Genomic DNA, 53,961 nt, shown 5'->3' on the forward strand with positions numbered 1-53,961 from the left:
AACGCCACCACCCGCCTCGGCGTGATCCCGACGATGTCGACCACCTTCTACCCGCCGTTTCTCTTGGCCCGGCTGTGCAGCACCATCGACCACATCGCCCGCGGCCGGTTCGGTTGGAATGTCGTAACCTCCGGCGAGGACCGCGCCGCGCAGAACTTCGGGCTCGACAAGCTCTACGAACACGACGAGCGCTACGCCCGGGCCAGCGAGTACCTCGAAGTGGTCAGCAAGCTGTGGGAGTCGTGGGAGCCGGATGCGATCGAACGCGACTACACCACAGGCACATACGCGAACCATAAAAAGGTCCACACGATCGACTTCGAGGGCAGGTACTACAAGGTGCGCGGCCCACTGAACACCGCACCGTCACCGCAGTACCGCCCGACCATCGCCCAGGCCGGCGCGTCGCCGCCGGGACGCGCGCTTGCCGCGCAACACGCCGACACGATCGTCGCACCGGCCAACGGCATCGGCGCAATGCGGTCCTATCGCGATGACATCCATGCCCGCATGGAGGCCAACGGTCGCGACCCCTCGCACTGCAAACTGCTCTACCTGGTGTCCCCGATCGTTGCGGATACGCACGAGGAGGCGCTGGCCAAGCGGGAGCGGTGGTTCAGCAGCGATCTCTACATCGAATACATGCTGGCCGAGATCTCCTCGATCACCGAGATCGACTTCTCCCAGTTCGACCTCGACGCACCGGTGCCGCCGGTATCGACCAACGGCGAGCGCGGCGCGCTGGAGAGTTTCCTGGCCCGCGGCAGGGGTAAGACGTTGCGCGAGATCGTCACCGGCAGCGGCCTCACCAGCAATGTCGAACTCTGCGGCACACCCGAGGAAGTGGCCGACGAGATGGGCGAGATCATGAAACAAGTTGGCGGCGACGGGTTCTTGATCACCAGCCCGGTGATGCGGCTGAACCGCCGCTACGTTACCGAGATCACCGACGGTCTGATCCCGGAGCTTCAGAAGCGCGGCCTCGTGCGCTCCGAGTACACCGGCACCATGCTCCGCGACCACCTTCGTGAGTTCTGATGACTACCAAGCGTTTTCACCTCCCAAGCGCCCGCCGAGCGATGCCGAGGCGCGTGCCGAACACCTCGGTGCCAGCAGCCCGTACTTGAGCGCGGTCTCCATGGAGCGGCCGTGCGTGCTGCCTGAGATGGGTGATCCGCGTCACATCGTGTCACGTCTCGGCGGGCCGCGGTGTCTTGAGGGCATGACTGAACACAACTCACCCGTCAAGGTCGTCGTCATCGGCGGTGGATACGCCGGAACGATCGCGGCCAATCACCTGCGGATGCGCGCAGACACCGACGTCACACTGGTCAACCCGCGGCCGAAGTTCGTCGAGCGCATCCGGCTGCATCAGTTCGTGGCCGGCAACTACGACGCGACGGTCGACTACGGCACGCTGCTCGGCGAGGGCGTCCGCCTTGTCGTCGACAACGCCACCCGAATCGACACCGCGGCGCGCAAGGTGGAGCTGGCATCGGGCGGTGGGCTGGACTACGACTACGTCATCTATGCCGTCGGCAGCACGGGCGCGCCGCCATCGACGGTGCCAGGGGCAGCCGAATACGCGCATCCCATCGCAGAATTGGAGTATGCCCGGTGGCTGCGCGACACCCTCGACGAGCTGCATCCCGATGCGCCGGTCACCGTCGTCGGCGCCGGGTTGACCGGTACCGAGACGGCCGCCGAACTCGCCGAACAGGGACGTAACGTAACCCTGGTGTGCGGCGGAACCCTCGTGCCGTCGCTGAGCGAGCCGGGCCGCCGCTCTGCCGCCAAGTGGCTGGCACGACACGGGGTGGCGGTGCTGGAGGACGACGTGGTGGTCGAGGTCCGGCCGAATGCGGTGGTGTTCGCCGACGGTGCGGTGCGCCCGAGCGCGCTGACCATCTGGACCGCCGGATTCGGTGTGCCGGAGTTGGCCGCGGCCAGCGGGCTGAGCACCGACGGGCTGGGCCGGCTGCTCACCGACGAGACGCTGACCAGCGTCGACGACCCACGGATCGTGGCGGCCGGGGATGCCGCGGCACCGTCGGGCCAGCCACTGCGGATGAGCTGCCAGGCCGCGGTACCGCTGGGCGCCCAGGCCGCCGACACCGTGCTGGCCCGCATCGCCGGAACGCAGCCGGCAGTGATCAATCAGGCATTCCTGGGCTCCAACGTCAGCCTGGGCCGTCGGGCCGCCGTCATCCAGTGGGCCCACCAGGACGACACTCCGATGAACCTCTACTTCGGCGGACGCCTTGGCGCGGCGCTCAAGGAGGCGGTCTGCAAGGGCACTGTGTGGGGCATCCGCCGCGAGGCACGCAAGCCCGGCTCGACGTTCTGGGCCAAGGGCGGCAAGCGTCCGTCGCAGCCGGCGCTCGAGGTGGTCGCGGAATCGTGACCACCTCCCAGGGCCCGATTGCCGGCTCGGCCGGCGGCGAGCACGCCGAGCGGTTCACCCATCTGCGGCCACTGCTGTTCACGATCGTCTACGAAATCCTCGGTTCAGCAACCGAATCCGACGACGTGCTACAGGACAGCTATCTGCGGTGGGCCGAAGTGGACCTCGCGACGGTCCGGGATACCAAGTCGTATCTGGCGCAACTGGTGACCCGGCAAGCGCTCAACGCGCTACGGGCAGGCGCCCGCCGCCGCGAGGACTACATCGGACCTTGGCTGCCCGAGCCGCTGCTGCTCGAAGAGCGCGATGCCTCGGCCGATGTCGTTCTCGCGGAGTCTGTTTCGATGGCAATGCTCGTACTCCTCGAGACGCTCACGCCCGATGAGCGCGCGGTGTTCGTCCTGCGCGAGGTGTTCGGTTTCGACTACGACGAAATCGCCGGCGCGGTAGGCAAATCCGTGACGACGGTGCGCCAGGTCGCCCACCGCGCGCGAGAGCACGTCCACGCGCGACGAAAGCGGTTCGAGCCCGTCGACGCCGCGACGACGGCGGAGGTCACCGAGCAGTTCATGACCGCGGCAGCCACCGGCGACATGGAGGGCCTGCTGTCGATGCTGGCGCCCAATGCCACGTGGACCGCCGACAGCGGCGGCAAGGCCACGGCAGCTCGCCGGCCGATCGTGGGTGCGGAGAAGGTCGCCAGGGCGGTCATGGGTCTCTTCCGCTACGGGCAGCGCATGCCCGATATGCGGTTCGAGATGGTGAACTGCAACAACGCCCCGGCGGTGATCATCTACACCGGAGACCACTTGGAAGGCGTGTTCCTTGTCGAGATCATCGACGGCAAGATCACCAACTTCTACGCCATGCGTAACCCGGACAAGCTGGCCGCGATCTCAGTCCCGCGCACGATCAGCCGCTAGCCTTCTGTCACGCTTGGTCGGTGCGGATCGAGCGCCTCGGCAACCTGGGCAGCGCCCCTGCGGTGCTGCGCGCGCTCGCCTATGCCGCCGAGCGTTGCGGCCTGCCACCGCCCGCGGCATTGATCGGCGACTGGTTCGGCTCGTCGGCCGTCATTGCACCGTCGCTGAATGCAGTCGCCGTTGACGAAGTCTTCGCCGTCCCCGTCGGTGCATCCGGTGAGGCAATCGGCGGCGGGTGGTTCGGATACCTGTCCTATCCCGACGGCGGAGGGCGTGTTCCCGAAGCAGCAGGCGGCTGGTCCGACTGCGTGCTGCGGCAGGACAGCGACGGGCAGTGGTGGTATGAAAACCTTTCCGGTGCAACACTTTCCGCGTGGGTAGTCAAAGCGCTGCAGACCCACGAGACTCCCCGGCCGGTCGACGTCGTCTGGGGCGATGCGGACCGCAAAGCGCACCGCCGCGGGGTGCTGGAGTGCCTGGAGGCGATCGCGGCGGGCGAGGTGTACCAGGCATGTGTGTGCACGCAGTTCGCCGGCCGGCTCAGCGGCAAACCCATCGACTTCTTCGTCGACGCTGTGACGCGCACATCGCCCGCCCGTGCAGCCTTTCTGGCAGGCGAATGGGGCGCTGTGGCATCGCTGTCGCCCGAGTTGTTCCTGCGGCGGTCCGGTGAGACCGTGACGTCAAGCCCGATCAAGGGCACGCTGCCGCTGCACGCGGATCCGGCGGCGTTACGGGCATCGGTCAAGGACGTCGCGGAGAACATCATGATCGTCGACCTGGTCCGCAACGACCTGGGCCGCGTCGCGCTGACCGGCACTGTCACCGTGCCGGAGCTGCTGGCGGTGCGGCCGGCACCAGGGGTATGGCATCTGGTGTCGACTGTGTCGGCGCGCGTCAAGGCAGACATCCCGATGGCGGCGGTGCTCGATGCGACATTCCCGCCGGCGTCGGTGACGGGTACACCGAAGGACAGGGCCCGTCAGCTGCTTGCCGACTGGGAGCCGCGTCGCCGCGGAGTCTATTGCGGCACAGTCGGTTTGGCGTCACCGATTGCGGGTTGCGAACTGAATGTAGCGATCCGGACGGTGGAGTTCGATGGCCACGGCAATGCGGTGCTCGGCGTCGGTGGCGGCATCACAGCCGACTCCGATCCTGACCGCGAATGGGACGAATGCCTGCACAAGGCGGCACCCATCATTGATAGGCCCGGCAGCGCTCTACGAGAATCTCGGCCAATCGTTTCGGCTCGCTGACCATCAGGTCGTGGCAGGTATCCATCGGACCTCCGTGTCAGGGCCGTGACCGCAGAACCGCATCGTAGAGCTCACGTCGCGACGGCGCGCCGGGATTTGCTGCGATCACCTCGGCGCATGCGTCCTTCACCCTCGCGCCGTCGTCGACGAGCCGGTTCACCTCGGCCACCAGCGCCGCGAGGTCGGCCTTCGGCGTCGCACCGGCCAGCACAACGGTGATCTCGCCGAGCACGCCGTCGTTCGCCCATTCGGCCAGTTCGCCGAGCGTGCCCCGAACGATCTCCTCGTGCGTCTTGGTCAGCTCGCGGCACACCACAGCTTTGCGCGACGACCCCAGCACCTCGACCGCGTCCTTGAGCGTGCCTGCCAGCCGTCGCGGCGACTCGAAGAACACGCATGTGCGCGCTTCGGCGGCCAGTGTGGTGAGCCAGGACTTTCGCGCCGACTGCTTGCGTGGTGCGAAGCCCTCGAAGCAGAACCTGTCCGACGGCAGGCCGGACACCGCCAGCGCCGTCGTCACCGCCGAGGGACCGGGCAGGCAATGCACCGGCGCCTGCGCCTCGATGCAGGCGGCCACCAGCCGGTAGCCCGGGTCGCTGATCAGCGGCATGCCGGCATCACTCACGAGCAGGACCGTCGCGCCCGCCTTGATGTCGGCGACCAGCGCCGGAACCCGCGACGCCTCGTTCGCGTCGTACAGGCTGACTACCTTGCCGGTCAGTTTGACCTCGAGCGCCTGGGCCAGGGCCCTTATTCGACGGGTGTCCTCCGCTGCGATGACGTCGGCCCTGCCCAGCGCGCTCACCAGCCGGGCCGAGGCGTCCGAAGGCTGGCCCAGCGGCGTGGCGGCGATAAGCAGCAGGCCGCGGCTTGCCGGAGGGCAGGAGCGGAGCGACCCGGGATTCGACACAGCGCACAGCCTACGATCGCAGTCGTGACAGCTACCGCCACCGAAGCGCCACGCGCGGTTCCTGTCATCAGCCCCGCGCCGCTGGTGCCGGTCGCCGACTTCGGCCCGGTCGACCGGCTGCAGGGCTGGGCGATGACGGCCGTCATCACGGCGCTGGCGGCGCTCACGCGGTTTTTGAACCTGGGGTCGCCGACCGATGCGGGCACGCCGATCTTCGACGAGAAGCACTACGCGCCCCAGGCCTGGCAGCTGCTGCACAACCACGGCGTGGAGGACAACCCCGGCTACGGCCTGGTGGTGCATCCGCCGGTCGGCAAGCAGCTGATCGCGATCGGCGAGGCGCTGTTCGGCTACAACGGGCTGGGCTGGCGGTTCTCCGGCGCGGTATGCGGCGTGATCCTCGTGCTGTTGGTCGTGCGGATCGGGCGGCGGATCAGCCGCTCGACGCTCGTCGGCGGTATCGCCGGGCTGCTGTTGATCGCCGACGGGGTCAGCTTTGTCGCGTCGCGCACGGCGCTGCTGGACGGGTTCCTGACGCTGTGGGTCGTCGCGGCGTTCGGCGCTTTGATGGTCGACCGCGACCAGGTCCGGGAGCGGATGCACGTCGCGCTGTTGGAGGGGCGCATCGGCGAGACACCGTGGGGGCCGCGGCTCGGCGTGCGGTGGTGGCGGTTCGGCGCGGGCGTGCTGCTCGGATTGGCTTGTGCGACAAAGTGGTCGGGGCTCTACTTCATCGTGTTCTTCGGCGCGATGACGCTGGCGTTCGACATCGTCGCGCGCAGGCAATATCGGGTGCCGCGGCCGTGGGTGGGGGCTTTACGGCGCGACCTCGGACCGTCGTTGTATGCGCTGGTGCTGATTCCGTTCGGCGTATACCTCGCGTCGTACGCGCCGTGGTTCGCATCGGAGACGGGTGTGAATCGGCATGAGGTGGGCCAGTCGATCGGCCCGGACAGCGTGCTGCCGATTCCCGATGCGCTGCGGTCGCTTTGGCATTACACGCACGCGGCGTACAGGTTCCACGCCGGCTTGACGAACGCGGACGGCAATCACCACCCGTGGGAGTCCAAGCCGTGGACGTGGCCGATGTCCCTGCGGCCGGTGCTGTACGCGATCGACAACCAGAACGTGCCGGGCTGCGGCGCGCAGTCGTGCGTCAAGGCCGTCATGTTGGTAGGCACGCCGGCGATGTGGTTCATCGCGGTGCCGGTGCTGGTGTGGGCGCTGTGGCGGGCGTTCGTGAAGCGGGACTGGCGCTATGGCGCGATCCTCGTCGGCTACGGCGCGGGATTCTTGCCGTGGTTCGCCGACATCGACCGGCAGATGTACTTCTTCTACGCGGCGACGATGGCGCCGTTCCTTGTGTTGATGATCGCGATGATATGCGGCGACATCCTGCATAAGCCAAACCAGAACTCGGAGCGACGAACTCTGGGGCTCATCGTTGTGAGTTGCTATGTGGCGCTGGTGATCACGAACTTTGCGTGGATGTATCCGATCCTGACGGGATTACCGATCTCGCAGTCGACGTGGAACATGCAGATCTGGCTCCCGAGTTGGCGCTAGTTGGCGTGCTAGCGCCGAGATTGCATACAGGGCTGTGATCGATATCCACAACCCTGAGTGCAATCTCGACGGTAGGAAGCGCAGATGTCAGTCGGGTTGGCCAGCATCTAGAGCATGGATGACGTCTTCATCGGCAGCGAAGCGCTGGCGGCCGGTACGCTCTCCCGCGGCCAGTTGCGTTGGAACTATCGGGCCCTCCTGCCGGACGTCTATGTCCACAAGAACGCGACGCCGTCCCTTTCGCTTCGCACCATCGGTGCGTGGCTTTGGTCCCGACGCCAAGGAGTGATCGCCGGCCTCACCGCGGCTGCCCTGCACGGCTCACGATGGATCGACGAATCCACGGATGTCGAATTGATCTGGCGCTGTGGCCGTCCGCCGCCAGGAATCGTCGTTCGAAATGAACGTATCGCAACCGACGAGATCGTCGAGATCGCCGGCCTGCCCGTCACGACAACGGAGCGGACCGCGCTAGACCTCGCGAGGCATTCCCCGCGCGACACTGCCATCCCTCACCTCGACGCACTTGCTCACGCCACAGGCCTCACCGCTCCACATGTGCTGCCGTTAGTCGATCGCTATCGCGGAGGGCGAGAATTGCGCACATCAATCGACACGCTCGGCCTGATCGACGGCGGATCGCACACACCGAGGGAAAGCTTGATTCGCCTAGCCCTCATCGATGCGGGCTTTCCCAACCCGAGAACCCGATTCACTGTCACCGACGGCACCAACCTGGCGCTCATTGCCATGGGTTACGTGGCGCCAAAGGTCGGAGTCGAATTCGGCATCAGTACACCCGGATTCCTGCTCGGCGCGGGATGGACCATGATTTCAGCAGACAGGGTGCTCAACCCGAAGATCATCGTGTACCTCGTCCGTGCAGCGGTCATAGAGCGCGGGTATCCACTGTCGAGACTGCGGAGGCTCTCGCGAGGCTAGAGCGGGTCGCGGGCGGCGGGACACGACATGCAGCGTGGGCCGCCGCGGCCCGTACCCAGCTCCGACGCTTCGATCGGCAGCACCTCGATGCCCGCATCGCCAAGGCGCGCATTGGTTTCCGCGTTTCGCTCATATGCGACGACGACACCGGGTGCGACGGCCAGTGTGTTGTTGCCGTCGTCCCACTGCTCACGCTCGGCCGTCACCGGGTCCAGACCCGTCGCGATCACCCGCAGCTTGGAGATCCCCATGGCAGCAGCGGCCGCCTCCAAGAACGGCGCCGCGTCGTCGATCTTCACACCACCCGACCCGTCGCGGTGAATCGTGAACGCCGACAACGAGTCCACGATGTTCGGATACATCACGACCGCGTCGACATCGACCATCGTGCACACCGTGTCGAGATGCATCTGGGCGCGCTCCTGCGCGATCGGCACCGCCAGCACCGTATGCGCCAGATCGTCGTCGAACAGGCTGCGCGCCAACGCTTCCGCGCCCGCCGGCGTCGTCCGCTCCCCCACGCCGACCGCCACCACACCAGGCGCGAGCAGCAACACGTCGCCACCCTCGACGGGTGCCGACCGCGACTCGTAGGCCCGCCGCACGCCGAGAAACCGCGGATGATGCGCATAGATCAAATCCGTCAGCGACGTCTCACGCACGCGGGCCGGCAACGCCAACGATGTGATCGCCACCCGCGGCCCGATCCAAAACGACGAGTCGCGGGTGAACAACAGATTCGGCAGCGGGTCGATCACGAAATCCCCGCCGTGGTGCATGCGGCGCACCAACGACAACTCGCCTCCGGCGAACGGCAGTTCGTTGAATGTCATCCCGGCCATCAGTACATGGGCCAGCGGAGCCGCGTCCAACGTTCGCAGATATGTCGAAAGCTCCTGCGCCAGAGGCAATCCCAGCCGTCGCGGATCGACCGCGGCGGCGATACCGTGCATACGGGCCGCACCGCTCTTGGCCAGCGCCTCCGTCAACAGCTCCGCCAACAGCAGCACTTCGACGCCACGCGATCGCAACACCGCCGCGAATGCATCGTGCTCCCGCTGCGCCTTGCTGACCCACGGCAGGCCGTCGAACAACAGCGCGTCGTTATTGCGTGGCGTGAGCCGCTGCAGTTCGGCGCCTGGTCGGTGCAGGATGACGGCCCGCAGCCGCCCCACCTCCGAGTCGCAGCCCAACGCAACGTCTGTCACATCTAGCACCGTAACGCCAACCGTCACCTCAACTATGGTTTAGGTCATGGAGCTGATACATGAACTCACGCCGGGCGAGATGTCCGTCCGCAGCGGTGTTGCGGTTTCAGCGCTGCACTTCTACGAACGCGAGGGGCTCATCGCCAGCCGGCGTACGTCAGGAAACCAACGCCGCTACGCCCGCGAGACGCTGCGGCGCGTCGCGTTCATCCGGATGTCGCAACGGCTCGGCATCCCGTTGGCCCGCATCCGGGAAGCACTCACGACGCTGCCCACCGATCGCGTCCCCACCAGCAAGGATTGGGCCAGATTATCGGCGGGCTGGCGTCAAGACCTCGACGACCGGATCCTGCACCTGGAGCGGTTGCGCGACAATCTCGCCGGCTGTATCGGCTGCGGCTGCCTGAGCCTGAAGACCTGCGCGCTGTCCAACCCCGGCGACGTACTCGCCGGGCAGGGGCCCGGCGCCGTCCGCCTCTAACTGTTCGAACGCCTGTGCGATAAACTCGCGGTCATGGAGCTGGCAGTCCAGAGCTCACTGTTCGAGGCCGCCGAACGCCGCCATCTCGGCGGCGGCGCATGGATCGAGCTGCGCTCCAGCTGGCTGACCGACGCGGACACGCTGTACGACGACCTGATGGACCAGATCCCGTGGCGCACCGAGCGCAGGCCGATGTACGAACGGGTGGTCGATGTACCCCGGCTGGTCAGTTTCCACCACCTCGTCGACGAGCCCGCCCCACATCCGCGGCTGAAGCAGATCCGCCGACGGCTCAACGACGCATACGCCGGCGAACTCGGCGAACCGTTCGTCACCGCCGGCCTATGCCTGTACCGCGACGGCGCCGACAGCGTTGCCTGGCACGGCGACACCATCGGCCGCAGCAGCACAGAGGACACCATGGTCGCGATCGTCAGTCTTGGCGCGACAAGGGTTTTCGCATTACGGCCGAAAGGTGGCGGTAAGTCGCTGCGGCTACAGCACCGCCACGGGGACCTGTTGGTGATGGGTGGCTCCTGCCAGCGCACCTGGGAGCATGCAATTCCGAAAACCACGCGGCCGGTTGGCCCGCGCATCAGCATCCAGTTCCGCCCGCACGACGTCCGCTAACCCTTGACGGCGGCCACGGCGGCTGTCAGCACATCACGGGCGCGCTGGGTGTTGACCGGCGCAACCGGCTTGTCGGGCAGCACCAACGGGTTCGCGGTCACGATCACCAAAAACGGGCCGAAGCTGGCGACGTAGTTGTAGAGCTCACCGGTGCGGGGCTTGCCGTCGACCGTCGTCTGCAGGATCCGATGAGTGGCCACCGTATGCGCGCCATCGATATGCGGCGCCTCGACCACCTCGACGAGGCCGCGCACGCCCTGCCCGGCAAACCCGACCTTCTGACAGCTCTGGGCCGGGTCGCTGGCCGGCACCGGTTCTGAGGTTTCGACCGCGATCGCGATGAACCGGTTGCCCTCGCCCTCGGCCGTGGTCGCCGCCATGTTGCCCTTCGCCCCCGACGGCACCATCGGCTGGCCGGCCGACTTCGCGCAATCGGCCGGATCGAACGTCATCCCCGGCGGCAACGCCTGAGGGCCGAGCAGCCGCGGATCGATGCCCGTCGGCCCGACGCTGGTGACCTGGAACTGCGAGCCGAAGCTGGACTTGAGGTTCGCCACGTTGGCGATGTTGGCGTGTGAGAGATCCGGCCCGGCCGACTGGCCGGTCGCGCACCCGGCAAGCACGGCGGCGCATAGGACGGGCATCGCCCTCTGGGTCAGCATCGCCGCCAATGTACCCGCAGGTCCTCGTTCATTCGCGTAATGCCGACACCGTTTTCACCAGTAATTCCGCGGCGAATTCCTGTCCGAGTGGAGGATTCGGTGATCCCGGGTCGGTGACGATGGTGATCATCACGACGTGATCGCCCAGATATGCGGTGAACGAGTCGGCATGTGAATGCGTTTCGGTGCCGCCCTCGACGACGGTCGTGGTCGCGACGGCCATGCCGACGGTCTCTGCACCGTCGATGGCAGGCGCGGAGACCGACGTGACGCTTCCGCTGGTACGCCCCGACGACACAGTCCACTCGCCGCACTCTGCGACCACCGAGGTATCGAGGTCGGCGCGAGTCCCCGCCACCACCGCGTACACGATGCCGCCTGTGCCGGAAGCCGACCATCCCCGAGTCGTCGAACCGTCGGCGGCCGGATCTGCCAGCGCGCCGCAGCGCGGCGGTTCGGCCGCCCAGCCGGAGCCGAAGCCCCAGAACAGCGCAGGCGCCGCTGGGCCCGACAGGGCGGTCACCTCGTAGCCGCCCGGCAGGTCGCCGCGCACACGCTCGATACGTGCCGGGTTCACCTGTGTCGACGAGGCCGACGGCGTCGTCGACGGAGCGGATAGCGGCGACCGGCCGCACGCCGCCGCGAACAGCACCAGCGCCGCGAACAAGCCGAACAGCCGCACTCGGCGTTGATACCACAGAGAACACTTAGAAATCGCTGGGAACAACCCGGGAGCCGCATGCGATGAATCAATTTGGGAGGAGTTGTCGTGCATGCGGTTCTTGGCGTGGCAGTGACCGTCGCCGCAGGAGCGACGCCGAGCAGACAATCCTGACGAGCCAGGTCTGACGGCTGCCGGCAGGCGCACTGACCGGCGCGCGTCGGAATCAAATTGCGCTACAGCGAGTTTCATTATTTGGGGACTGCCAGCGTCCGGGGGCGTTGCCGGTCCGTCGGAGGGATCAACGTGGAAGGCACCACGAATGAACAAGTTGCTGCCAACTGCCATTGCGGGAATATTCGTCGCGCTGAGCCTGGGGCTTGCGGTGGGCGCCCACGCGTCTCCGTCGGGCGTCGGATCGGCGCAGGACACCGTCAACGAATTGGAGAACAACGGCTACCAGGTCGTCCTCAACAAAGTGGGCACGGGTCCACTCGACCATTGCACGGTCGACTCCGTGCGGCCCGGCGAGATGGTCACCCATGCCGCTGCGGCAGGCGGGGACTTCGTCAGCCGAATCGTCTATCAGACGGTGTATTTGACGGCCAGGTGCTGACGCACGCCGGTTAGGCGGCGTTGTTCTCGCTACTGTCCGTGCCGGAGGCGCTACCCGTGCTCGGCTCGCTTCCCGAGGCTTGCTGCCCAGACGGAGACGACGGTGACTCCGTTTGGTGCTTCTGGGAGTCGAATTCGATGGGACCGCGCACCTTGGGTCGGTCCGGCTCGGTCGCGGAAGGCGTGGACTTCGTCTCCGGCGTCGTCGCGTTCACCTGCGGTTTCGCGGTCTGCGTCGGTGTCGCTGTGGGGGACGCCGATGGGGTGGCCGTCGCGGTCGGTTCGACCGATGCGGGTTTCACATCGGTGTTGTTCGATGTCGTCGGCGCCGTAGTCGCCGTGGGTTCAGACGTGCTCCGGCTGGTCAGCGAATTAACGTGCGGTGCAGCCGATTCGGTGCCACCCTGCTCGACGGCAGGCGCCGACAGCGTCGACATCGTGGTGGTGGTGGTGGTGGTCGTCGTCGTCGCGGTCGGCGCTGGCGGCAATGCGGGCCCGCCCACGCCGAACGGACCTGCCGGGGTGGTGCCCAGCGCGCGGCCGATTCCAAGCTCTTGCAGCGCGTCGTCGATCCCGACGGGGATGGACGCCAACAGGTGCAGGGCCAGGGCGATCGGATTTCCGATCGGCAGGATGCTTGCGGGCGTGGGAGTCCCAGGGTTCACGTCTCGCGCATAGGCGTCCTCGATCAATACCCGCAGCGGCGCGTCGAGGAGCCGGACGATCGGCTTGGGCACGCCGATTTGGTCCAGCGGCATCAGTATCGGAAGCGTGTCGCTGGTGAAGAGATAGTAGGTGGTGTCCCCCATCTTGCCTTGGAACTGGGCGTCGCTGAGCGGCCTGTTGATGACGTTTCCGTGCAGGTAGGCAAAGCCGGCGATCGCATTGAAGGTGGCCAGCAGATTCAGCGGCCTGACCGGAAAGTCCCCGCCGAGCCCGTCGTACTGCTGTGCGACGTCGATGGTCGGGTAGAGGTAGGTGTCGTCGGTCGGATCGTTCGGCGTGCCACCGTCGTTCACCACTGGACTGTCCGTCGGCGCGGCGCCATAGAAGGTGATGCCGAAGAACGGGATGGTCGGCAGCCCTGCGCCGCGCTCCAAGATGCCGCCGTTGGGCCGCATAGCGTTGGCGACCATTTCGAACGACGTGCTCGGGTCGCTCGCCTGGTGGTTGTCGATCAGATCTCGTTTGACCAGTGCCGCGATGACGGCGCTCTCCGAATACCCGAAGACGATGAAGGTATCGGTGGGCTGCGGCGGATCCGATCCGACCTGCGGGTCGACGGCTGGATCGTTGTTGAAATCGCAGGCGGCGTTCGCCTTGAGACAGTTGTGCACGTTCGCGCGTCCAATGGCCACCGACTGATCGAAGGTCAACGAGCCGGCGACCGGAAAGAACTCCGCCGGGTAGACGACCGCGACTGCGTTGTCGGCGGCTGATGTGCCTGTACCCGCGGCCGCCGCCGCGTTGATGTAGCTGTTGACGGCGTTGTCGAGGTATGCCGTGACGAAGGGCGGCTGATCTTTCGGCGGTCCGAGCGAATGGTCCCGTCCTCCCATGATCAGCGCCGTGGTGGCCTGCAGTTGGACCGAGGTCGTCATCGCCCACGAAACCGTCAATATGACGGTCCCCAGTAGCGCGAGTAAAGCCGCGCACAGCGAACGAGTGAGAAGACGCATGGTCAAGACTCCTTCGTCAAAGAACGCAGACCGGGGACGCGGCGCCGGCCGTCCGTACCCTACAGCCGCGAGTTACGACATGACCAGATAGAAACAGCAGCACAGCCCCATTTTGCTCCAGTGACGGCGAATGATTGACAGATTCGGCCCGCTGAGCTGGCAAGTATTTGATGAATCAAGCACTTCTCGTTGCCCATTCAATCAGAGTGGCGTCAAGATCGGCCTAGCAAATGTCAGCCGCGTTGGGCCGCCTTCGGACCGGCGCGCCATGACGGACTCCCGACTGCGCTGCGCCATCCGCCGGACGACTCGCCGAAAGCGATTCCGCCTGCATCGATTGTTTGCTGACCGTAGGCTACGGCGGACATTTCCAACCGACGGGAGCCCCCATGAAATCGTCACTGCGGGCCGGTGTTATCGCCATCACGGCGATCGCGCTCGGCATCGGCCTATCCGGCTGCGGATCGGACACCAAGACCGCGCCGTCGACCTCGAAGACCACCTCCAGCGAGTCGAAGACGACGACAAGCAAAGCCGCGCCAACGACGACGGCCCAGGCATCGGGGCCGAACAAGACGATCGTCGACTACATCAAGGAGAACGGCATCGTCGAAACGCCGGTTCATCGTGGGGATCCCGGTGCGCCCACCTTCGACTTGCCCACCCCGGCGGGGTGGGAGGACGCCGGCACCCGCACACCAGATTGGGCTTACGGCGCAATCCTTTTCAGTGACCCCGCGATGGCCCAGGACCCGCCCACGATCATTGCCATAGTCTCCAAGCTCACGGGCAACGTCGATCCGGCCAAGATCCTCGAGTACGCGGCGGGTGAGATCAAGAATCTGCCGAACTACGACGGAGCCGCAGAGGGCTCGCCAAGCACGCTCGCTGGATTCGATGCAACGCAGATCGGCGGCACCTACACGAAGGAAGGCGTCAAGAGAGCGATCGCCCAGAAGACGGTGGTGATCCCTGGCAAGGACGGGTTGTATGTGTTGCAGCTCAACGCCGACGGCACCGAGGACCAGATGGGTCCGCTGATGGATGCGACCGGCGTCATCGACGAGCAGACCAAGATCACGCCATAGTTGCGACGGTCCGGGACGGGTGGTTCGCTGCCCGTCCCGGATCACCCACACCCTCCGGAAGAGGCGATGATGACTGCTGTTCCACCGGTCGACCCCAACGAACCGCCACCACCCCAGCGGGGCCTCACTCGCGAGGAACGTGGTCGCGACGTCAGCCAGGCTCAGGCCGAGGCCGAGGCCGAAACCTCGACCGGCAAGCGCTTCCTGAAGTCCATGAGCCTGCGGTTCGTGCTCTCCCAGGCCGACGCCTATCCGGTGGTGATCAAGCAGTTCCTCCAGTTCTGCTTGATACTCATCTACCCGGCTTGGGTATTCGCGGTGTTGGCCGGTGGGGCTCTCTACTACTGCGTCTACGGCGTGTTCTGGGTGCTGTTCTGGCCAGTGCGGGCGTGGATGAAAAAGAACCGGCCCGACGAGTACGCAGCCTCGCAGAAGAAATAGCCGGACCAATGGGACTATTCGACCGCTCCGCCGGTGTGCAGGTAGCGGTAACGCCGGCGGTGGTTTCCCCACGCAAGCCGGTACAGGCCACCATCTCGGTTGAGAAGCCGATCACCAAGGTGTCGGCGGCGACGGTGGAGTGGGGCTACACGAACTTCTACCGCTACCACTGGGCCGGCCGCGCCGATGCTGCTGGAGCCGCAGGCAATGACTCATTGTTGACGATGGACCAGGTTGGCACCAACTATGGCAGCGAGCGCGACACCGACGACTGGGTCGGCGTGACAAAGGTCGAACTGCCAATCGCGACGGGTGAATTCACCGGTGGCTCTTCGACTTTCACGGTGCCATCGTGGGCGCCGGCTTCCTCGCCGGTGCTCGCCCGATGGTCGTGCCGATTGACAATGCGGCGCGGCGGACGCGACGTCGATACGCGCGGCGATTTCACCGTCGTGATCGGCCCAGACGACCTACAGGTGGAAAACGCTGCGCTGCAGCAGGTCTCCGGCTCGGACGATACCGATCTCGACATCGCGTTGCCCTCGCCGATCTATCGCGCAGGCGACACCGTCAATGGCCAGATCACGCTGACCCCTCACTCGGATCTGCCCGACGGCGAGGTCGGCGTGTATTGGCAGCGCCACCGGGACTCCCACCCACTGACCCGCTCACCAGCAGCAGCCGCCTTGCTCGCAGGCCGACCCGTGCATCTGGGCAAGGGCATCCCACTGCGTGCGGGTACGCCGGTGGTACTGCCGTTCTCCCTGCCTCTACCCCACGATGCCGCACCGACGGCTTCGGCGGTGCATTCATCGCTGCGGTGGTCCATCGAAGCACGGATGTTCTACAAGGGATTCACTTCGCATTTGACCGAGCGGGTGCGCCGCCCGATCGTGGTCGTCAACGCGCCGTAGTCAGGCCCGGGATATGGCCGAGGCCTCGGCCACCTGTTCTGGTGTCGGCCGCACACCGGTGTAACACTCGAACTGCTCTGCCGCCTGCAACGCAATCACCTCGGCACCCGTGATCACCCTGACCCCTGCAGCGCGGGCCGCCTCGATCAGCGGTGTTTCCGACGGCAGCGCGACCACGTCGAAAACAACGTGGGCATTGGCGATCGTCTTCTCGCCGAACGGCCTTTCCTGCGCCTCGGGACCGCCAGCCATCCCGATGGGCGTGACATTCACGATCACCTGCGCCGCTGGTTCATTCACGTCGGCGGCATAGTCGTAGCCGAGCCGGTCGGCGAGCGCACGCCCCGTTTCCGCGTTGCGGGCGACGACAATTCCGGAGCGAAAACCCTTGTCCCGAAAGGCTGAACCGACCGCGTTTGCCATCCCGCCGCTGCCGCGGATCATCACCGCGTCGTCGGGGTCCAGCTCATACTCTTCGATAAGCCGCTGTACGGCAATGTAATCCGTATTCGACGCAGTCAAGTGTCCGTCGTCGTTGACTATCGTGTTCACGGCATGGATCGCCCGTGCGGAGGGCTCCACCCGGTCGACGAGCGCGATGACGTCCTGCTTGAACGGCATTGACACCGAACAACCCCGGATGCCCAGCGCGCGCACGCCACCGATCGCCGCCGCGATGTCGGTGGTAGTGAATGCCTTGTAGATGAAGTCCAAGCCGAGAACGTCGTACAGGTGGTTGTGAAACCTCGTGCCGATATTGCTAGGCCGCCCTGCCAGCGAGATACACAGCCGGGTGTCCTTGTTCAATGGCGGCCTCCGGCCGACTGCGGCTATCGGCTCCTGCATCAGCCGACGGCCCGAATCACCTGACGGGTCACGTCACGGATCTGTTTGGTGAGCTCGGGCGAGAAGTGCAGCGCACCGGGCCGGGGAACGTCAATGGCCGTAGTCACGACGCCGAGATCGTCGCGATGCCAGACCGCGCCGTACTGATCCAGGATGGTGCGCATGGGGAAGTTCTCGGCCAGCACCCGCGCCGTAAACCGTTGCACGCCGTCGTAGCCCGCCGCGACGGCGAGGGCACCCATGAGGAAGGTGCCGATGCCCCGACCTTGATAGGCGTCGGCGACGATGAACGCCACCTCGGCAACGGTGGGGTCATCCTCGTCGCGGACAAAACGCGCATCCGCCACCACCGGTCCCTCGGGCCCATCGGTCATCACCCATACGAAGTGGTCGACGTAGTCGACCTCGAACAGGTAGGCCATCAGAGACCTGGTGGGAGCTCGCATCGACTGGAAGCGGCGGTAGAGCGTCTCGCTGGAGAACTCGACCGGACCACTAGCGGTGCGTTCGTTATCCCCGGGCAGCACCGGCCGCAGAAACAGCTCGGTGTTGTCGCGCAAAGTGACCGGAATTGGTGTGATGAACGCCGCCAGACGCTGACGGGCCGTGCGCAGCAGCTTGTCCATCATGCCCGGGATTTCGAGCATGGTGGAGAACGCCTCGCGGCCGCCGACCCAGCCGGTCAGCCGTTCGATCGCGACCACGGTCGCGGTGCGCGGGGCGTCGCGAAGAAGCGCGATCTCGCCGACCACCAAACCCGGCATCAGCTCGACGACGGTGTCGTGGCCGTCGACTCCCGTGTGGGTGACCTCCGCGCGACCGGATCCGATGAGCAAGAAGGAGACCGCGAGTTCACCCTGTTGCATGAGCACTTGACCGGGCGTGGCGGAGAGCGGACGAAGTTGCGCCGCGAGCGGCACCAAAGCCTCGATTGCGCAGCCGGCGAAGACCTCCAATGCAGCGAGTTCGTCGGCACGGACAGCAGTCAGGCCGGCCACGTCACGAGGCTACGGCGTCGTCCTCGCGGCGAGCAAGGAAGGCCGCCGCGCGCTGCCACCTCAGCGACTTTCGCCATCCCGTTGCTCCACGTTGCCACGTGAGGCTTCCGAGCCCCGCGGAGAGCGCTCCGTCGCTGGTGCGAGCGACCATCTCAACGAATTTCTTATGAGAATTGATAGCTAGCCAGAATCGGTTTGCCATACGGGTCAGTACTCAGCTTTCCGCTTAAGCGGGAATTTCCAGCAAACCGGTCGCCGACGGGTTCGTTCGCGTTTCCCATGCGCGTAGCGCGCGGGGTCACGATGCTCCGTCATACACTTTCGGCGTATGGGCGTGGCGGGACCGGCATTTGCCCTAAGCTCGACGGAATTGTCTTCAGCGTCAATTGGCAAACATGCAGCTCGGGATGGGCGCCGAGCCGGACAGGAAGGTGTCGCAGGCCGATGATGGGTTCTTCCATTACCACTGTGCTGCGCGAGCGTGCCAGTCTGCAGCCCAATGACGAAGCATTCACGTTCATCGACTACGAACACGACTCGAAGGGTGTTCCCGAGACCCTGACGTGGTCGCAACTGTATCGACGTGCATCAAACGTGGCGCGAGAACTTCGACTTTGCGGGCAACCCGGCGACCGTGCGGTGATATTGGCCCCGCAGGGACTCGACTACATCGCCGCTTTCCTGGGTTCATTGCAAGCCGGACTGATCGCGGTCCCTCTTTCTGTTCCACACGCCGGCGCTCATGACGAGCGAGTGAATTCCGTCCTGCGAGATACGTCACCTTCGGTCATTCTCACAACCTCCTCGGTCGCGGGCGACGTCGCCGAATATGCGATGTCGCAGGACGGGGAACCGGCTCCGAAAATCATCGAGTTGGATTTGCTGGATTTGGATGCGCGGAACACGACGAGAGATCCACGCATCACACGTCCGGATATCGCCTATTTGCAATACACCTCCGGGTCGACCCGTGAGCCCGCCGGCGTGATGGTCACGTACAGGAATCTCTCCGCGAACTTCGAGCAGATGTACGCCGACTACTTCGCGGACTGCGGGAAGGTCGCACCACCGGACACGACCGTGGTTTCGTGGCTGCCGTTTTACCATGACATGGGCCTACTCCTGGGAGTGTGTGTGCCGATCCTTGGCGGACTTCGCACCGTGCTCATGAGTCCGACGGCGTTCCTGGAGCGGCCCGCCCGCTGGATCCAGTTGTTGGCCAAGCATTCTCATGCGATGACGGCGGCGCCGAACTTCGCCTTCGAATTGGCAGTGCGCCGAACTACAGATGCCGACATGGCCGGCCTTGATCTTGGGAACGTCCTCGGCCTCCTCAGCGGGAGCGAGCGGGTCCACACCGCGACCCTGCGGCGCTTCACCGATCGGTTTTCCCGATTCGGCTTCCACGCCAAGGCGATACGGCCGTCGTATGGGCTCGCAGAAGCGACGGTGTACGTCGCCGCTCGCCGCCCCGGCGATCCGCCGGAAGTCGTGCACTTCGAATCCGAGAAGTTGTCCGCGGGGCATGCGAAGCGATGCACAACCGCGTCGGGCACTCCCCTGGTCAGCTACGGCACCCCGGAGTCAACGACAGTTCGGATCGTCGATCCCGAGACGATGACCGAGTGCCCGGCCGGAAAGACCGGTGAGCTCTGGGTGCACGGCGAGAACGTGGCGATGGGCTACTGGCACAAGCCGCAAGAGACGGAGCGGACGTTCGGCGGAAAGCTCGTCGCGCCTTCTGTCGGTACACCCGAAGAGCCTTGGCTGCGAACGGGAGATTTGGGCTTTGTCTCCGAAGGCGAGCTCTTCATCATGGGGCGCATCAAGGATGTTCTCATCGTGTACGGGCGCAACCACTACCCCGAGGACATCGAGGCGACCATCCAGGAGATAACCGGAGGCCGGTGCGCGGCGATTTCGACCTCTGATGCTCGAACCGAAAAGTTGGTGGCCGTCATTGAAGTCAAGAAGCGGGGCGACTCCGAGGAAGAGGTGGTGACACGGTTCGACGCCATCAAGGGTGAAGTCACCTCGGCCATATCCAAGACGCATGGTTTGACCGTGTCGGATCTCGTGTTGGTGGCGCCCGGCTCGATACCGATCACCACGAGCGGCAAGATCCGGCGATCGACCTGTGTCGAGCATTACCGAGACGGTCAGTTCACACGCATCGACGTTGTGAGCAGCCGGGTGTAATTCGTCAACGCCGGAAATTGATCCAGATTAGGTTGCTAGCCGCTTATGTTGCGTCGATTCTGTGTGCTGAGCATGTCCGGGCAGGGGACCCGAATTCATTGCTTTGGCTGCCGGGGTTACTCCCATCTGTAGGCTACGACTAGCGAGGCCCTGCGATTTCCTTACAAGGCCACGACATTTCTCGACGTTGCGACATATGATCGACGCGTCGACCTCAGGAGGGAAACAGTGAGTCTCAAACGCACGGCCCAGGCGGCGGTCACCACCGCGGCGAGCCTGGCGGCCCTCCTTTTCAGCGATGCACTGGCGACTGCTGATCCTGCTCCGCAGGAACCAGGCGTCGTCGACAACGCAGCCGCAGACAACGACCGGGCCCGCAACGACCAACCGGCGCAGGACCCGAATTGCCCGATGTGCGATCTGGTGAAGGCCGCGCAGCAGTTGCCACCCCCAGACCTCTCAGGCTGGAACATCCCGCCGCTCGTGGACGTGTCCGTGCCAGTCGGCTTCGGCGTCGGCCTGCCGAGTCCCGTTCCTGCCATCGCGTTCCCGATCACCCTTGGCGCACCGCAGCTGCCACCGCCGCCGGATCTCACTCAATTGCCGGCGCCGCAGCTGCCACCGCCACCGTCGCTGCCCTCGTGGCAGCCGACGTGGTGCGGGCCAGGGGTTCCCGGGTTCACTCCCTGTATTTAGAACGACCGCCCGAAGTACCGTTCTGACCGGCTAGGCGGCCGGCCGTCAGCGGATTACTTTCCATTCCTGGCTTGCGGACCTGTTGAGAAAGAAGACAGAGGTCGAGTTGGTGAACCATTCCCAAACCAGGCTCGGCCAACCGACCGTATGCGCCCGTCTGCCCGTGTGATAGACGGTGAGGTCGGGTTCGAATCGCGTTCTGCCAACCCGTGACAGTCGTCGGAACAGGTCCATGTCTTCGGCGGCGGCGAGACGTTCGTTGAATCCGCCGACTCTTCTGAACGCGTCGGCCAGCATCATTTGAAACTCGCCGCCGGCTCCGCCCACACCCAACAGGTTGTTCTGGAAGCGGAACTGCAGCGCAAGCATCGTGAACATGAGGCGATCAGCGGCCGTGCTCGCGTCGGGAAGGACTTTGTAACGCCCGGTAAGAGCGAGCAGCCGTTCATTTCGCCGAAAGTTCTCTTCCGCGGTGGCGAAGAAGTCGTTGATATCAGGGATGACCACGTCGGCGTCGAGAAACACCAGATATTCGCCCCGGGCAGCGGCGGCCCCCATATTTCGCGCCATGGCTATCGTCTGCCTTTGCGGCTTGTCGTAGACGATGACCTTGTCCGCATAGCTCCGCGCAACCTCGACGGTGCCGTCCTTGCTGTTACCGTCCGAAATGATGATCTCGTGTTCGCCGGAATAGGCGTTCACACATTGCAAGGTCGACTCTATTGTCTTTATCTCATTCAGAGTCGGTATCACGAACGAAATCATCGGATCCCCTGGGCACCGTCTAGCGTCTGGCCGCGTTCACCACTGACAGCCCGCCAGCTGCAACACGCCCAGGCGGTGGCGGTGGCAGAGGCATGACGGTCGTACGCGTCGTCAGCAGTCGCCAGTCTTTGAGCCAATAGCGCCACGTACCGTAGCGATAGCGGAATTGAGACCGCGCCGCGTAGAAACTGAATTGGTTGGCCGTTTTTCTTCCGAAATGGTTTATGTAGGCCAGTTCGGTCCCGTAAATTCCGAAACCTGCCACTCGAGCACGTAGGCACAGGTCGACGTCGGCGCCCCAGGCGAACTTTCCAAACGACCGTTCATCGAATCCACCGACCGCCAGCCAGGCCGATCTGGTGATCATGAAGGCGCAGGCATCCGTGAACGGTAGCTTGCGGAGCATCGGTTTTGGCTGGTAGTCGCCAGCCGGGCCGCGGTAGTCCGAGAGAATCCTCTTGTGACCGCCCGTGTCGTCATAGACCGGCACGACAATTCCAGCGTCATCGGGGATGCGCTGATCCAGTATGCCGTCGATAAAGCCGACAGACAGCCGGGTGTCGTTATTCAACGTCATCGCGTGGGTGTAGCCGTTGGCGAATGCGTAACGAAGGATGAAATTCGAGCCGCCGGCCCAGCCGAGATTCCGTCCGGGCGTGATGACGTGTTCGTCACCGATACGGGGGTAGTCGCCCCTGTTGTCGATTATGACGAAGTCGGCCCGTTCCCGACGTAGGTCTGAAATTAGCGCGTGCGTGTATTCGTGTTGACCATAGACGGGAACACCAATCAGCAGCATTAATTCGCTCCCCCTAATATCTGTCATCCCTGCCCCGATGCTAGACGGCCCGCGTCGGGCGTTGCGGCCGTTTAGCGGATTTATTGTAAGCACCAGCTTGCACGTATGTCGTGTCCACCCGGAACGTTTGCTACTCAACACCGAGCAATGCCTTCTGAAGACTCTTATGTTCCATATCTAGTGAATCCGGTGAGATTTGGTGATCACAGCAAACAACGCGAAATATTGACGGGCTGACCAGCATTTCAGCGTCGACAGGAATGCGGGTCGCACGTCACGCGTGCGTTCGTCGATGCCATGCGCTTCGTCTGTCCAGAAGGCAGTCCGAAACAGCGCCGGTGGCACCGATAACGTGGGCCAAACACAGCACCCCAGACATCGCCGTTCCCCGCAACGCCGACGTCAATTCCATGAGAAGATGCCCTGAACCGGTCTCTGGTGAGGGCCCACTGCCGACGATATGGTGTGAATTCGTGATCGAGCTCAATGGCGTTGCCAAGACGTTCGGCAACTCCGTGACCGCGTTGCGAGACGTCAGCTTCTGCGTTCCGACGGGGTCGGTCTGCGCACTGCTGGGCCACAACGGCGCCGGCAAGACGACCGTGGTCAAGATTCTGTCGACGCTGCTTCGGCCGACCTCTGGTGAAGCAGTTGTGGCCGGCTATGACGTCGTCAGGCAGCCCGACAAGGTACGCGCGAGCATCGGGCTCACCGCACAGGACGCGGCGCTGGATCCAATGCTCACCGGCAGGCAGAACCTGGTCTTGTTTGCCCGGCTGCGGGGAATGCGGCGCAACGCCGCACGGCAGCGGGCTGACGAGTTGATCGAACGGTTCGATATGGGCCACGCCGCCGACAGGCGAGTGCACACCTATTCGGGAGGCATGCGGCGTCGAATCGACATCGCAGCTGCCCTCGTGGATCCTCCGAAAGTGCTCTTCCTCGATGAGCCGACGACCGGGCTGGACCCGCGCAGCCGCCGCGACGTCTGGGCGTTCGTGTCCTCCTTGGCCGCCCAGGACATCACCGTCCTGCTGACGACGCAGTATCTCGAAGAGGCCGATGTTCTCAGCGATTCGGTCGTCATCATCGACCACGGTCAGGTCATCGCCACCGGGACGGCCGACGATCTGAAGCGACGCATGGGCTTCTCGTATTGCGAAGTGACACCGCTCAATCCGGCGGATCTGGGCCGGATATTCACCGTGGTCGCCGACATCGAGGGCGCCGAGATCGGTTACACGTCGAACACCGTGTCGGTGCCGGCCCCTGATGGCGTCGCAACGCTGGTCGAGGTGCTGCGACGGATCGAAAGCCTTGGCGTCGAATTGCTCGACATATCGCTTCGCAAGCCGTCGCTGGACGAGGTGTTCTTGCACCTCACCCCGTCGACTGTCACCGTATGACCGCGCTGGCCGCACTGACCGAACGCGCGGTACTCGCCTCGCTGCGCGACCGTGACTTGCTGTTCGCAATTCTCGCGCCGGTCGTCACCTTCGTCGGTTTCACCTTTGCCTTACAGAACGTGATCAACACCGGGGGCATGACCTATCCCCAATACGTCCTGCCCGCCGTGGTCGTCCAGGCGATGTTGTTGGGCGCGTTGACCACATCGGAGGCAGCCGCCAAAGACCAACGCCCCGGCTTCGGCGTTCGGCTCCGCACACTTCCCATCTCCGCGCTGGTCCCACTGTCGGCTCGGATGATGTACTGCCTCATTCGCGGCGCCCTCTCCGTGTTCGCCGCGATCGCGATCGCCTACCCGTTCGGCTTCCGGATGGCCGGAGGGTTCGTGTATGCGGTGGCGTTCGTGGTCGTCGCCCTGCTGCTGACCGTGGCTTTGTCGCTAGGCGCCGATGCAACAGGGTCGATCGGCTGGAAGTTGGATGCGGCCAGTCAGCTGCTCCTCATTCCCCAACTGCTGCTGGTCCTGCTGTCCACCGGACTCGCGCCGGCCGAGGCGTTTCCCGGCTGGCTTCAGCCATTCGTGCGCTACCAGCCCGTCTCACAGGTGACCGAGACCCTGCGTGGATTTGCCAGCGGTCACGTCATTCCCAGCAATCTGGCCGCCAGCCTGGCCTGGTGTCTCGGGCTGCTCGCGGTATTCGGCGTGATCGCTTTGCGCATGCAACGGCGTGCGCAATGATCACCGACTCGCGACCGCGGACGTCGCTGGTTACCGAAAGCCTGTTGCTCGCCAGCCGACATATAAACCGTTGGCGCACAGAACCTTTGCTACCGATCCAGAGCCTGGTGTTTCCAACGCTGCTGCTCATCATCTACTACCTGCTGGTCGGCAAGTCCATGGTGACGATCGCCGGGACCGACAACCTCGACGGACTGGTGCCACTGTGCGCCTTGGCGGGTGGGATGTTCGGCGCACTCGGCGCAGGCTTCGCGGTTCCCTTCGAACGGGCCAGCGGTCTGCTCAGCCGCCTGTGGGCATTCCCCGTGCATCGGGCCAGCGCCCTGATCGGCAGGCTGCTCGCCGAGGCGGCACGAACACTGGTGTCGGCCACATTGATCACCGCAGTCGGCGTTGCGCTCGGACTTCGGTTCCACGGCAGCTGGCTCGCGGTCATTCCGTTCCTGCTTGTGCCGGTGCTCGTGGTCGTCGTCTTTGCGATGATCGTCCTGACAGTCGCACTCGCTTCGGGACCCGAGATCAACTCCATGTTCACCTGGTTGGCGACGGGATCGATCGGCCTGGTGTTCGCCAGCTCCGGCGTTGCGCCTGTCGAGTTGCTCCCATCGTGGTTGCAGCCGATCATCCAGTTCCAGCCGATGTCGCCGGCGATTGAATCGATGCGGGCACTTGCCTCGGGCGAGTCCGCGATCTGGCCGCTGACCCTAACCGTCGCGTGGGCGATGGTAATCGCCGCAGTGTTCGGACCGCTGGCCGTCCGCAAGTACCGTCGCGCAGCCGAATCCGGTTAGCAGCGCCGAAAGTCCGCTTCCGCAACGCGGTTCAGTACGTCACACCCGTTGGCGCCGGCCGCGCCGGACACCGGTTCGATCCGCTCGGTCGTTCGATCGCTTTCGGCCGCGTAAGGTCAATGCACTTTCGCGGTTTCGCGGATGCGCCGACGGTAGCCAGCACCTCGGTGGGCAGTTCGTCGGGAACCTGCGCCTGCTGTTCGGCGGGCTTCTCCTTGTCGAAGTGCAGTTTCGCGGGCCACCAGTTGGCATTGCCGAGCAGTACCGCGATCGCCGGCACGGTGACGGTGCGCACCAGGAAGGTATCCAGAAGCAGCCCAACGCCAATCACGAATCCGATCTGGACGGCCGCGACGATGTTGCTGAACGTCATGCCGAACATCGACGCCGCGAAGATCAGGCCGGCCGAGGTGATGACGCCACCCGTCGCGCCGATGGTCCGGATCACCGCGGTTCGTACGCCGCGGCGGGCCTCGTCGCGGATACGGGAGATCAACAGCAGGTTGTAATCCGCGCCTACGGCCACCAGCACCAGGAATGTCATTCCTGGGACGCTCCAAGCGATTTCCTGGTTCAGGATGAACTGGAAGAAGATCACCCCGATGCCCAGCGCCGACATGTACGACAGGATCACCGATCCCACCAGGTAGATGGGCGCGACGAACGAACGCAGCAGCGCGACGAGGATCATGAACACAACAGCCAGCGTGACGACGATGATGAACCGGATATCGGCGTTGTAGTAGTTGCGGATGTCGTTCTGCACCGCCGAGAACCCGACCATCGAGATCTTCGCGTCGGCCAATGTCGTGTTAGGTCGCGCGCTTTCGGCGGTCTTGATGATGTCCTTCACCTGGTCCATCGACTCGGTGCCGAACGGGTTGAGGGCCGTCTGCACCAAGTACCGTGCCGAGTGACCGTCTTTCGAGACGAAAAGCGTTGCAGCCTTTTTGAATTCCGCCTGCGTGAGGATCTGTGGCGGGATGTAAAGCCCGGACATCGGCGGATTGGCCGCATCCCGCTTCATCGCGAGCAGGAACGCCGACGCTTGATCCAGGCCGCCGCCCATGGTCTTGGTCTGGTCGACAAGCAGCTGAACGCCCTCGGCGAGTTGCCGGCTCGAATCGGCGAGTAGGTTGACGCCTTCCTGCGCCTTAGCGATCTGCTGTTGGATGGCGTCCGGATCGTCCAAGCCCATCTGGCGTGCCGCGTCGATCGCGGTGTCCATGCTCTTGCCGAGCCCGCGCACGGTCTCGTCGAGCGTCTCGGTTCCCTTGATCCCCTGCAGTTGGCGTCCGACGTCGGCGATCTTTGCCAACGTGCCGTTGTTCTGGGCGTCGACGACGCGCTGCAGATCGGCTCGCGATGCCACGCATGCCGGGTCGAAGTTGCACTGCGGGCTGACGTTGAGCGCGTTGACCATTGGCGTCGCCCACGTGTAGACGTCGGTGATCCGGGTCAGGTTGACGCCCAACGCTTCCCCGAGCGACCGCATGTTGGCGACCAATGTGGCCGACTTGTCGATCTCGTCGAGAGTCTTGGCTCCGCCGAACTTCTGCTCCATGTCGGCCAGCGAACTCACCAGCGGACGCACGGTCACGATTCCCTGAGTGACGCCGTCGCGGAGCTGGTTGAGCGTGTCGGCGAGCTTGTGAGCCCCGCCCGACAGCAAGTTGAGGTTGCCGTCGTTGTCGGCGATGAGTTTGGCTCCGTCGTTGAGCTTCTGCCCGACCTCGCCGGCCTGCCAGGTGGCTTTCGCTTGCTCGAGCACTTCACCGGTGGGGCGTGTGATGCCACGCACCATCGCGATGTCGGGCACCTGGCTCACCCGCTGGGCCATCTGCTCCATATCGGCGAGCGCCTTTGGCGTGCGCAGGTCTTGCGGTGACTGGATGAGGATGAACTGCTGCACCGTGCTGGCGACCGAGAAGTGCTTGTCCAGTGCCGAGTAGCCCATGTTGCTCCCGGAATCGGCCGGCAGGTTCTTGCGGTCGTCGTAGTTGTACTTGATCAGACCGGCGCAAGCGGCGAGCCCGAACAGGATGACGAGGCTCACCGCCAAGTGCGTGACCGGTCGGCGAACGATGTGCACCCCGGAACGCCGCCACCAGCGGCCGGTCAGGTCCTTACGGGGCTTCACCCAGCCGCGTCGTCCGGCGAGCGCGAGGAAGGCGGGCAGCAACGTGACCGACGCGAGGAAGCCGACACCGACGGTGACCGACAGGGCCGGGCCGACGGTTGAGAAGACACCAAGATTGGTGAACGCCATGCCGAAGAAGGCGATGGCAACCGTTCCCGCCGACCCCGCGATCACTTTGCCGATCGATCCGAGGGCGGTGACAACCGCGTCGTCGGACTCCAGGCCGCTGCGGACACACTCGTGGTAGCGACTGAACAGAAATATGGCGTAATCGGTCCCCGCGCCCATCATCATCGCGGTGATCAACATGAACGTCTGCGGGCCCAGACCCAGCACACCCAGTTCACCGAGCCCGGCCACGACCTGCTGCGCCACCACCAGCGCGACGCCGATCATCAGCATCGGCAGGATCATCGCGACCAGGTTGCGGTACACGATGATCAGAATCGCCAGCACGATCACCACCGTGGCGATCTCGATGACGTGCTGGTCGCGCACGCCGATCTCGTTGAGGTCGTCGAACGTTGCCGCGGGGCCGATCACATTGGCCGTCAAGGAGGTGTTCGCCGTCGCGTCCTTGACCACCTTGATGAAGTTCCGGTAGGCCTCCTGGCCGTCCGCGACACCCATCGTGCCCTGCAGGCTGACGGGCAATTGCCAGGCCTTCTTATCCTGGCTCATCATCACTTGCTTCAATTCGGGGATGGCGATGAAGTCCTGGGTGGACAGCACGTTCTTGGTGTCGGCCTTCAGCCGGTCCACCACCTTGCGATAGGTGCCCTCGTCGTCAGGGGTGAGCCCGTTTTCGTTCGACAAGATGACAACAGCGGCGTTCCCGGCACCTCCCTCGTCAAATGCTTTCTGCATTTCCTGGGCGGCACTCATCACTGAAGACCCGGCGGGCAGCAAACCCGGCGGATTCTTTTGGGCAACCTCCATCAACGGCGGGATCGTCAAGAACAAGACGGCCGCGAGAGCCAACCATGCAGCGATAACCACCAGAGGGTGGCGAACGATAAACCGGCTTACTACCGGGGAGCGCCCCTCTTCAAACGCACCGCTGGATCTGGCGCGCCTCAACATCCCAATCAGGCTACACGGCTGCAGTGCCTTACGAGCGGGTAAAGGAGTTTGCTCGCGACGAAGCATAGAGTTGACCAAATCGCCTGGCGTGGTGTTGGTTCCCGACCCGTCGCGACGATACCGAGAAAGTCATCAGCGCGCTGCCCAAACGATTCGGGTGGCCCAGTTGGTGGTCACAACCCCGGCCTTCATCGCTATCTTCGACAACAACCATTTCCTTGCGCATACCAGCTATATAGATCGGGATAGTCGACAACGGCAAACTAAATTGTTTTGTCCGACCAGCGTCTCGGAGCCTTTGCCTGGACGTCACCGGCACAAACTGTGCTCTAATCGGGGCGTGCCAGCGACGACGTTGGAGAAATGTCTCCGCGGTAGGCGGTATTTGCCGAATCGCCCCCCTGTTGATCTTCGCGCGACGCGGTGCGGCGGCCGATGAAGTTCGTCGTGGCGGTTCACGGAACCCGTGGCGATGTCGAACCCTGCGCCGCCGTCGGCATGGAGCTTGTTAGCCGGGGCCACGACGTGCGGGTCGCGGTTCCTCCCAACCTCGTTGCGTTTGTCGAAGCAGCGGGCTTGTCCTCCGCGGTGTCCTACGGAGTGGACTCACAGCAGCAACTCGACGCGGACATCTTTCGTAAGTACTGGAAGATCCAAAATCCCGTCACGGCCCTGCGCGAACTGCGCGAGTACATCACCCAGGGCTGGGCGGAGATGAATACAACCCTGACGTCCCTGGCCGACGACGCCGACCTGATCCTGACCGGCACGACCTATCAAGAGGTCGCCGCCAACGTGGCCGAGTGCTACGACATTCCGCTGGCCGCGTTGCACTACTTCCCGGCGCGGCCCAACAGTCAGGTGCTGCCGATCCCCTTGCCGTCTCGCCTGATCCGATCAGCGTGGACGGTCGCCGAGTGGGTGCACTGGCGTGCGCTCAAGCAGGCCGAGGATGCACAACGACGGGAGCTGGGCCTGCCAAAAGCAACCGTCCGCGCAGTGCGGCGCATCGTCGAGGGCGGCGCCCTGGAGATACAGGCCTACGACGAGGTGTTCTTTCCGGGGCTGGCGGCCGAATGGGGTTCTGACCGCCCGCTGGTCGGGTCGATGACGCTGGAGCTGGGCACGGACACCGACGACGAGGTGGCGTCGTGGATCGCGGCCGGCAAGCCGCCGATCTACTTCGGATTCGGCAGCATGCCGGTGCAATCTCCCGCCGATGCCGTCGCAATGATCACCGAGGTTTGCGCGGAATTGGGCGAGCGAGCGCTGATCTGTTCAGGTGTCTGGGATCTCGATGACAGCCCCGATGTCGAGCACGTGAAGCTCGTGAGGACCGTCAACCACGCGGCGGTGTTCCCCATTTGCCGTGCCGTCGTGCACCACGGCGGCTCAGGAACCACGGCCGCGAGCGTACGCGCCGGGGTGCCGACATTGATCCTATGGGTGGGCGCCGATCAACCGTTCTGGGCCACTCAGATCAGCAGGCTCAAAGTCGGTACGGCTCTTCGCTTTTCGCGTACGACGCGAGATTCGCTGCTCGGCGCGTTGCGTACCGTCCTCGCCCTGCAGTACGCCACCCGCGCCAGGGAAGTCGCCGCCTTGATGACCAAACCTGCCGCGAGCGTTTCGAGAGCAGCCGATCTACTCGAGGATGCGGTCCACAGAGGTCGCGCTCGCCGATTGGCATGACCGAGTACGGCGTTAAGCCGAACCGACCGGTGCCGATGCTTGACCGTCCAACCGGGTGAAATGATCGCTGCGGTATTGCTCGACGCAGCTGGCCCGCCGGATCTTGCCGCTTGTGGTGATCGGAATCGAACCACGCGGTACCAGAACGATATCCGCGACGCTGAGCCCATGTGAATTCGAAATCGCGGATGTGACTTCGCGTTTCACGTCGAGTAGCGCATCCATCGCCTCGTCCGACTCGCCGCGCTTCTTGACCTCGACGATCACGACCAGCTGTTCGCCCTGATCATCGTCGACCGAGATCGCAGCGACCCTGCCCCCGGATATCTCCTGGATCGTCGCCTCGATGTCGTCGGGGTAGTGGTTCAGCCCCCGCACGATCAGCAGGTCCTTGATTCTGCCGACGATGAACAGCTCATCGTCGGACACGAAGCCCAGATCCCCGGTTCGAAGCCATGGCCCCTCGGGCGTGCCCGCCGACGGCGCCACGATTTCGGCGCCGAACGTCGTCTCGGTCTGCTCAGGTTTCTCCCAGTACCCCAGGCAGACGTTGTCACCCCGTACCCAGATCTCACCGACCATCCCCGCCGGGCGTTCCGATCTGGTCTCCGGGTCGACGATGCGCACCATCGGCGATTCCGGGTTGCCGTAGCTGACGAGCGGTGTACCCGTTTCGCCCACGCATCGTTCGGCATGGCCTGCGGAGAGTTTCTCGGGTTCGAAGTAGAGGACGTTCGGGGGCTGGTTGACCGGGCGGGTCGCCACGTAGAGCGTCGCCTCGGCGAGGCCATACGAGGGCCGCAACGCCTCCTCACGCAGATTGAACCGGGCGAACCGCTGGAAGAACCTCGTCAGGGTCGCCACATGCACCCGTTCGCTGCCGCTGAGCACACGGAGCACGTCCCGGAGGTCGAGGCCCGCCATGTCCGCGTCTGATGTCCGCCCGGCCGCCAACTCGAATGCGAAGTTGGGGGCTGCCGTCAATGCGTGCGGATGGCGGGCCAGCAATTGCATCCACCGTGCAGGCCGGGCCAAGAATGACGCCGGCGTGGTGAACACGGAGTGCCAGCCGCCGAGAATGGGCGCGCACACGCCGAGCATCAAACCCATGTCGTGGTAGAACGGCAGCCACGACACGGCTGTGGTGTTCGGGGGCGTGACCTTGCCGAAGTCCGGAAAGAAGTCGGCGATGATCTGCTCGAAATTGGCGGTGAGGTTTCTGTTGGAGACCATCACCCCAGCCGGTGTGCGGGTCGATCCGGAGGTGTATTGCAGGTAGGCCGTGGCGGGCCGCGTCTCGCGACCGGAGACGGAGCGTCTGCGCGCGTCCAAGTCCAGCGAGTCGATCTCGACGACGACGGGAGCAGACTCGTCTGGACGCTCCGCGGCGTAATCGGCGACGTTTCCTGCGACAGATGAGGTGGTGAGGATGACCGTGGGCGTCGCGTCGCGCAGCACCGCACTGACACGTTCGTCGTGAACACCGACCATCGGAACGGAGAGGGGGACTCCGATCAGTCCGGCTTGCAGCGAGGCGAGAAAAGCGACGACGTAGTCCAGGCCCTGAGGGGCCAATATCAGCGCGCGATCTCCGATCGACCCGCGCTGTCGGAGTTCATGCGCCAGGCTGGAAACCCGCCGGTTCAACTGTGCCCAGGTCAGCGTCTGGGTAACGCCTTCCCACTCGCGTTCGTAGTCGACGAACGTGAACGCGATGTCGTCGGGCTGCAGACTGGCGCGTTCACGCAGCACGCCGGTCACGGAGGAATCGGTCATAGGCGTTACATTTTTACTCGATTGTGCGGTTGTCGTCGAACTCGGCCCGGCGCGCCGCGCACATTGCGTTCATTTCGGCAGGTCGGCGGACCACGCGATTTGCCACCGCGCTGTCCGGCGATCTTGATGGGGCTGCGGGCGTCTTTGCTGGGAAAACTGACGAGTTTCTCGGCGTCTTATTCGATTGCGCCGGTCAGATCGAAGTCTCCGAGTGTGCGAGAGATGCGTTCACGGAGAATATCCCTCGAGTTTTCCTCGCCGCGTTGATAGGCGCGAAAAGTAATGTACAGCTTTCCGCAGATCCGCCCCGCGCACAGATACAGTTCTCCGGCACTGAGTTCCGGGCTCTTTTCGGTGAGGTTTTGCTCCAGCATTCTGATGGAGAAGTAGTCGGCAGGGGTGCCATCCGCACACGCCACAGTCGGGTCGACATCGCCGAAATAGGAACACCCCACGGGAAGATCGGCGGCGTTCAATGCCGCTAACGGTAGCTTCCTGACGACGGCGGTGGGGATCAGTGGGGTCAGCGGCAGGACACTCTCCTGCTCCTTGAACTTTCCCAGTCCGAGAACAAGGGCCTGCTTGATATCGGCTCGGATTTTCCGTAGATCTACTGTTACCGGTTCGGGGTCAACCGCGAAATCAATACCTTTGAGCGCATTTGCGCGCAAATCATTCTCGGTGCGGTCGTTGACGGGATAATTCAACGTAACCAAATCGTCTTTGGCACGAACTCGGCCGTACTTCTCGGCGAGTTTTGCGGCAAATCCGGCAAACAGTGCGTTACTTGTCCCACCGAGGCGTTCCGCGCAATCGTCCCAGTCGGCCAGGTCGATGTAGGCGGTCGCGGTCGGCACCGCCACAGGCCGATCCGGTCCACGCTTTGATACCGATGGAGCCGCCGATGCGCTCGGCCGGCCCAGCGTGGGCCTGTTCGCAGCGGCCAGCTTGGTCATGGCGACGAGCGCGTGGCCGACCTCGGGCAGCCCGCGGGCGGCTTGCCGGGCATCTTCGGCCAATGCTCGGCGGCGGGGGCGTGAGCGTGGGGGTGGATAACCGAAGTCGTTTCTGATGCCGTTGACCGCGTCACGCACGGCAAGACACAGCCCGGCGCCGTCGATGATGGTATGCGAGGTGACCAGGCTGACCGCGGTTCCGTAGTCCTTGATCGGAAGGACACCGAGATGCCAGCTCGGACCGAACTCTGGATGAACCGGTATTTGCGCCCGTTCCTCGACCCACCCGGATAAGGCCGCGTGCGTATGTGCGGGCGGATCGACGTCGATCCCGGGCAACTCGTGACACGAGACCCAGCGATGACGCCCGAACGGAACCGGAGAACGCTCGATGCGGCGCCCTACCAGCCCGTGGGCGAGGTTGTCGTGCAGTCGGCGCAGCGCTTCGTGGTCGATGTCACGCCGATACACCCAGTTGAACTGAACACCGTGCACGTGGCCGCTGGCCCGCACCCATACAAATGACGCGTGGTCCATGAACGCGAGCGTGTTTTCGACTGCGGCAGGAGTCCGTCGGTCTACGGGTGTGACCATCAGAAGATCTCGCCCGTCAGGTCGAATTCGGCCAGCGTGCGCGCCGCGAGTTCACGCAACCGGGGCTTCGAGTTCTCTGCGCCGACCTGATAGCCGATGATTCCCACCGTGACCTTGCCGCCGATGCGTCCAGCTACGGCGACAAGCTGCCCACCTGCGCGCTCGATGTCGGCTCGCCGGACGTTCTGATCGACACCGCGCACCAACACATACTCAGCGTCCGTGCCGTCGGGGCGTGCAATCTCGGCAGGGAAATCGCCGAGGTTGGAACACGATACGGGAAGCTCGGCGCCGGTACCCAAGAACTGTTCCACCACCCGCCGCAATAGGCGTCGTGGTACCAGGGGCACGATCGGAAGGAGCTCCAACATCGGATCGGGGACCTCGCGTGCCGTCTTGAGTGCTTGCCGGATGGCGACGCGGGCATCGGTGAGGTCCGCTATCACTGGGGCCGGGTCAAGGTTGACCGGAGCGAACAACATGGCGTTCGCGCGCGTATCGTCCAGGCTGGTGCGGTCGTTGAGCGCGACGATCAGAGACACGGTGCCGTCGGCGCGCTGGCGGCCAAGGTGCTCGCCGAGTTTCGCGGCAAACGCGGCGAACAACGAATAGTTGGTGCCATTGAGGGCTTTCGCGCGGGCGTCCCACTGCTCCAGATCGACGAGCACCGAGATGGCAGGCACAACCACGATCTCATCGTTGTCGGCAACGCTGACGGCGCGGGGTTTGGGGACTGAAGCGGCCTCCTCGTAGCGGCTGCGATTGAGCATCTTCACGCCCGCCACCACCGCATGGGCGACCGCACGCGCATCCTTGGTCGTGTCACGAAGATCGGCCATGGTGGCGCGAAAATACGTGCGAGACTGAGGAAGTGGGTAGCCGATGTCGCGCTGGCTCGCGTTGACCGCCTCGACCACGGTAAGCAGGGCTCCGACGCCGTCGCCGAGATGGTGCGAGCCGGTGATACTGATCGCGGTCGACCCGTCGGTCAGTGGCTGCACCGCCATGTGCCAGCCAGGCCCAGTTTCTGGATCCACTGGCACTTGCGAGAATTCGTCGGCCCAATCGCTGAGTTCCTCGCGCGGACGCGGCGACTCGACGAAGTCGATGGACGCCGCCGCCCCAAGCGATGACACCCAGCGGTGCCTGGCGAACGGTAGCGGAGAACGCTCGATTCGGCGTCCCGCCAGCCCGTAGCCGAAATTCTCGTTAAAGCGCCTCAGCGTGTCGTAGTCGACGGGGTGTTCGTATATCCACACCACTTGGATGAGCTGCCCGCGCCCCGTTGCGCGCAAGAACTGGATACCCGCGTGATCCATGAAGGTGAGCCGATTGTCCCTCGGCACATCCGCTTTGGGTGTGCGCTGGGACAACCGTTTGCGGGCTGGACGAATTTGGATGGCCATTTGGACCCGCTATTCGATCACGCCGGTCAGACCGAACTCGGCCAGCGTGCCCGCCGCCAGCTGACGCAAACTGTCCTTCGAGTTCTCTGTACCTGGCTGGTAGGCAACGACAGTGATGGAGATCTTGCCGCCGATGCGTCCGGCCAGCACGGTCAGCAGGCCACCCCGCCGCTCGAGGAACTGACGCGTGACGTGTCGGTCCACCCCGCGCAGCATCACGTATTCGGCATCCGTGCCGTCGGCACGGGCGACGACGGGGTCGACCTCGCCAAGGTTGGAACACGACACGGGCAGATCGTCGAAGCCGAAGACCACATCGGAGCCACGTTTGACAGCGCGCTTCGGGATGAACGGGGTCAAGGGAAGAAGCTGCAACGTCTCATCCGGCGACTCGCGGAGGTCGGTGAGCGCCCGTTTGATCACGACCCGGGCGTCGGAAAGTTCCGTTGTGACCTGGGTTGGGTCGAGGGCGATTGTTGCCAGTGACGCGGCGTTGGCACGCGTGTCGTCCGGGGTGCGGTCGCTGATGGGGACGTGCAGCGTGACGGCGCCATCGCTGGCGCGGCGACGTCCCATGTGTTCGCCCAGTTTTGCGGCAAACCCGGCGACCAGCGAATAGCTTGTTCCACCAAGAGAATTCGCGCGCGTATCCCAATCGTTCAGATCAACGTAGATAGTGATAGCCGGTGCCACGACTTTACAATCGCCATCCGCTGACGAAATGGCCTTCGGCCGCGATGACCCCGACCGGGTGAACTCATGCCTGCGACGAAATGCCAGCTTCGCTCCCGCGACAAGCGTCCGGGCGACCTCGGGTACACCTTGCGCGGTCTCGCCCAGATCGGTGGCCACAGCGCGCAGCCGACCCCGTGAGCGTGGCGACGGGAAGCCGAAATCACGCCTATTGCCTTTGACCGCATCGACAATCGTATTCAGCGCGCCGAGGCCGTCGGACAGGCAGTGCGACAACACCAGGCTGACCGCGGTGGCACCGTCGCTCATCGGAAGGACTCCCAGATGCCAGCCGGGCCCCCACTCCGGGTCGATGGGCAATTGCGCGCGTTCGTCGACCCAGTCGCTGAGGGCGGCGCGCGGACGAGCGCTCTCGATGTCCATGTCCGACGGCGGCCCCAACGACGACACCCAGCGATGCCGGCCGAACGGCAGCGGCGACCGCTCGATCCGCCGGCCGAACAGCCCGTGACCGAAGTTCTGGTGAAAACGCCTCAGCCCGTCGAAGTCGACAGCGTGTTCATACACCCACACGGCCTGCATAGCGAGCTCTTGTCCGGTGGCGCGCTGTCCCAGAAACAACAGTTGATCAGTGAACGCGAGGCGATTGTCCAGCGCTGCAGCATATTCGGTCATCGACGCGACCCCTTGCTCTTTCGACGTCGTCAAACCCATCACAGGTCGAGGTCGACGAGATCGGCGACCGGCGCCATCTCCCCGCGACCGACGACAACGCGGACGAACACGGACTTCATCGCTTCGAGGTAACGCGCGACTGATTCGCGGGCGATCGGATTGTTCGGGAACGCCACCGTCACCGAGGTGCCGTTGCCAAACCGATTTACCCACATACCGATCTGATGCGCCGCCCCGAGTTCGCTGTAAATCTTTCCGTTCAGCCCGTTCCATTCGGCGACGACGGCGGGAGACAGCGGCGCAAGTGTCGCGTCAAGGTAAGAGATCATCGGAACACCCGGGTCGGGTTTCCGGATACCGCACTCGGATGCCAGCTCCAAGACTCGGTCAAAGGGCACGTGCGCCAACTCCAGACCCGAATCGAAGGAAGTCTGTGCAGCGCGGGCTGTCTCGGTGAAAGACGTTGCGGTGACAGGGACGGCGATCGGAACGATGCCGGTGAACCAGCCTGTCGTCATCATCTCGGCATGCGTGGTTCGAGTGCTCGTCGGAGTGATCACGTGATAGGTATCGGCGCCGGTGAGCTGATGTTCGGCGAGCGCGGCGGCGGCGAACACACCGCCGATGAACCGGATACCCGCGTCGGTGCACGCCGACTCGAATCGATTGGACTCTTCTTCGTCCATCAACTGCACGGTGACCAGGTCACCTTCACACGGCACCGACGGATCACCAAGCGGCAGCGGGAATTGCGGAAGGGTTCCGTTGTTGCCTTCGGCGAAGTTGATCCACTTGCGCACCTGTGGCGAATCCAAGGTCAGCGCGGAGGTGAACTCCCGCTGCCGGACACAGTAATCGTCATAGCTGCCCGCGGGCGGCAAAGGGATCGGCGCTCCCCCGCCCACCAGTGCCGCATACATCATGTGGATCTCGACGAACGCCAGACCCATGAACATCGCGTCCACGTGGAGATGGTCGACGCACATGTAGACCGTGAAGTGGTCCGCGCGCTGGATCACCCCGAAGCGGAAGCAATCCCATTGCAGCGGACCGGGAGTGGCCAGTATGTGCTCCCGCCACTCGTCCACGGTCTTCTCGCCGTGCTCCGTCGCGACGAACTTGATGTCCTTGGGGTTGGCGATCGTCCGCCGCACGACGCGATCGTCGTCGACGAATTCGAACCGGCTGCGGTACGTGTCATGCCGACGCAGGTAGGCGTTGATTACGTACGTCATCGCGCGAAGATCGCAGCGCCCGGCGATGTTCCAGGCGGGAATCGTCAGACGCGCCATCTCGGTATTGCGGGCCGCATGCTCGCGATAGGCCCGAAGATGCTGCGCCTGCTGATAACTGGCCGGCACATCGGAGACCGGTGCTTGGTTCGCCTTGGCCGAACTCGCCGGTGACGGGTTCCAGGAGATGAGTTCACCCGGGGCATCAATCCAGTCATGGATTGGTTCTAGTGCGAACACTTCGACTCCTCTTCCTGAAGGCGGTGATCACGCTGATGCGGTTACGGTTTCGTCGGCGGCGAGCGTGTCGCACAGGCTTTCGGCCAATGCCCGGACCGTGTTGACTCCCATGGCAGTGATTCGGATGCCGGTCTCGGCCTCGATGCGGGTGCGAAGCTCGAGGTTGCCCAGCGAGTCCAGCCCGTACTCGGACAGTGGGCGATCCGGATCGATTGCGCGACGCAGGATCAAGCCGACCTGCTCGGCGATCAGCCGGCGCAGATGCGTCGGCCACTCTTCCCGTGGCAGCGCTGCCAACTCGGCGCGCAATCTCCTTCCCTCCGTCGAACCTTGGCCCGCCGATTTGAATGCAGATGCGAACGGGCTGCGCTGCGCGAACGCGGTCAACCACGGGGTGCCAAGGATTGGGGCGTAGCCGGTGTAGACGCGGTCGTAACGCAGCAGTGACTCGAACGCGTACGCGCCCTCGTCAGGCAGGATCGCGGCGTCGTCCTCGGCCAGCGCCGTGCCCCGCCCGATCTCTGCCCACGCACCCCATGCGACGGCGCTGGCCGGAAGGCCCTGCGCTCTGCGCCAGTGCATGAAGGCGTCCAGCCAGCTGTTGGCCGCGGCATAGGCGCCCTGACCCGGCGACCCCACCATCGCCGCTGCCGACGAGAAGGAGCAGAACCAGTCCAGCGGCTGCGATGCCGTTGCCTGGTGCAGGTTCCATGCGCCGTAAACCTTTGGTGCCCAGTCCCGTTCGACGAGCTCGTCGGTGATGTTGGGCAACGTGGCGTCCTCGACCACTGCAGCGGCGTGCAGAACGCCGCGAAGTGGCAGCCCGGTGGCCGTCGCCGCCGCCACCAGCCGCTCGGCCGTGCCGCCAGCGGCGATATCGCCGCACTCGACCACGATGTCCGCGCCGGTGGCGCTGATCAACTCGACGATCTCCTGCGCCTTGACGGTCGGCTGGCTGCGTGACGTGAGCACGATGCGCCCGCAGCCCGCCTCGGCCATCTTCTCGGCGAGGAACAAACCCAGACCACCCAGACCGCCGGTGATGATGTACGCACCGTCTCCGCGGAAGACAGGAACCTGTTCCGGCGGCACCACCACGCGGCTGTGACCGGTGTGCGGCACATCGAGCACCAACTTGCCCGTGTGCTGAGCCCCGCCGATCTGCCGGATCGCCGTCGCCGCCTCGGCGAGCGGATAGTGCGTGATGTCCGGCAAGGGCAGCGAGCCGTCCGCGGTCAGTTGGTACACCTTGTCCAGCAGCCCACGAATCTTGTCCGGATGGGTGACCGTCATCAGCGCGAGGTCGACGGCGTAGAACGACAGGTTGCGACGGAACGGGAACAGACCCAACCGGGTGTCGCCGTAGATGTCGCGCTTGCCGATCTCGACGAACCGCCCGCCGAAGGCGAGCAGCTCCAAGCCTGCGCGCTGCGCCGCGCCGGTCACGGAGTTCAGCACGATGTCGACGCCATATCCGTCGGTGTCGTGGCGGATCTCGTCGGCGAACGCGGTACTGCGCGAATCGTAGACGTGCTGGATTCCCCAGTCGCGCAACAACTGTCGACGCTCGTCGCTGCCTGCGGTGGCGAAGATCTCCGCACCGGCGGCCTTCGCGACCGCGATCGCCGCCTGCCCCACCCCACCGGTCGCGGAGTGGATCAACACCTTGTCACCCGTGGAGATACGGGCCAGCTCCTCCAAGCCGAGCCACACCGTCGCGTACGCCAGACCGACTGCGGCCGCCTCGTGCTCCTTGAGCCCGTCCGGCAATTTCGTGGCGAGGTTGGCTTCACACGTCACGAAGGTGCCCCAGCAGCCGTTGGCCGAAACCCCGCCGACACGGTCACCGACCTTGTGGGTCGTCACGCCAGGCCCGACCGCGGTGACCACGCCGCCGAACTCGGAGCCAAGCTCCGGCAGCCGCCCGTCGAAACTCGGGCACCGGCCGAACGCGACGAGGACATCGGCGAAGTTGATGCTGGACGCGCTCACCGCGACCTCGATCTGACCCGGCCCCGGCGGAACCCGGTCGAACGCAACGAGTTCCAGCGATTCGAGGTCGCCGGGCGTGCGGACCTGCAGCCGCATTCCGCCGCGATCGTTGTCGGCCGTCGTGGTCCGCCGCTCTTCTGCTCGCAGCGGAGCGGGGCACAACCGAGCCGTGTACCACTGGCCGTTGCGCCAGGCGGTTTCGTCTTCGTCCGACCCGGAGAGCAGCTGACGAGCCAATTGCTCACCGTCCGTTGCCTCGTCGACATCGATCTGGGTGGGACGCAACCGCGGATGCTCCATGCCCATCGCCCGCATGAACCCGCGAAGCCCCGCCTGCTCGAGGTTCGGAACGTCGTCGGCGACAACGGTTTGCGCGTTGCGGGCCAGCACATACAGGCGCGGCGGCTCACCCGGCACCTCCGGTAGCTCACGCGCGATCCGCACCACATGACGCACGCAGTCACCGCCGCGCACGCCGGTCTCGGCATCCGTGCCGCCGTGCGATGGCCCGGTCACGACGACCACGCCGGTCAACGCCTGCTCAGCCAGATAGGACGCCAGCAGTTCCGCGTTGGCTTCGTGGTCACTGCGCTGCGGCCATGCCATCGTCGTGCACTCAGCGCCAGTGGTTTTCAGGGCGTCGCTCAGTGTGGCGGCAAGAGCATTGCCGTTATTGCTGGTGTTGATCAGCAGCCACGTGCCCGCGTCGACCTGGTCGGCTTCGGGCAGCTCACGCTGCTGCCATTCGACCGTCAGCAGTCGATCGTTGAGCACACGTTCGGCCTGCGCCGTTTCCGAAGCTCCGGTACCCAGTTGCAGGCCCGTCACGCTCAGCAGGACGGTGCCGTGCTCGTCGAGCACCTCGAGGTCCGCTTCGATCCCGTCGGCATCGGCCTTGATGACTCGGCTGGAGCAGTAATGGGCGTTTCGGGCTGAACCGTAAGCGCGAAGCCGGCGCACGCCCAACGGCAACAACATGCCACCGACGGCCGCACTCTGGACGTCGGGATGGGCCACCACCGACTGGAAGCAGGCGTCCAGCAGCGCCGGGTGCACCCCATAACCACCTTGCTGTGACCGCAGCGGGCCAGGCAGCGCAACTGCGGCCAGCACCGTGTCCGCAGGTGGATCCGCGGTGTAGGCGGTCGCCAAGCCGGCGAAGGCGGCTCCGTGGTGGATTCCGACCGTGTTGAACCCGGCCCGCAAGTCGGCTCCGTCGGCGTCGTGAGGATGAGCCGCGAGCAGACGGTCGATGTCGCGCGTGGCGGGGTCGTCGGCTGACACGTCGGCCTGCAATACCGCGTTGGCCCGCCTCGTGCGTTCGCCCGCTTGATAGGTCTCGACGGCGAATTCGACCACACCCGGCGAGATCACCGATGCCGATGCGGAAACCGGCGTCTGCTCGTCGAGCAGCAGCATCTGCTCGAAGGACACATCACGGACCTCGCTGGCGTCGCCGAGGACGGCACGCGCCGCCGCCAACGCCATCTCGCAGTAGGCCGCGCCCGGCAGCACAGCGACCTCGTGCACCTGGTGGTCACCCAGCCAGGGCTGCGCTTCAGTGCCGACCTCGCCCTGCCACATGTGCCGCTCCGGCTCCTCCGGCAGCACGACGTGCGAGCCCAACAGCGGGTGCACCGAAACGGTGCATCCGCCGCGCGCAGTGGAGTCGTGGCCGTCGCGATCCAACAGCAGCGACGTGTGCGTCCAGGTCGGCAGCGGGGCATCCATCAGCCGCCCGCCGGGATAGAGCACCGAAAAGTCAACTGCGGCACCGACACTGTGCAGATCGGCCACGAAACCGCGCAACCCGTGCGGTAGCTCTTGCTGGCGACGCATCCCCGCCATCACCGCCAGGGGCACGTCCAGACTGCGCGCCGTCTGCTCGACGGCGTGAGTCAGCAACGGGTGCGGCGACAGTTCCGCGAACACCCGGTGTCCATCCTCCAAGGCGGCCTGCACCGCGGCCGCGAACCGCACCGTGTGACGCAGGTTGTCGACCCAGTAGTAGGCGTCCCACTCCGCCAAGTCGCGGGGGTCGTAAAGGGTCGCCGAATAGTGCGGGATCTCCGGCTCGATCGGGCTGAGGTCGGCCAGCACCTCGGCGAGCTCGTCGAGGATCGGATCGACTTGCGGTGAGTGAGATGCGACGTCGACGGCAACCTCGCGTGCCATCACCCCGCGCTCCTCCCACGCGGCGACCAGATCGCGAATCGCTTGCGTGGCGCCACCGACCACCGTCGACTGCGGTGAGGCGACAACCGACAGGACGACGTCGGTCGCGCCACGCGCAGCCAGTTCCGAAAGCACTTGCTGGGCGGGCAGTTCCACGGATGCCATGGCTCCGGAACCGGAGATGCGCGACATCAGCGCCGACCGCCTGCAGATGACCTTCACACCATCCTCGGGCGTCAGCGCGCCGGCCACGACTGCGGCCGCCACCTCCCCCATGGAGTGCCCGATGACCGCACCGGGGGTGACACCGTAGGACTTCATCGTCGCGGCCAGCGCCACCTGCACGGCGAATACGGTGGGCTGGATCCGCTCGATTCCGCTGACCGTCTCCGGCGCGGACATCGCTTGTGTGACAGAGAAATCGGACTCGCGCGCGATCAAGGGCTCCAGCTCGGCGACCGTCGCCGCGAACACCGGCTCTGATGCCAGCAGCTGCGCGCCCATCCCGGCCCACTGTGAGCCCTGTCCGGAGAACACCCACACCGGCCCGCGGTCGTCCTGCGCCACGGCAGGCTGGTACGGGGTGTCACCGTCGGCAACCTCTCGCAACGCCTTGATCAGCTCGTCACGGCTGCTGGCGATCACTGATGTCCGCACGGACCGGTGCCCGCGCCGGCGCGTCAGGGTGTAGGCGAGGTCGGACAGGTCGATTGCGGGTCCACGACCATTGCCGTCGCCGCTTTGCGCGACCCAGTCGGCCAGCCGGCCGGCCGTCCGTCGCAGTTCCTCGGCAGACGTGGACGACAACGGGAATACCAGGGGACCCGCGACATTGGGATGCGCCGCCTCCGCCACTTGCGCGTCTGGGGCCTGTTCAACGATGGCGTGCACGTTCGTGCCTGACAGCCCGTATGCTGACACGCCAGCCCGCCGGGGGTGCTCTCCATTGGTCGGCCACGCTGTATTGACTTGGGGCACAAAAAGGTTCGTGTCGATCTTGGCAAGTTCATCGGGCAGCTGGGTGAAGTGCAGATTCTGTGGAATCACACCGTGCTGCACCGCCAGAACGGCCTTCATCACACCGAGAGCGCCTGCCGCCGATTGGGTGTGGCCGAAATTGGTCTTTACCGACGCCAGCGCGCATGGGCCGTCGGTGCCGTACACCTTGGCGACGCTCGCGTACTCGAGAGGATCCCCGACGGGGGTGCCGGTCCCATGGGCCTCCACCATGCCGACAGTGGTGGCATCCACGTCGGCGACCGCCAGCGCCGCTAGGTACACCGACGTCTGGGCCTCAGCCGAGGGTGTCGCGATGTTGACCGTCCGACCATCATTATTGGCGGCGGTGCCGCGGATCACGGCCAGGATGCGGTCGCCATCCGCTACGGCATCGTCCAGCCTCTTGAGCGTCAACACCACGGAGCCTTCGGCGGAGACGAATCCGTCCGCGGCAACGTCGAACGCATGGCAGTGGCCGGTCGGCGAGAGCATGCCCGCCGCCGAGCCGCCGGCCGCCTTACGGGGTTCCAGGAGGACCGACACGCCGCCCGCCAGCGCGAGGTCGCTCTCGCCGGCCTGCAGACTGCGGCAGGCCGCGTGGATGGCGCTCAGGCCGGAAGAGCATGCAGTGTCGACGGTGACGGCGGGACCATGAACCCCAAGCGCGTAGGAGATGCGTCCGGACGCCAGGCTGAAGCTTGTCCCGGTGAACCCCCACGGCCCCTCCAAAGTCTGGGTGTCCGCGGCCAGATGCCCGTAGTCGTTATGCGTGACTCCCATGAACACGCCGGTTTGCGAACCAGCGACCGTCGCCGGGCTCAGCCCGGCGTGCTCCACGGCCTCCCACGCGGTTTCCAGCAGCAACCGATGTTGGGGATCGATGGCGATCGCCTCGCGCTCGGTGATGCCGAAGAAATCGGCGTCGAACGCCGAGACATCGTCCAAGAAGGCACCCCACTTGGACACGGACCGGCCGGGCACACCGGGCTCGGGGTCGTAGTATTCCTCGGCATCCCACCGGTCAGCGGGCACCTCGCTAACAAAGTCGTCGCCCCGCAGCAACGCCTCCCAGAGCTGATCAGGCGAGTTAATGCCCCCCGGAAGTCGACAAGACATTCCAATTACAGCAACGGGAATAGCGCGTACTTGATCCACGTATGTTCGCCCCTTCTCAAAGCGCAATTGGGAAAGTGGGATTGTATTAGGAGATCGGCAAGAATGTACGCCAACTCATGTGCAGAACACCAATGGAACGGCCGGCCGGCAACGTTGCCGAACAGCATGCACGTGAGCATCATTAATAGCAAACGCCGACAACAAATGTTGTCGGCCGATCCACCCACAGCTGCACAGTCCGCGTGACCGCAGGGTCCCCTTCTCGACCATGACCACGCCGCCGCTAGCGTCGCCCAGCAGCAGTTGTCCGGTCGGGTCGGCAAAATCGCGAGCGGGGTCCCCGGCTATCAGGTCCGCTGGCCAGTCAGTTATCTCTGTCGTTTGCCACGGCTGTGTCAGCACCGTCATGCAGGCGAATCTAGCAGCCGGTTCCCAGGTCTGGGACATTATTCCCAGATTCGCCGTCGAGGTGCCCCACCGCGCATGGGGGTTCGTTTATAGCAAATGACCAAAACGGCAGATCGTCTTATCTACGGTGGCGTAAAGGCGATTATCGGCCACAATGGCAAAGAATGCGTGCTCGTAGCGGCTGTACTCCGATCGGCCGACAGCCGCTCACCAGCGCTTATCGGTGAGTATCTCGACCCGACACTAACTATTAACCAATCGCAGGTGACAACTATCCACAGGCGCTAAAAGTTGCGGAAACAAGCGCACCGATTCGACCCAAACCGCCTCGACCTTATGGTTCGTATGGTTCGGCGAACCGCTTAGAATTAGCCTTCGCGTCGAACTGTGGACAGTTCGCTGTTGACGCGAGCGTTGAAAACGTTGGTAGTCATGCGGAAATGAAATGTTTGTGTTAACGCGGCAACCAATAGACGAATCACTGTGATTGTCTTAGAGTGTCTAATCGATTCCTACGTCGAGGGCTTTCGACATGGCGTTAGCAACACTCATCGCGATCACTCTGGCGTGCATCGCGTGGAGCCTGTGGATCCGCCGAGTCACGTGGACATGCCGCTGGGAAATCGCGGCAACCCTCAACATCGCGCTGCAGGGAACCGCCCTGTTCTTCATGTCTCCCTTCGCTTCGGAAACGCTCGGGCGGGCGCTGCACGCGCTTAGCGGGGTGTGGAACCTCGAGGACTACATCGGCCACGATTGCTACGTCGTCGCGGCATCGGCGATCGTCTACAACGCGATCGGCCGGCTCGCTGACGACCACACTACGGCAGCGCTGTTCAAGCGGCACATCGAGTTCCCGGCCACAATTTGCATCCCGCTGCTGCTTGCGACGTTCACGATCGGCAACGGGGCGAGCATCTACCAGCCCGACTTCTTCGAGGTGCCAACCGATTCCTGGCTGAGCCTGTACTGGCTGTTGCTTTGCGGGACACTGATCTACCTGTTGGCGTACGGGTCGCGGGCGCTGCTGATTCTCCGAAAGGACCGACGATCCCGGTTCATCGCCGACTGGTACCTCGCGGCTTCGGCGAGCGGCATCGTCGCGTGCGTCGTCCGAATCAGCACGGCTTACGTCCCGGCGCTGCAGTCGATCGAACACGGCAGGCTGGTGTGGTTCTTCGCATGCACCTGTGGCGCGGGATTTGCGCTCGCATCGGCGCACTCGTGGCGAACCAAGATCAAGTGGTTCAGACACGCGAACCGTTAGCGACCTATCGTTCGTGCATAGCTCACATCACGGCGGGCGGGGAGGAAGACGATTGAGCGCTAATGAAGCCTTCATGGCCGAGGCATGTCGGCTGGCCAAGGAGTCGGTCGACAACGGCTGGGGCGGTCCATTCGGCGCTGTCCTGGTGAAGGATGACAAGATCGTGGCTCGAGGCCAGAACCGCGTCTTGCTCACCGGCGACCCCACCTGCCACGCGGAGATCGAAACGATCCGCGCGGCATCGCTCATCTTGAACCCGGAGGCGCCGTCCATCGCCCCCGATCGGGTGAATCAGACACTGCTGGAACTGGTTCCGCGTCCGGCAGGCTCGACCGATCCGGTTCCCGAGCGCGCAAAAATGCTGATGGGACACGAGCTCTACGTCAGCGGGGCGCCATGCCCGATGTGCATGAGCGCCATTTACTGGGCGCGTATCGCCGCGGTGTATTTCGCGAACGACCTCGAGGCGACCCGCGAGATCGGTTTCGACGACGCGTTCCAGTACGAAGACTTCGTCAAGCCGCTTCGCGAGCGTCGCATCCACATGGAGCAGTTCCGACCCGAACTGGCCAAGGCCGCCTACGAGGCGTGGGACAGCAGGCCCGACAAGCACCCGTACTAGTTTGCTCAAGCGGTACGCCGCCGAGGTCCGCGTCGTGCACCTCACCGTTGTCGTCGTGGTTACAGCAACGCCGACGGGAAGGCCCAGCGCCCCGTGGCGCATCACCGGCCACGCAGCCTGATGGGTGAAAGTTCACCGGCAATCGCCAAGCACTTCCTCGCGAGCGAGTCCTGATGCGGGCGAAGCGGCCTTGACATGCCCAAATGTTGTGGAGCTAAGGGGAATCGAACCCCTGACCTACTCGATGCGAACGAGTCGCGCTACCAACTGCGCCATAGCCCCTGGTACCGGTAGCAGGCTACCAGCCCGCGCCGTCGCTGCCGAAATCGGCAATGAGCTGCTGAGCTACTGCCCTGCCGCCCGCGGCAGGTCGAATTCCCGCGCAAACGGGGCGTAGTCGAGGTGCTCGAAAGCGGGGTCTTCGTCGTCGATCTCCAGGACGACAGACCCAGGCCTGCGCAGCCGGGAGGGTACGACGTCGAACTGGTGGTCCTCGGTGTTCTCCACCCCAAGGCGTGCCCGCGCCATCCGTTGGGCTCGGCGCCGGCGCAGCCGCTCCTCGATGCGGGTCTGACGGCGCAGGTAGGCCAGGTAGAGCATGGTCACCACACCGATCGAACCGCACGCCCACCATGCCATCGGAGCGACGGTGAACGCGACGGTGGCCAATACGAGGACCAGTGCCGCCAGGACCGTCAGCATGCGCTTGCGGAATTTGTACTTGCGCACACTCACCGTCGCGGCGGTCTTCGATTCGTATCGGCGGCGGCGGGCGGCGCTCAGCGAGTCAGCGAGCTGCAGGTCGGAGTCAGACGGTGCCTCAAGGCCCGACGAGTCGGCGACGTACTCGTACTCGTCGTCGGCGGGGTCGTCCTCGCCGTCGTACTCGTCCTGCGGCTCCACGGCTTCGACCGGCTCGTCGAAATCCAATGGCAGCTCGTCCGTTTGGCCCACGGGCTCCGGCTCTGGCTCGCCGATTTCCTCGACGGGCTCGTCGTCGGATTCGCTGACCGAGGATCCGACGGGCAGTGCGCCGGAGTCCTCCTCCACCACGTCGACGTCGAGGTAGTCGGGGCCGGTGTCGTCCTCGGTGTCGACGACTGCTGCCCTGATCACCGACCGCTCCGCGGGTTCATCGTCGAGCTCGTCATCGATGTCGTCGTCGGACGGTCGCCAATCTGGATCGCTGCGGTGCCCGGCCGCAGGCGCCGGGCGACGCAGCAGCCGCGAACGGCGCCCGCTGTTGAGAACTCGCGTCGCCAGGGCCACGTCGCTGGTGCGGCGGACGGCATCACGCTTGCTGATCAGCATCGGGACTAGCACGAAGAGCCAGAGCACGACGAGAGAGATCCACAGGAGAGATTGGGGGATGCTTGGCATGTCGCCTGCTCCTTTCCCCTTCAGGCTAGGTTCGTGACCAGCGCATCCGGAGACGGCGCGCCGAAGTCAATTACACACCTGTAATTCATAACTAACAAGCACCATCAGTCACAAATGTCACATGAGTAACATCTGGGCAGCGACTTCGCTGCCTCGCTAGGACCAGCTCGCGTGGCCTCCGCGCACCAGTGCCGACGACGCCGAGCCCTTGAGTTCGTCGACGGTGACGGCCACCAGGAGGTGATCACGCCATGCGCCGTCCACCTCCAGGTAGCGCTTTAGCAGGCCTTCTTCGCGGAATCCCACCTTCGCCAGCACGGCCCGGCTCGCGGCGTTCTCAGGCCGCACGGTGGCCTCGACGCGATGCAGCGCGACCGGGCCGAAACAGTGGTCAAGTCCCAGCGCAAGGGCTGCGGTCGCCACGCCGCCGCCCGTGGCGGTGCTCGCGACCCAATATCCGATCCAGGCCGAGCGCAGCGCGCCGTGAGTGACGTTGCCGATGGTCAGCTGTCCGGAAAACTGCCCGTCGACCTCGATCACGTACGGCAACATCCGGCCCTTGCGCGCTTCCGAGCGCAGCCCCGAACAGACCGATGGCCACGACGAAATAGCATGGCGCACATCCCAATTGAGTTCGGTCACCGGTTCCCACGGCTCCAGGTGAGCGCGGTCTGCCAGCCTGATCCGGCTCCATTGCGCGCCGTCACGCAACCGCACCGGCCGCAATCGCACCACCCCGGCAGGTACGCGCAGCGGACCGACGGGCGTCGGCCAGCCCGGATGCATGGAAGTGGAACGCCACAGGTTCATGACAACAGCCGGTTCGGGCCTCAGCCGCGTTGAGCCAGGAACGCGACGTCGACGATCTCGCCGGTGCGGATCTGCTCGGCCTCGCTCGGAACGACCACCAGACAATTCGCTTCAGCGAGTGTCGCCAACAGATGCGACGACGCGCCCGGCGCCCCACCGAGGGCCTGCACCAGATATTCACCGGTGTCCTGGTCGCGCATCAGCTGACCCCGCAGGTAGCCCTTGCGGCCGGCCACCGAGCTGATCGGCGACAACGTGCGGGCCTGCACGACGCGGCGCATCGGCTGACGCTTGCCCAGCGAGAGCCGGATCAGTGGGCGCACCATGACCTCGAAGACCACCAGCGCGCTCACCGGGTTCGCGGGCAACAAGAACACCGGAACACCTTCCGGGCCGAGCTGGCCGAAGCCCTGCACTGAGCCGGGATGCATCGCAATGCGGGTGACCTCCATCTCGCCGAGTTGCGCGAGCACCGACCGCACACTTTCGGCAGCGGCGCCGCCGACCGCGCCCGCGATCACCACCACCTCGGCGCGATTGACTTGGCCCTCAACGATTTCCCGCAATTCCTTGGGATCGGTGTCGACGATGCCGACGCGGTTCACCTCGGCGCCGGCATCGCGGCCCGCTGCGGCGAGGGCGTAGGAATTGACGTCGTAGACCTGCCCGTTGCCGGGCGTCCTCGAGATGTCGACGAGCTCACCGCCGACGCACATCACCGACAGGCGAGGCCGCGGATGCACCAGCACGCGCTCTCGTCCGACCGCGGCGAGCAGGCCAACCTGAGCGGGGCCGATGATGGTGCCCGCGCGCACCGCAACGTCGCCCGGCTGGACGTCATCACCTGTGCGGCGGACGTACGCTCCGGACCGCACTCCGCGCAATACGGTCACCCGCGACTCGCCGCCGTCGGTCCAGCGCAAAGGCAGCACGGCGTCGGCCAGCGTGGGCATCGGCGCACCCGTCTGAACGCGGGCCGCCTGGCGTGGCTGCAAGCGGCTCGGTGTGCGGGCACCGGCGTCGATCGACCCCATCACGGGCAGGCTGACCTCGCGGTCGCCCTCGTCGTCGCCATCCGCGGCGCCGACGCCAAGTACGTCCACGCTGCGAACTGCGTACCCGTCAATGGCGGCCTGATCGAAACCCGGAAGCGGGCGTTCGGTGACGACCTCCTCGGCGCACATCAATCCCTGAGCTTCGGCGATCGCTACGCGGACCGGTCGGGGCGCCACTGCGGCCGCCGCTACCCGGGCCTGCTGCTCCTCGACCGAACGCACTGCACCCCTATCTCTGCGTCAAGGGGCCGTCATGGCGTGTTAGCAGTCGATCAGCCCCAATCGCTCCACCAACCACCGCCGCAATTCGGGCCCGTAGTCGTCACGCTCCAACGCAAAGTCAACCGCAGCCTTGAGATAGCCGCCGGGATTTCCGAGGTCGTGTCGAGACCCGCGGTGCACGACCACATGCACCGGATGGCCCTCATTGATGAGCAGGGCGATGGCGTCGGTGAGCTGGATCTCGCCGCCGGCCCCGCGTGGAACTCGCTTGAGCGCGTCGAAGATCGCGCGGTCGAGCACGTAGCGTCCGGCCGCGGCGTACGGCGACGGCGCGTCTTCGGCCTTGGGCTTTTCGAACATGCCCTTGACCCGCATCACGTTCGGGTTGTTGGTGTCCGGAATGGCCTCGACATCGAAAACGCCGTAGGCGCTTATCTCATCGGGCGGCACTTCGATCGCGCACAGCACCGACCCGCCCCGTTTGGCTCGCACCTTCGACATGGTCTCGAGCACGCCGGTCGGCAGGACAAGGTCGTCGGGCAGTAACACCGCAACCGCATCTTCATCAGGCAAGAGGCTGCCTTCGACGCAGCCCACGGCGTGGCCGAGGCCCAGCGGTTCGGCCTGAACCACGGACTCGACCTTGATCAGTGCAGGCGCGCGGCGGACCTTCTCCAGCATGACGTGCTTGCCGCGCGCTTCCAGCGTGCCCTCGAGAACCAGGTCGTCGACGAAGTGCGCGACGACGCCGTCCTTGCCCTCGGAGGTGACGATGATCAGCCGCTCCGCGCCCGCTTCGGCCGCCTCGGCGGCCACCAGCTCAATGCCCGGAGTGTCCACGACGGGCAGCAACTCCTTGGGCACCGTCTTGGTGGCAGGCAGAAATCGTGTCCCCAACCCCGCGGCCGGGACGACCGCTGTGCGCGGGATAGGAACCTCGGGCCGTGTCATCGTTGACACATTAACCGCATTGGCTTGGTTAAACCCGGCAAGCCCAGCTTTTGACGGCTTTGCGATGGCTGCGACTTGCCTGTCATCGTTGACGCCGTGGCGTCCCCGACCAAAACCGAGCTGCGAGCAGACATCCTGGCGGCTCGCCGGGGGCTGGCCGCCCACCTGCACGACGCCGAGGCATATGCGCTGTGTGGGCATCTGCCGGCATTCATCGCCAGCGGGCAAACCGTTTGCGCCTATGTTCCGGTCGGATCCGAGCCCGGCTCGATCCAGTTGATCGATTCGCTGCTGCGGCGAGGCGTACGGGTCCTATTGCCGGTCGCCCGCCATGACGCCGCGGGCATCCCCGAGCCCCTGCAGTGGGGCGAGTACCGGCCCGACGGCCTCGTCGAAGCGCGGTTCGGGCTGCGCGAGCCAGGCGGTCCGCGGCTTGGAGCCGACGCGATCGCATCCGCAGTCGTGGTTCTGGTGCCTGCGCTTGCGGTGGATCGCGAGGGGGTCCGGCTCGGGCGCGGCGCGGGTTTCTACGACCGTTCCTTGCCCCTGGCCGACGCGGCGGCCCGGTTGGTGGCGGTTGTTCGCGACGAGGAGCTCGTCGACCGGCTCCCTGGCGAACCACACGATGTGCGGATGACGCACGCACTGGCACCGAACCGCGGACTGGTCGAGCTCGGAATGATCGAGCTCACGTAGCGGTTCTAGCACTTGAGCCGGTAGAGTGCTAAGAAGTTTTGACCACCTCGGAGGTTTTCGTGCCTACCTATTCCTATGCGTGCACCGAATGCGGCAATCGGTTCGATGCGGTGCAGGCGTTCAGCGACGCCGCGCTGACCAACTGCCCCCAGTGCAGCGGCCGACTGCGCAAGCTGTTCGGCAACGTGGGAGTGGTGTTCAAGGGCAGCGGGTTCTACCGCACCGACAGCCGTGAGCCTGCCAAGAGCTCGTCCAACGGATCGTCGTCCAGCTCGGAGTCCACGAGCTCGTCGTCGTCATCGTCATCATCGTCAGAGAAGTCCAGCTCCACCTCGTCGAACGGTTCGAGTTCGCCCTCGACCAGCTCGGCACCTGCGGCCGCCGCCTCGAGCTGACGCCGGCGAAGTTATCCACAGGCGCGTGCTGACCCGCGCCGTCACATCCTTCTGCTGCCTAGCGTGGCGGCATGGGGGACTCTCTTAATCCGTCGGCTCCGAGTCGGCTGCTGGCCGCGATCCGGCCCGACTGGACGCGCACCGTGGCCGCCCGACGTGTGGTGGCCGGTGCACTGGTCGTCTTGGCGGCCGTCGCTGCGTTGCGCTCCGGCCCCGACGCTGACCGCACCCCGATCGTCGTCGCCGCGCATGACCTCGCACCAGGGATCGAACTGAGCGCCTCCGACCTCCGCCTCGAAACACGCTCGGCCGCAACGGTTCCTGACGGATCGCAATCGGATGTCGGTGCCGTGGTCGGCGCACGACTGGCGGGTCCCGCTCGTCGCGGCGAGGTGCTGACCGATGTGCGACTGCTTGGTCCGCGGCTGGCCGAATCCACAGCGGGACCCGACGCACGCATCGTGCCGCTACCCCTGTCCGACACCGCCCTGCTCGACCTGGTCCGTCCGGGCGATGTGGTGGACGTGCTGGCGGCCGCCACGTCGGACACCGGCGCCGACGCCAAACCCCAAGTCGTCGCCACCGATGCTGTCGTGGTCCTGGTGTCAGAGAAGCCCAAGGGCGCCGGCGCCGGACGCGACCGAGTGGTGTTGGTGGCGCTTCCGGCTCACTCCGCCAACGACGTCGCCGCCGCGGCGCTCGCGCAGACCGTGACGCTCACCTTCCACTGATGGCCGTCAGTGTGGCGGAGCGGGCACCGGTGTCGTCGTCGGCGCCGCAGGCCCACCGTGCTGGATCACGTCCATGACCATGTCGCCCAATTCATCCGACGAGGATGTGGTCGGGGTAGGGGGCGCCGGATCGGCATTGGCCGTTGCGACCGCCGAGAGGCCAATGAGCAGACCTGCCACCGTCGCCAACAGCCACCGCATCGTCGCTCCGTTCGTTTTCGCCTGCTGCACAGGTTGATTCCCCGCGAAGCTAGCACCGAGCATCAACCGACGCATGCCCAATCCGACTAACGTCGTGTTTCTGTGGATAGCACACGACTTCAGGAGGGATCTGAGCGCATGTTGAAGGGATTCAAGGAGTTTCTCTCAAGAGGCAACATCGTCGACCTGTCCGTCGCGGTGGTCATCGGCACCGCCTTCACGGGCTTGGTCACGAAGTTCACCGAGAGCATCATCGAGCCGTTGATCAGCCGCATCGGCGCAGGCCGCGATTCCGAGTACGGAATCCTGCGGATCGGCATCGGCGGCGGCCAGACCATCGACCTGAACATCCTGCTGTCGGCGGCCATCAACTTCATCCTTGTCGCCGCGGTGGTCTACTTCCTCGTCGTCCTTCCGTACAACCGGCTGCGGAAGAAGGGCGAGGTCGAGCAGGCCCAGGACACCGAGCTGAGCCTGCTGACCGAGATCCGCAACATCCTCGCCGAGACGAACGGTCAATCCGGAGGGCATGTCAGTGGGCCGGGCACCGGCCCGAGCCCCGACACCGCCAAGACGACGAGCGCCGACAAGTCCTAGTTCATGTTCCAGGGTTCGCCGTAGGTGGTGACGCTGTCACCGGCCTTGGAGATCAGGCGGGCGAACGGACGCAGCAGCACGCCACCGGCCGCACCAGTCACGGTGCCGTGCGCGTTGGACACCGCCACCTTGCCGTGCGGACCCGACACGTCCACCGAGAACGTCGCCACTTCCTGAATACCGGGGCCGTTACCCAGGTCAGCACTGATCGACACACCCGGGAACAGGTTCGGGGTG

General features: G+C 64.9%; 46 protein-coding genes and 1 tRNA gene (1 of these 47 cut by a window edge). 24 read left to right on the forward strand and 23 right to left on the reverse strand.

The window, feature by feature from the left end:
- The 4 genes from VJV41_RS06170 to VJV41_RS06185 form a co-directional block, all read left to right on the forward strand.
- Nucleotides 1-1,038 carry the 3' portion of an NtaA/DmoA family FMN-dependent monooxygenase gene (locus VJV41_RS06170; protein ID WP_325332176.1) on the forward strand. It extends 261 nt beyond the left edge of the window, so only the last 1,038 of its 1,299 coding nucleotides appear in the window; the start codon falls outside the window, past its left edge; its stop codon occupies nucleotides 1,036-1,038.
- A gap of 184 nt (nucleotides 1,039-1,222) precedes the next feature.
- Complete coding sequence (locus VJV41_RS06175) at nucleotides 1,223-2,404, forward strand: NAD(P)/FAD-dependent oxidoreductase (protein ID WP_325332275.1); 1,182 nt, start codon at nucleotides 1,223-1,225, stop codon at nucleotides 2,402-2,404.
- Complete coding sequence (locus VJV41_RS06180; RefSeq protein ID WP_325332178.1) at nucleotides 2,401-3,327, forward strand: RNA polymerase sigma-70 factor; 927 nt, start codon at nucleotides 2,401-2,403, stop codon at nucleotides 3,325-3,327. Before VJV41_RS06175 ends, VJV41_RS06180 begins: the two co-directional genes overlap by 4 nt.
- 20 nt (nucleotides 3,328-3,347) lie before the next feature.
- On the forward strand, nucleotides 3,348-4,583 hold the full coding sequence (locus VJV41_RS06185) for an aminodeoxychorismate synthase component I (RefSeq protein ID WP_325332180.1): 1,236 nt from the start codon (nucleotides 3,348-3,350) through the stop codon (nucleotides 4,581-4,583).
- A 37-nt stretch (nucleotides 4,584-4,620) separates the two neighbouring features.
- On the opposite strand, the gene rsmI is transcribed toward VJV41_RS06185, so the two are convergent.
- On the reverse strand, nucleotides 4,621-5,493 hold the full coding sequence (rsmI, locus tag VJV41_RS06190) for a 16S rRNA (cytidine(1402)-2'-O)-methyltransferase (RefSeq protein ID WP_325332182.1): 873 nt from the start codon (nucleotides 5,491-5,493) through the stop codon (nucleotides 4,621-4,623).
- Between the two features lie 24 nt (nucleotides 5,494-5,517).
- Between rsmI and VJV41_RS06195 the strand changes: the two genes are divergently transcribed.
- Together VJV41_RS06195 and VJV41_RS06200 are read left to right on the forward strand one after the other, a co-directional pair.
- Nucleotides 5,518-7,059 (forward strand): dolichyl-phosphate-mannose--protein mannosyltransferase, encoded by a 1,542-nt coding sequence (locus VJV41_RS06195; protein WP_325332184.1) that lies wholly within the window; start codon nucleotides 5,518-5,520, stop codon nucleotides 7,057-7,059.
- Between the two features lie 114 nt (nucleotides 7,060-7,173).
- Nucleotides 7,174-8,001, forward strand: coding sequence for a hypothetical protein (locus VJV41_RS06200; protein ID WP_325332186.1), 828 nt, complete (start codon nucleotides 7,174-7,176; stop codon nucleotides 7,999-8,001).
- Here VJV41_RS06200 and arcA read toward each other — a convergent pair.
- Entirely contained in the window at nucleotides 7,998-9,209 is a 1,212-nt protein-coding gene (arcA, locus tag VJV41_RS06205; protein ID WP_325332188.1) for an arginine deiminase, read from the reverse strand. The two genes, VJV41_RS06200 and arcA, sit on opposite strands and share 4 nt — an antisense overlap.
- A 46-nt stretch (nucleotides 9,210-9,255) precedes the next feature.
- Between arcA and soxR the strand changes: the two genes are divergently transcribed.
- Nucleotides 9,256-9,690, forward strand: coding sequence for a redox-sensitive transcriptional activator SoxR (soxR, locus tag VJV41_RS06210; RefSeq protein WP_325332190.1), 435 nt, complete (start codon nucleotides 9,256-9,258; stop codon nucleotides 9,688-9,690).
- A gap of 33 nt (nucleotides 9,691-9,723) precedes the next feature.
- Nucleotides 9,724-10,320 (forward strand): alpha-ketoglutarate-dependent dioxygenase AlkB, encoded by a 597-nt coding sequence (locus VJV41_RS06215; protein WP_325332192.1) that lies wholly within the window; start codon nucleotides 9,724-9,726, stop codon nucleotides 10,318-10,320.
- Here VJV41_RS06215 and VJV41_RS06220 read toward each other — a convergent pair.
- A complete protein-coding gene (locus tag VJV41_RS06220) occupies nucleotides 10,317-10,982 on the reverse strand; it encodes a DUF5642 family protein (protein WP_325332194.1) in 666 nt (221 codons plus the stop codon). The two genes, VJV41_RS06215 and VJV41_RS06220, sit on opposite strands and share 4 nt — an antisense overlap.
- Before the next feature lie 28 nt (nucleotides 10,983-11,010).
- The gene (locus VJV41_RS06225; protein ID WP_325332196.1) at nucleotides 11,011-11,664 is read right to left on the reverse strand and encodes a DUF5642 family protein; all 654 of its coding nucleotides are present in this window, start codon (nucleotides 11,662-11,664) and stop codon (nucleotides 11,011-11,013) included.
- 301 nt (nucleotides 11,665-11,965) lie between these two features.
- On the opposite strand from VJV41_RS06225, the gene VJV41_RS06230 reads away from it, so the two are divergent.
- On the forward strand, nucleotides 11,966-12,259 hold the full coding sequence (locus VJV41_RS06230; RefSeq protein WP_325332198.1) for a hypothetical protein: 294 nt from the start codon (nucleotides 11,966-11,968) through the stop codon (nucleotides 12,257-12,259).
- A 10-nt stretch (nucleotides 12,260-12,269) separates the two neighbouring features.
- On the opposite strand, the gene VJV41_RS06235 is transcribed toward VJV41_RS06230, so the two are convergent.
- Nucleotides 12,270-13,937: a PE-PPE domain-containing protein gene (locus VJV41_RS06235; protein WP_325332200.1), complete on the reverse strand. Its 1,668-nt coding sequence runs from the start codon at nucleotides 13,935-13,937 to the stop codon at nucleotides 12,270-12,272.
- Nucleotides 13,938-14,326: 389 nt separating this feature from the next.
- Between VJV41_RS06235 and VJV41_RS06240 the strand changes: the two genes are divergently transcribed.
- The 3 genes from VJV41_RS06240 (at nucleotide 14,327) to VJV41_RS06250 (ending at nucleotide 16,380) form a co-directional block, all read left to right on the forward strand.
- Entirely contained in the window at nucleotides 14,327-15,025 is a 699-nt protein-coding gene (locus tag VJV41_RS06240; protein ID WP_325332202.1) for an LpqN/LpqT family lipoprotein, read from the forward strand.
- Nucleotides 15,026-15,094: 69 nt separating this feature from the next.
- Nucleotides 15,095-15,466, forward strand: coding sequence for a hypothetical protein (locus VJV41_RS06245; protein ID WP_325332204.1), 372 nt, complete (start codon nucleotides 15,095-15,097; stop codon nucleotides 15,464-15,466).
- Between the two features lie 8 nt (nucleotides 15,467-15,474).
- On the forward strand, nucleotides 15,475-16,380 hold the full coding sequence (locus VJV41_RS06250) for a hypothetical protein (protein WP_325332206.1): 906 nt from the start codon (nucleotides 15,475-15,477) through the stop codon (nucleotides 16,378-16,380).
- Here the strand turns inward: VJV41_RS06250 and VJV41_RS06255 are convergent, their stop codons facing one another.
- A complete protein-coding gene (locus VJV41_RS06255; RefSeq protein WP_325332208.1) occupies nucleotides 16,381-17,226 on the reverse strand; it encodes a shikimate 5-dehydrogenase in 846 nt (281 codons plus the stop codon).
- On the reverse strand, nucleotides 17,226-18,224 hold the full coding sequence (locus tag VJV41_RS06260; protein ID WP_325332210.1) for a GNAT family N-acetyltransferase: 999 nt from the start codon (nucleotides 18,222-18,224) through the stop codon (nucleotides 17,226-17,228). The genes VJV41_RS06255 and VJV41_RS06260 overlap by 1 nt, the downstream gene beginning before the upstream one ends.
- A gap of 444 nt (nucleotides 18,225-18,668) precedes the next feature.
- Here VJV41_RS06260 and VJV41_RS06265 point away from each other — a divergent pair, with 444 nt between their 5' ends.
- Nucleotides 18,669-20,423 (forward strand): AMP-binding protein, encoded by a 1,755-nt coding sequence (locus VJV41_RS06265; RefSeq protein ID WP_325332212.1) that lies wholly within the window; start codon nucleotides 18,669-18,671, stop codon nucleotides 20,421-20,423.
- A 228-nt stretch (nucleotides 20,424-20,651) separates the two neighbouring features.
- Nucleotides 20,652-21,119, forward strand: a complete 468-nt coding sequence (locus tag VJV41_RS06270) for a hypothetical protein (protein WP_325332214.1) — start codon at nucleotides 20,652-20,654, stop codon at nucleotides 21,117-21,119.
- A 45-nt stretch (nucleotides 21,120-21,164) separates the two neighbouring features.
- Here the strand turns inward: VJV41_RS06270 and VJV41_RS06275 are convergent, their stop codons facing one another.
- Entirely contained in the window at nucleotides 21,165-21,884 is a 720-nt protein-coding gene (locus VJV41_RS06275) for a glycosyltransferase (RefSeq protein ID WP_325332216.1), read from the reverse strand.
- Nucleotides 21,885-21,903: 19 nt separating this feature from the next.
- Nucleotides 21,904-22,683: a glycosyltransferase family 2 protein gene (locus VJV41_RS06280; RefSeq protein WP_325332218.1), complete on the reverse strand. Its 780-nt coding sequence runs from the start codon at nucleotides 22,681-22,683 to the stop codon at nucleotides 21,904-21,906.
- Nucleotides 22,684-23,156: 473 nt separating this feature from the next.
- On the opposite strand from VJV41_RS06280, the gene VJV41_RS06285 reads away from it, so the two are divergent.
- Genes VJV41_RS06285 through VJV41_RS06295 form a run of 3 tightly spaced genes read left to right on the forward strand, consistent with a single transcriptional unit; the run spans nucleotide 23,157 to nucleotide 25,620 of the window.
- Entirely contained in the window at nucleotides 23,157-24,089 is a 933-nt protein-coding gene (locus tag VJV41_RS06285; RefSeq protein WP_325332220.1) for an ATP-binding cassette domain-containing protein, read from the forward strand.
- Nucleotides 24,086-24,829: an ABC transporter permease gene (locus VJV41_RS06290; RefSeq protein ID WP_325332222.1), complete on the forward strand. Its 744-nt coding sequence runs from the start codon at nucleotides 24,086-24,088 to the stop codon at nucleotides 24,827-24,829. Before VJV41_RS06285 ends, VJV41_RS06290 begins: the two co-directional genes overlap by 4 nt.
- Nucleotides 24,826-25,620 carry an ABC transporter permease gene (locus VJV41_RS06295; RefSeq protein ID WP_325332224.1) on the forward strand — a complete coding sequence of 265 codons (795 nt, stop codon included), beginning with the start codon at nucleotides 24,826-24,828 and terminating at the stop codon, nucleotides 25,618-25,620. The genes VJV41_RS06290 and VJV41_RS06295 overlap by 4 nt, the downstream gene beginning before the upstream one ends.
- A 31-nt stretch (nucleotides 25,621-25,651) precedes the next feature.
- Here VJV41_RS06295 and VJV41_RS06300 read toward each other — a convergent pair whose 3' ends face one another.
- Nucleotides 25,652-28,843, reverse strand: coding sequence for an RND family transporter (locus VJV41_RS06300; RefSeq protein WP_325332226.1), 3,192 nt, complete (start codon nucleotides 28,841-28,843; stop codon nucleotides 25,652-25,654).
- Nucleotides 28,844-29,278: 435 nt separating this feature from the next.
- On the opposite strand from VJV41_RS06300, the gene VJV41_RS06305 reads away from it, so the two are divergent.
- Complete coding sequence (locus VJV41_RS06305) at nucleotides 29,279-30,535, forward strand: glycosyltransferase (protein WP_325332228.1); 1,257 nt, start codon at nucleotides 29,279-29,281, stop codon at nucleotides 30,533-30,535.
- Nucleotides 30,536-30,547: 12 nt separating this feature from the next.
- Here the strand turns inward: VJV41_RS06305 and VJV41_RS06310 are convergent, their stop codons facing one another.
- The 6 genes from VJV41_RS06310 to pks2 form a co-directional block, all read right to left on the reverse strand.
- Nucleotides 30,548-32,311, reverse strand: a complete 1,764-nt coding sequence (locus VJV41_RS06310; protein WP_325332230.1) for an AMP-binding protein — start codon at nucleotides 32,309-32,311, stop codon at nucleotides 30,548-30,550.
- 176 nt (nucleotides 32,312-32,487) lie between these two features.
- Complete coding sequence (locus tag VJV41_RS06315) at nucleotides 32,488-33,606, reverse strand: hypothetical protein (protein WP_325332232.1); 1,119 nt, start codon at nucleotides 33,604-33,606, stop codon at nucleotides 32,488-32,490.
- Between the two features lie 254 nt (nucleotides 33,607-33,860).
- Nucleotides 33,861-35,267 carry a hypothetical protein gene (locus tag VJV41_RS06320; protein WP_325332234.1) on the reverse strand — a complete coding sequence of 469 codons (1,407 nt, stop codon included), beginning with the start codon at nucleotides 35,265-35,267 and terminating at the stop codon, nucleotides 33,861-33,863.
- A 9-nt stretch (nucleotides 35,268-35,276) separates the two neighbouring features.
- Nucleotides 35,277-36,635: a hypothetical protein gene (locus VJV41_RS06325; RefSeq protein ID WP_325332236.1), complete on the reverse strand. Its 1,359-nt coding sequence runs from the start codon at nucleotides 36,633-36,635 to the stop codon at nucleotides 35,277-35,279.
- Nucleotides 36,636-36,673: 38 nt separating this feature from the next.
- Nucleotides 36,674-38,107 carry a condensation domain-containing protein gene (locus tag VJV41_RS06330; protein ID WP_325332238.1) on the reverse strand — a complete coding sequence of 478 codons (1,434 nt, stop codon included), beginning with the start codon at nucleotides 38,105-38,107 and terminating at the stop codon, nucleotides 36,674-36,676.
- Nucleotides 38,108-38,134: 27 nt separating this feature from the next.
- Nucleotides 38,135-44,389 carry a sulfolipid-1 biosynthesis phthioceranic/hydroxyphthioceranic acid synthase gene (gene pks2 / locus VJV41_RS06335; protein WP_414684894.1) on the reverse strand — a complete coding sequence of 2,085 codons (6,255 nt, stop codon included), beginning with the start codon at nucleotides 44,387-44,389 and terminating at the stop codon, nucleotides 38,135-38,137.
- A gap of 940 nt (nucleotides 44,390-45,329) precedes the next feature.
- Between pks2 and VJV41_RS06340 the strand changes: the two genes are divergently transcribed.
- Complete coding sequence (locus VJV41_RS06340; RefSeq protein WP_325332242.1) at nucleotides 45,330-46,064, forward strand: hypothetical protein; 735 nt, start codon at nucleotides 45,330-45,332, stop codon at nucleotides 46,062-46,064.
- A gap of 13 nt (nucleotides 46,065-46,077) precedes the next feature.
- Nucleotides 46,078-46,686 (forward strand): nucleoside deaminase, encoded by a 609-nt coding sequence (locus VJV41_RS06345; RefSeq protein ID WP_325332244.1) that lies wholly within the window; start codon nucleotides 46,078-46,080, stop codon nucleotides 46,684-46,686.
- 209 nt (nucleotides 46,687-46,895) lie between these two features.
- On the opposite strand, the gene VJV41_RS06350 is transcribed toward VJV41_RS06345, so the two are convergent.
- The 5 genes from VJV41_RS06350 to VJV41_RS06370 form a co-directional block, all read right to left on the reverse strand.
- A tRNA-Ala gene (locus VJV41_RS06350) sits at nucleotides 46,896-46,968 on the reverse strand.
- A 63-nt stretch (nucleotides 46,969-47,031) separates the two neighbouring features.
- The gene (gene glpR, locus VJV41_RS06355; RefSeq protein ID WP_325332246.1) at nucleotides 47,032-48,066 is read right to left on the reverse strand and encodes a gephyrin-like molybdotransferase receptor GlpR; all 1,035 of its coding nucleotides are present in this window, start codon (nucleotides 48,064-48,066) and stop codon (nucleotides 47,032-47,034) included.
- Between the two features lie 156 nt (nucleotides 48,067-48,222).
- Nucleotides 48,223-48,876, reverse strand: coding sequence for a GNAT family protein (locus tag VJV41_RS06360; RefSeq protein ID WP_325332248.1), 654 nt, complete (start codon nucleotides 48,874-48,876; stop codon nucleotides 48,223-48,225).
- A 20-nt stretch (nucleotides 48,877-48,896) separates the two neighbouring features.
- Nucleotides 48,897-50,153 carry a gephyrin-like molybdotransferase Glp gene (gene glp / locus VJV41_RS06365; RefSeq protein ID WP_325332250.1) on the reverse strand — a complete coding sequence of 419 codons (1,257 nt, stop codon included), beginning with the start codon at nucleotides 50,151-50,153 and terminating at the stop codon, nucleotides 48,897-48,899.
- Between the two features lie 39 nt (nucleotides 50,154-50,192).
- Nucleotides 50,193-51,104: a UTP--glucose-1-phosphate uridylyltransferase gene (locus tag VJV41_RS06370; RefSeq protein WP_325332252.1), complete on the reverse strand. Its 912-nt coding sequence runs from the start codon at nucleotides 51,102-51,104 to the stop codon at nucleotides 50,193-50,195.
- A gap of 96 nt (nucleotides 51,105-51,200) precedes the next feature.
- Between VJV41_RS06370 and VJV41_RS06375 the strand changes: the two genes are divergently transcribed.
- The 3 genes from VJV41_RS06375 to VJV41_RS06385 all read left to right on the forward strand — a co-directional run bounded on the left by VJV41_RS06375 (nucleotide 51,201) and on the right by VJV41_RS06385 (nucleotide 52,926).
- The gene (locus VJV41_RS06375) at nucleotides 51,201-51,800 is read left to right on the forward strand and encodes a 5-formyltetrahydrofolate cyclo-ligase (RefSeq protein WP_325332254.1); all 600 of its coding nucleotides are present in this window, start codon (nucleotides 51,201-51,203) and stop codon (nucleotides 51,798-51,800) included.
- 59 nt (nucleotides 51,801-51,859) lie between these two features.
- Nucleotides 51,860-52,195: an FmdB family zinc ribbon protein gene (locus VJV41_RS06380; RefSeq protein WP_325332255.1), complete on the forward strand. Its 336-nt coding sequence runs from the start codon at nucleotides 51,860-51,862 to the stop codon at nucleotides 52,193-52,195.
- 71 nt (nucleotides 52,196-52,266) lie between these two features.
- Nucleotides 52,267-52,926, forward strand: coding sequence for an SAF domain-containing protein (locus VJV41_RS06385; RefSeq protein WP_325332257.1), 660 nt, complete (start codon nucleotides 52,267-52,269; stop codon nucleotides 52,924-52,926).
- A 6-nt stretch (nucleotides 52,927-52,932) separates the two neighbouring features.
- Here VJV41_RS06385 and VJV41_RS06390 read toward each other — a convergent pair whose 3' ends face one another.
- Nucleotides 52,933-53,127 carry a hypothetical protein gene (locus VJV41_RS06390; RefSeq protein ID WP_325332259.1) on the reverse strand — a complete coding sequence of 65 codons (195 nt, stop codon included), beginning with the start codon at nucleotides 53,125-53,127 and terminating at the stop codon, nucleotides 52,933-52,935.
- 138 nt (nucleotides 53,128-53,265) lie between these two features.
- Between VJV41_RS06390 and mscL the strand changes: the two genes are divergently transcribed.
- Complete coding sequence (gene mscL / locus VJV41_RS06395) at nucleotides 53,266-53,724, forward strand: large-conductance mechanosensitive channel protein MscL (protein WP_325332261.1); 459 nt, start codon at nucleotides 53,266-53,268, stop codon at nucleotides 53,722-53,724.
- On the opposite strand, the gene VJV41_RS06400 is transcribed toward mscL, so the two are convergent.
- Nucleotides 53,721-53,961: MspA family porin (locus tag VJV41_RS06400; protein WP_325332263.1), on the reverse strand; the 241-nt coding region annotated here is incomplete at its 5' end. The genes mscL and VJV41_RS06400 overlap by 4 nt on opposite strands.

The sequence above is a fragment of the Mycobacterium sp. genome, assembly GCF_035274705.1.
Classification (GTDB): Bacteria; Actinomycetota; Actinomycetes; order Mycobacteriales; family Mycobacteriaceae; genus Mycobacterium.

What these genes read in the sequence shown, in the direction of transcription:
- VJV41_RS06175 (WP_325332275.1), top strand. Translation starts at nt 1,223, where the DNA reads ATGACTGAACACAACTCACCCGTCAAGGTCGTCGTCATCGGCGGTGGA.
- VJV41_RS06200 (WP_325332186.1), top strand. Translation starts at nt 7,174, where the DNA reads ATGGATGACGTCTTCATCGGCAGCGAAGCGCTGGCGGCCGGTACGCTC.
- soxR (WP_325332190.1), top strand. Translation starts at nt 9,256, where the DNA reads ATGGAGCTGATACATGAACTCACGCCGGGCGAGATGTCCGTCCGCAGC.
- VJV41_RS06215 (WP_325332192.1), top strand. Translation starts at nt 9,724, where the DNA reads ATGGAGCTGGCAGTCCAGAGCTCACTGTTCGAGGCCGCCGAACGCCGC.
- VJV41_RS06220 (WP_325332194.1), bottom strand. Translation starts at nt 10,982, where the DNA reads ATGCTGACCCAGAGGGCGATGCCCGTCCTATGCGCCGCCGTGCTTGCC.
- VJV41_RS06230 (WP_325332198.1), top strand. Translation starts at nt 11,966, where the DNA reads ATGAACAAGTTGCTGCCAACTGCCATTGCGGGAATATTCGTCGCGCTG.
- VJV41_RS06235 (WP_325332200.1), bottom strand. Translation starts at nt 13,937, where the DNA reads ATGCGTCTTCTCACTCGTTCGCTGTGCGCGGCTTTACTCGCGCTACTG.
- VJV41_RS06240 (WP_325332202.1), top strand. Translation starts at nt 14,327, where the DNA reads ATGAAATCGTCACTGCGGGCCGGTGTTATCGCCATCACGGCGATCGCG.
- VJV41_RS06245 (WP_325332204.1), top strand. Translation starts at nt 15,095, where the DNA reads ATGACTGCTGTTCCACCGGTCGACCCCAACGAACCGCCACCACCCCAG.
- VJV41_RS06250 (WP_325332206.1), top strand. Translation starts at nt 15,475, where the DNA reads ATGGGACTATTCGACCGCTCCGCCGGTGTGCAGGTAGCGGTAACGCCG.
- VJV41_RS06255 (WP_325332208.1), bottom strand. Translation starts at nt 17,226, where the DNA reads ATGCAGGAGCCGATAGCCGCAGTCGGCCGGAGGCCGCCATTGAACAAG.
- VJV41_RS06265 (WP_325332212.1), top strand. Translation starts at nt 18,669, where the DNA reads ATGATGGGTTCTTCCATTACCACTGTGCTGCGCGAGCGTGCCAGTCTG.
- VJV41_RS06275 (WP_325332216.1), bottom strand. Translation starts at nt 21,884, where the DNA reads ATGATTTCGTTCGTGATACCGACTCTGAATGAGATAAAGACAATAGAG.
- VJV41_RS06280 (WP_325332218.1), bottom strand. Translation starts at nt 22,683, where the DNA reads ATGCTGCTGATTGGTGTTCCCGTCTATGGTCAACACGAATACACGCAC.
- VJV41_RS06290 (WP_325332222.1), top strand. Translation starts at nt 24,086, where the DNA reads ATGACCGCGCTGGCCGCACTGACCGAACGCGCGGTACTCGCCTCGCTG.
- VJV41_RS06295 (WP_325332224.1), top strand. Translation starts at nt 24,826, where the DNA reads ATGATCACCGACTCGCGACCGCGGACGTCGCTGGTTACCGAAAGCCTG.
- VJV41_RS06300 (WP_325332226.1), bottom strand. Translation starts at nt 28,843, where the DNA reads ATGTTGAGGCGCGCCAGATCCAGCGGTGCGTTTGAAGAGGGGCGCTCC.
- VJV41_RS06305 (WP_325332228.1), top strand. Translation starts at nt 29,279, where the DNA reads ATGAAGTTCGTCGTGGCGGTTCACGGAACCCGTGGCGATGTCGAACCC.
- VJV41_RS06310 (WP_325332230.1), bottom strand. Translation starts at nt 32,311, where the DNA reads ATGACCGATTCCTCCGTGACCGGCGTGCTGCGTGAACGCGCCAGTCTG.
- VJV41_RS06320 (WP_325332234.1), bottom strand. Translation starts at nt 35,267, where the DNA reads ATGGCCATCCAAATTCGTCCAGCCCGCAAACGGTTGTCCCAGCGCACA.
- VJV41_RS06325 (WP_325332236.1), bottom strand. Translation starts at nt 36,635, where the DNA reads ATGACCGAATATGCTGCAGCGCTGGACAATCGCCTCGCGTTCACTGAT.
- pks2 (WP_414684894.1), bottom strand. Translation starts at nt 44,389, where the DNA reads ATGTCTTGTCGACTTCCGGGGGGCATTAACTCGCCTGATCAGCTCTGG.
- VJV41_RS06340 (WP_325332242.1), top strand. Translation starts at nt 45,330, where the DNA reads ATGGCGTTAGCAACACTCATCGCGATCACTCTGGCGTGCATCGCGTGG.
- glpR (WP_325332246.1), bottom strand. Translation starts at nt 48,066, where the DNA reads ATGCCAAGCATCCCCCAATCTCTCCTGTGGATCTCTCTCGTCGTGCTC.
- VJV41_RS06360 (WP_325332248.1), bottom strand. Translation starts at nt 48,876, where the DNA reads ATGAACCTGTGGCGTTCCACTTCCATGCATCCGGGCTGGCCGACGCCC.
- VJV41_RS06370 (WP_325332252.1), bottom strand. Translation starts at nt 51,104, where the DNA reads ATGACACGGCCCGAGGTTCCTATCCCGCGCACAGCGGTCGTCCCGGCC.
- VJV41_RS06385 (WP_325332257.1), top strand. Translation starts at nt 52,267, where the DNA reads ATGGGGGACTCTCTTAATCCGTCGGCTCCGAGTCGGCTGCTGGCCGCG.
- VJV41_RS06390 (WP_325332259.1), bottom strand. Translation starts at nt 53,127, where the DNA reads ATGCGGTGGCTGTTGGCGACGGTGGCAGGTCTGCTCATTGGCCTCTCG.
- mscL (WP_325332261.1), top strand. Translation starts at nt 53,266, where the DNA reads ATGTTGAAGGGATTCAAGGAGTTTCTCTCAAGAGGCAACATCGTCGAC.